Annotated in this window: 53 protein-coding genes (1 of these 53 running past the window's edge); 24 read left to right on the top strand and 29 right to left on the bottom strand. The window is 72.9% G+C overall.

The annotated features are described in order from the left end of the window. The 3 genes from grpE to ACZYRU_RS03285 all read left to right on the top strand — a co-directional run. Positions 1 to 158 (top strand): nucleotide exchange factor GrpE (gene grpE / locus ACZYRU_RS03275; protein WP_488956240.1); only part of this gene is annotated, 158 nt, incomplete at its 5' end. A gap of 36 nt (positions 159 to 194) precedes the next feature. Next, positions 195 to 1391: a molecular chaperone DnaJ gene (dnaJ, locus tag ACZYRU_RS03280; protein WP_488955646.1), complete on the top strand. Its 1197-nt coding sequence runs from the start codon at positions 195 to 197 to the stop codon at positions 1389 to 1391. Then, on the top strand, positions 1391 to 1822 hold the full coding sequence (locus ACZYRU_RS03285) for a heat shock protein transcriptional repressor HspR (protein WP_488955647.1): 432 nt from the start codon (positions 1391 to 1393) through the stop codon (positions 1820 to 1822). The genes dnaJ and ACZYRU_RS03285 overlap by 1 nt, the downstream gene beginning before the upstream one ends. A gap of 212 nt (positions 1823 to 2034) precedes the next feature. On the opposite strand, the gene ACZYRU_RS03290 is transcribed toward ACZYRU_RS03285, so the two are convergent. The 6 genes from ACZYRU_RS03290 to ACZYRU_RS03315 all read right to left on the bottom strand — a co-directional run bounded on the left by ACZYRU_RS03290 (position 2035) and on the right by ACZYRU_RS03315 (position 6294). Further along, complete coding sequence (locus ACZYRU_RS03290) at positions 2035 to 2853, bottom strand: DUF6230 family protein (RefSeq protein WP_488955648.1); 819 nt, start codon at positions 2851 to 2853, stop codon at positions 2035 to 2037. Next, on the bottom strand, positions 2853 to 3788 hold the full coding sequence (locus tag ACZYRU_RS03295) for a hypothetical protein (protein WP_488955649.1): 936 nt from the start codon (positions 3786 to 3788) through the stop codon (positions 2853 to 2855). Before ACZYRU_RS03295 ends, ACZYRU_RS03290 begins: the two co-directional genes overlap by 1 nt. Further along, on the bottom strand, positions 3785 to 4204 hold the full coding sequence (locus tag ACZYRU_RS03300; protein ID WP_488955650.1) for a DUF6114 domain-containing protein: 420 nt from the start codon (positions 4202 to 4204) through the stop codon (positions 3785 to 3787). Before ACZYRU_RS03300 ends, ACZYRU_RS03295 begins: the two co-directional genes overlap by 4 nt. Further along, on the bottom strand, positions 4204 to 4962 hold the full coding sequence (locus ACZYRU_RS03305) for a DUF6230 family protein (protein ID WP_488955651.1): 759 nt from the start codon (positions 4960 to 4962) through the stop codon (positions 4204 to 4206). Before ACZYRU_RS03305 ends, ACZYRU_RS03300 begins: the two co-directional genes overlap by 1 nt. Then, positions 4959 to 5420 carry a DUF6114 domain-containing protein gene (locus tag ACZYRU_RS03310; RefSeq protein ID WP_488955652.1) on the bottom strand — a complete coding sequence of 154 codons (462 nt, stop codon included), beginning with the start codon at positions 5418 to 5420 and terminating at the stop codon, positions 4959 to 4961. Before ACZYRU_RS03310 ends, ACZYRU_RS03305 begins: the two co-directional genes overlap by 4 nt. A 283-nt stretch (positions 5421 to 5703) precedes the next feature. Beyond that, complete coding sequence (locus tag ACZYRU_RS03315) at positions 5704 to 6294, bottom strand: DUF6230 family protein (protein WP_488955653.1); 591 nt, start codon at positions 6292 to 6294, stop codon at positions 5704 to 5706. A gap of 264 nt (positions 6295 to 6558) precedes the next feature. On the opposite strand from ACZYRU_RS03315, the gene lepB reads away from it, so the two are divergent. The 5 genes from lepB to ACZYRU_RS03340 all read left to right on the top strand — a co-directional run bounded on the left by lepB (position 6559) and on the right by ACZYRU_RS03340 (position 11497). Further along, the gene (gene lepB / locus ACZYRU_RS03320; protein ID WP_488955654.1) at positions 6559 to 7191 is read left to right on the top strand and encodes a signal peptidase I; all 633 of its coding nucleotides are present in this window, start codon (positions 6559 to 6561) and stop codon (positions 7189 to 7191) included. Between the two features lie 142 nt (positions 7192 to 7333). Next, positions 7334 to 8620 (top strand): hypothetical protein, encoded by a 1287-nt coding sequence (locus ACZYRU_RS03325; RefSeq protein WP_488955655.1) that lies wholly within the window; start codon positions 7334 to 7336, stop codon positions 8618 to 8620. Next, positions 8617 to 9129 (top strand): Abi-alpha family protein, encoded by a 513-nt coding sequence (locus tag ACZYRU_RS03330; protein ID WP_488955656.1) that lies wholly within the window; start codon positions 8617 to 8619, stop codon positions 9127 to 9129. The genes ACZYRU_RS03325 and ACZYRU_RS03330 overlap by 4 nt, the downstream gene beginning before the upstream one ends. Before the next feature lie 102 nt (positions 9130 to 9231). Then, positions 9232 to 10566, top strand: coding sequence for a hypothetical protein (locus ACZYRU_RS03335; protein WP_488955657.1), 1335 nt, complete (start codon positions 9232 to 9234; stop codon positions 10564 to 10566). A 13-nt stretch (positions 10567 to 10579) separates the two neighbouring features. Next, positions 10580 to 11497 carry an Abi-alpha family protein gene (locus tag ACZYRU_RS03340; RefSeq protein WP_488955658.1) on the top strand — a complete coding sequence of 306 codons (918 nt, stop codon included), beginning with the start codon at positions 10580 to 10582 and terminating at the stop codon, positions 11495 to 11497. Between the two features lie 249 nt (positions 11498 to 11746). Here ACZYRU_RS03340 and ACZYRU_RS03345 read toward each other — a convergent pair whose 3' ends face one another. Then, a complete protein-coding gene (locus ACZYRU_RS03345; protein ID WP_488955659.1) occupies positions 11747 to 13234 on the bottom strand; it encodes a helix-turn-helix domain-containing protein in 1488 nt (495 codons plus the stop codon). A 246-nt stretch (positions 13235 to 13480) separates the two neighbouring features. Further along, on the bottom strand, positions 13481 to 14872 hold the full coding sequence (locus ACZYRU_RS03350) for a hypothetical protein (RefSeq protein ID WP_488955660.1): 1392 nt from the start codon (positions 14870 to 14872) through the stop codon (positions 13481 to 13483). A 314-nt stretch (positions 14873 to 15186) separates the two neighbouring features. Here ACZYRU_RS03350 and clpB point away from each other — a divergent pair, with 314 nt between their 5' ends. Then, positions 15187 to 17778: an ATP-dependent chaperone ClpB gene (gene clpB / locus ACZYRU_RS03355; RefSeq protein WP_488955661.1), complete on the top strand. Its 2592-nt coding sequence runs from the start codon at positions 15187 to 15189 to the stop codon at positions 17776 to 17778. 138 nt (positions 17779 to 17916) lie between these two features. Continuing rightward, complete coding sequence (locus ACZYRU_RS03360) at positions 17917 to 18978, top strand: hypothetical protein (protein ID WP_488955662.1); 1062 nt, start codon at positions 17917 to 17919, stop codon at positions 18976 to 18978. A gap of 18 nt (positions 18979 to 18996) precedes the next feature. Here ACZYRU_RS03360 and ACZYRU_RS03365 read toward each other — a convergent pair whose 3' ends face one another. Then, on the bottom strand, positions 18997 to 20169 hold the full coding sequence (locus ACZYRU_RS03365) for a pyridoxal phosphate-dependent aminotransferase (protein WP_488955663.1): 1173 nt from the start codon (positions 20167 to 20169) through the stop codon (positions 18997 to 18999). Positions 20170 to 20196: 27 nt separating this feature from the next. Between ACZYRU_RS03365 and pyrE the strand changes: the two genes are divergently transcribed. Further along, entirely contained in the window at positions 20197 to 20739 is a 543-nt protein-coding gene (gene pyrE, locus ACZYRU_RS03370; protein ID WP_488955664.1) for an orotate phosphoribosyltransferase, read from the top strand. Between the two features lie 129 nt (positions 20740 to 20868). Here pyrE and ACZYRU_RS03375 read toward each other — a convergent pair whose 3' ends face one another. From ACZYRU_RS03375 to ACZYRU_RS03405, 7 genes are all read right to left on the bottom strand, one after another. Then, positions 20869 to 22062 (bottom strand): VWA domain-containing protein, encoded by a 1194-nt coding sequence (locus ACZYRU_RS03375; RefSeq protein ID WP_488955665.1) that lies wholly within the window; start codon positions 22060 to 22062, stop codon positions 20869 to 20871. Then, positions 22059 to 24320 carry a DUF5682 family protein gene (locus ACZYRU_RS03380; RefSeq protein ID WP_488955666.1) on the bottom strand — a complete coding sequence of 754 codons (2262 nt, stop codon included), beginning with the start codon at positions 24318 to 24320 and terminating at the stop codon, positions 22059 to 22061. The genes ACZYRU_RS03375 and ACZYRU_RS03380 overlap by 4 nt, the downstream gene beginning before the upstream one ends. Then, on the bottom strand, positions 24281 to 25393 hold the full coding sequence (locus ACZYRU_RS03385; protein ID WP_488955667.1) for an ATP-binding protein: 1113 nt from the start codon (positions 25391 to 25393) through the stop codon (positions 24281 to 24283). Before ACZYRU_RS03385 ends, ACZYRU_RS03380 begins: the two co-directional genes overlap by 40 nt. Next, complete coding sequence (locus ACZYRU_RS03390) at positions 25390 to 26739, bottom strand: DUF5691 domain-containing protein (RefSeq protein ID WP_488955668.1); 1350 nt, start codon at positions 26737 to 26739, stop codon at positions 25390 to 25392. Before ACZYRU_RS03390 ends, ACZYRU_RS03385 begins: the two co-directional genes overlap by 4 nt. Beyond that, positions 26736 to 28031, bottom strand: a complete 1296-nt coding sequence (locus ACZYRU_RS03395; protein ID WP_488955669.1) for an SWIM zinc finger family protein — start codon at positions 28029 to 28031, stop codon at positions 26736 to 26738. Before ACZYRU_RS03395 ends, ACZYRU_RS03390 begins: the two co-directional genes overlap by 4 nt. Before the next feature lie 141 nt (positions 28032 to 28172). Beyond that, the gene (locus ACZYRU_RS03400; protein WP_488955670.1) at positions 28173 to 28604 is read right to left on the bottom strand and encodes a VOC family protein; all 432 of its coding nucleotides are present in this window, start codon (positions 28602 to 28604) and stop codon (positions 28173 to 28175) included. A gap of 86 nt (positions 28605 to 28690) precedes the next feature. After that, positions 28691 to 29431 (bottom strand): DedA family protein, encoded by a 741-nt coding sequence (locus ACZYRU_RS03405; RefSeq protein ID WP_488955671.1) that lies wholly within the window; start codon positions 29429 to 29431, stop codon positions 28691 to 28693. An 85-nt stretch (positions 29432 to 29516) separates the two neighbouring features. On the opposite strand from ACZYRU_RS03405, the gene ACZYRU_RS03410 reads away from it, so the two are divergent. Beyond that, on the top strand, positions 29517 to 30164 hold the full coding sequence (locus ACZYRU_RS03410; protein ID WP_488956241.1) for a TrmH family RNA methyltransferase: 648 nt from the start codon (positions 29517 to 29519) through the stop codon (positions 30162 to 30164). A gap of 22 nt (positions 30165 to 30186) precedes the next feature. Here ACZYRU_RS03410 and ACZYRU_RS03415 read toward each other — a convergent pair whose 3' ends face one another. The 3 genes from ACZYRU_RS03415 to ACZYRU_RS03425 are packed head-to-tail and all read right to left on the bottom strand — an operon-like array spanning position 30187 to position 31860. Beyond that, complete coding sequence (locus tag ACZYRU_RS03415) at positions 30187 to 30756, bottom strand: hypothetical protein (protein ID WP_488955672.1); 570 nt, start codon at positions 30754 to 30756, stop codon at positions 30187 to 30189. A 13-nt stretch (positions 30757 to 30769) separates the two neighbouring features. After that, positions 30770 to 31267, bottom strand: coding sequence for a SigE family RNA polymerase sigma factor (locus ACZYRU_RS03420; protein ID WP_488955673.1), 498 nt, complete (start codon positions 31265 to 31267; stop codon positions 30770 to 30772). Beyond that, on the bottom strand, positions 31264 to 31860 hold the full coding sequence (locus ACZYRU_RS03425) for a hypothetical protein (protein WP_488955674.1): 597 nt from the start codon (positions 31858 to 31860) through the stop codon (positions 31264 to 31266). Before ACZYRU_RS03425 ends, ACZYRU_RS03420 begins: the two co-directional genes overlap by 4 nt. Positions 31861 to 31973: 113 nt before the next feature. Here ACZYRU_RS03425 and fbaA point away from each other — a divergent pair, with 113 nt between their 5' ends. Both fbaA and ilvA read left to right on the top strand, forming a co-directional pair. Next, positions 31974 to 33005 (top strand): class II fructose-bisphosphate aldolase, encoded by a 1032-nt coding sequence (gene fbaA / locus ACZYRU_RS03430; RefSeq protein ID WP_488955675.1) that lies wholly within the window; start codon positions 31974 to 31976, stop codon positions 33003 to 33005. A 4-nt stretch (positions 33006 to 33009) separates the two neighbouring features. Then, on the top strand, positions 33010 to 34302 hold the full coding sequence (gene ilvA, locus ACZYRU_RS03435) for a threonine ammonia-lyase IlvA (RefSeq protein ID WP_488955676.1): 1293 nt from the start codon (positions 33010 to 33012) through the stop codon (positions 34300 to 34302). A gap of 29 nt (positions 34303 to 34331) precedes the next feature. Here the strand turns inward: ilvA and ACZYRU_RS03440 are convergent, their stop codons facing one another. After that, positions 34332 to 35810: a DHA2 family efflux MFS transporter permease subunit gene (locus tag ACZYRU_RS03440; protein ID WP_488955677.1), complete on the bottom strand. Its 1479-nt coding sequence runs from the start codon at positions 35808 to 35810 to the stop codon at positions 34332 to 34334. Between the two features lie 58 nt (positions 35811 to 35868). Between ACZYRU_RS03440 and ACZYRU_RS03445 the strand changes: the two genes are divergently transcribed. After that, complete coding sequence (locus ACZYRU_RS03445) at positions 35869 to 36288, top strand: DUF3151 domain-containing protein (RefSeq protein WP_488955678.1); 420 nt, start codon at positions 35869 to 35871, stop codon at positions 36286 to 36288. 253 nt (positions 36289 to 36541) lie between these two features. On the opposite strand, the gene ACZYRU_RS03450 is transcribed toward ACZYRU_RS03445, so the two are convergent. From ACZYRU_RS03450 to ACZYRU_RS03460, 3 genes are all read right to left on the bottom strand, one after another. Then, positions 36542 to 36715 carry a hypothetical protein gene (locus ACZYRU_RS03450; protein WP_488955679.1) on the bottom strand — a complete coding sequence of 58 codons (174 nt, stop codon included), beginning with the start codon at positions 36713 to 36715 and terminating at the stop codon, positions 36542 to 36544. A gap of 97 nt (positions 36716 to 36812) precedes the next feature. Beyond that, positions 36813 to 38504, bottom strand: coding sequence for a lysine--tRNA ligase (gene lysS, locus ACZYRU_RS03455; protein ID WP_488955680.1), 1692 nt, complete (start codon positions 38502 to 38504; stop codon positions 36813 to 36815). Positions 38505 to 38523: 19 nt separating this feature from the next. Then, positions 38524 to 39414, bottom strand: coding sequence for a diacylglycerol/lipid kinase family protein (locus tag ACZYRU_RS03460; RefSeq protein WP_488955681.1), 891 nt, complete (start codon positions 39412 to 39414; stop codon positions 38524 to 38526). Positions 39415 to 39482: 68 nt separating this feature from the next. Here ACZYRU_RS03460 and ACZYRU_RS03465 point away from each other — a divergent pair, with 68 nt between their 5' ends. Further along, positions 39483 to 40931: a carboxyl transferase domain-containing protein gene (locus ACZYRU_RS03465; RefSeq protein WP_488955682.1), complete on the top strand. Its 1449-nt coding sequence runs from the start codon at positions 39483 to 39485 to the stop codon at positions 40929 to 40931. A gap of 262 nt (positions 40932 to 41193) precedes the next feature. On the opposite strand, the gene ACZYRU_RS03470 is transcribed toward ACZYRU_RS03465, so the two are convergent. After that, positions 41194 to 41568: a nuclear transport factor 2 family protein gene (locus tag ACZYRU_RS03470; RefSeq protein ID WP_488955683.1), complete on the bottom strand. Its 375-nt coding sequence runs from the start codon at positions 41566 to 41568 to the stop codon at positions 41194 to 41196. 196 nt (positions 41569 to 41764) lie between these two features. On the opposite strand from ACZYRU_RS03470, the gene ACZYRU_RS03475 reads away from it, so the two are divergent. After that, positions 41765 to 43048 (top strand): adenylosuccinate synthase, encoded by a 1284-nt coding sequence (locus ACZYRU_RS03475; protein WP_488955684.1) that lies wholly within the window; start codon positions 41765 to 41767, stop codon positions 43046 to 43048. Between the two features lie 35 nt (positions 43049 to 43083). On the opposite strand, the gene ACZYRU_RS03480 is transcribed toward ACZYRU_RS03475, so the two are convergent. Next, positions 43084 to 45144, bottom strand: coding sequence for a protein kinase domain-containing protein (locus ACZYRU_RS03480; protein WP_488955685.1), 2061 nt, complete (start codon positions 45142 to 45144; stop codon positions 43084 to 43086). Between the two features lie 86 nt (positions 45145 to 45230). Here ACZYRU_RS03480 and purD point away from each other — a divergent pair, with 86 nt between their 5' ends. From purD to ACZYRU_RS03505, 5 genes are all read left to right on the top strand, one after another. Next, entirely contained in the window at positions 45231 to 46553 is a 1323-nt protein-coding gene (gene purD, locus ACZYRU_RS03485) for a phosphoribosylamine--glycine ligase (protein ID WP_488955686.1), read from the top strand. Positions 46554 to 46671: 118 nt separating this feature from the next. Beyond that, a complete protein-coding gene (locus ACZYRU_RS03490; RefSeq protein ID WP_488955687.1) occupies positions 46672 to 47166 on the top strand; it encodes a GNAT family N-acetyltransferase in 495 nt (164 codons plus the stop codon). Between the two features lie 55 nt (positions 47167 to 47221). After that, complete coding sequence (locus ACZYRU_RS03495; RefSeq protein WP_488955688.1) at positions 47222 to 47716, top strand: GNAT family N-acetyltransferase; 495 nt, start codon at positions 47222 to 47224, stop codon at positions 47714 to 47716. Between the two features lie 146 nt (positions 47717 to 47862). After that, complete coding sequence (gene purB, locus ACZYRU_RS03500; protein ID WP_488955689.1) at positions 47863 to 49293, top strand: adenylosuccinate lyase; 1431 nt, start codon at positions 47863 to 47865, stop codon at positions 49291 to 49293. 11 nt (positions 49294 to 49304) lie between these two features. Beyond that, positions 49305 to 49688, top strand: coding sequence for an SRPBCC family protein (locus ACZYRU_RS03505; protein ID WP_488955690.1), 384 nt, complete (start codon positions 49305 to 49307; stop codon positions 49686 to 49688). On the opposite strand, the gene ACZYRU_RS03510 is transcribed toward ACZYRU_RS03505, so the two are convergent. Next, a complete protein-coding gene (locus ACZYRU_RS03510) occupies positions 49678 to 50313 on the bottom strand; it encodes a TetR/AcrR family transcriptional regulator (RefSeq protein WP_488955691.1) in 636 nt (211 codons plus the stop codon). The two genes, ACZYRU_RS03505 and ACZYRU_RS03510, sit on opposite strands and share 11 nt — an antisense overlap. Before the next feature lie 43 nt (positions 50314 to 50356). Here ACZYRU_RS03510 and ACZYRU_RS03515 point away from each other — a divergent pair, with 43 nt between their 5' ends. Next, positions 50357 to 51535 (top strand): DUF2306 domain-containing protein, encoded by a 1179-nt coding sequence (locus ACZYRU_RS03515; protein ID WP_488955692.1) that lies wholly within the window; start codon positions 50357 to 50359, stop codon positions 51533 to 51535. Here ACZYRU_RS03515 and ACZYRU_RS03520 read toward each other — a convergent pair. Beyond that, entirely contained in the window at positions 51463 to 51780 is a 318-nt protein-coding gene (locus tag ACZYRU_RS03520) for an antibiotic biosynthesis monooxygenase family protein (RefSeq protein ID WP_488955693.1), read from the bottom strand. The genes ACZYRU_RS03515 and ACZYRU_RS03520 overlap by 73 nt on opposite strands. Positions 51781 to 51811: 31 nt before the next feature. Further along, positions 51812 to 54397, bottom strand: a complete 2586-nt coding sequence (locus ACZYRU_RS03525; protein WP_488955694.1) for a helix-turn-helix transcriptional regulator — start codon at positions 54395 to 54397, stop codon at positions 51812 to 51814. A 317-nt stretch (positions 54398 to 54714) separates the two neighbouring features. Between ACZYRU_RS03525 and ACZYRU_RS03530 the strand changes: the two genes are divergently transcribed. Further along, the gene (locus tag ACZYRU_RS03530) at positions 54715 to 56175 is read left to right on the top strand and encodes an MFS transporter (protein WP_488956242.1); all 1461 of its coding nucleotides are present in this window, start codon (positions 54715 to 54717) and stop codon (positions 56173 to 56175) included. Here ACZYRU_RS03530 and ACZYRU_RS03535 read toward each other — a convergent pair. Further along, positions 56132 to 56289 carry the 3' end of a response regulator transcription factor gene (locus ACZYRU_RS03535; RefSeq protein ID WP_488955695.1) on the bottom strand. It continues 2401 nt past the right edge of the window, so only the last 158 of its 2559 coding nucleotides appear in the window; its start codon lies beyond the right edge, outside the window; its stop codon occupies positions 56132 to 56134. The genes ACZYRU_RS03530 and ACZYRU_RS03535 overlap by 44 nt on opposite strands.

Here is a 56289-nt window from a genome sequence, read left to right on the forward strand (position 1 = left end):
GCGACGCGTTCGACCCGACCGTCCACGAGGCGCTCTCGCACATCGGCACCGACGCCGAGGTCGAGGTGACGACGTGCAAGGTGGTCGCGAAGGCCGGCTACAAGATCGGTGACCGGGTGGTCCGCGCAGCACAGGTGCTGGTGGTCGACCCCGCTTGATGACAGAGACAGACACGACGAGGAGGGAGGTGCGCGATGAGTGACGACGGGATCCGGTCCGACTGGGCGACCAAGGACTTCTACAAGGAGCTCGGGGTCGCGAAGACCGCGTCGCAGGACGAGATCAAGAAGGCCTACCGCAAGCTCGCGCGCGCCAACCACCCCGACTCGCACCCCGACGACACCGCCAAGCACGACAAGTTCAAGGCGGTGGCCGAGGCGTACGACGTCATCGGTGACGCCGACAAGCGCACCAAGTACGACCAGGCCCGCGAGATGTTCAGCCGTGGCGGGTTCCCCGCCGGGGCCGGCTTCGGCGGTGGTGCTGGCGGCTTCGGCGGTGGCTTCGGCGGCAGCGTCAACGTGGAGGACCTCCTCCGCGACCGTGCGGGTGGCGGCGGTGGTGGCTTCGGCGACCTGTTCGGCGACCTGTTCGGTGGGGGCGGCCGGGCCCGGGCCCGCGCTCCGCGGGCGACCCGCGGCGCCGACCTGGAGACGACCGCGACCATCGGCTTCACCGAGGCGCTCGAGGGTGCCACGGTGTCGCTGCGGGTCAGCTCCGACGGCGCCTGCGCCACCTGCCACGGCACGGGCGGCAAGCCCGGCACGCAGCCGCACGTCTGCCCGACGTGCGACGGCGCCGGTGTCGTCACGGCCTCGGTCGGCGGCGGGTTCTCCATGAACGAGACCTGCCCGACGTGCGGTGGACGCCAGCTCGTCTACGACGACCCGTGCCCCACCTGCCACGGCACCGGCCAGGGTCGGGCCACCCGGACCATCCAGGCCAAGATCCCCGCCGGGGTCAAGGACGGCCAGCGGATCCGGCTGCGCGGCAAGGGCGGCGCGGGCGAGAACGGCGGCCCCGCCGGCGACCTCTACGTCACCGTCAAGGTCACCGGTCACCGCGTGTTCGGTCGCAAGGGGGAGCACCTCACGGTCGACGTACCCGTGTCGTTCGCGGAGCTCGCCCTCGGTGCGGAGATCAAGATCCCCACGCTCGGCGGCGCCCCGGTGACCCTCAAGGTCCCCGCCGGCACCCCCAACGGGCGGACCTTCCGGGTCCGCGGCAAGGGAGCCGCCAAGGCCGACGGCTCGCGGGGCGACCTGCTGGCCACGGTCGAGGTCCAGGTGCCGAGCAACCTCGGTGCCGAGGCCAAGGAGGCCCTGGAGGCGTACGCCGCCGCCACGGCCGACGCCCGGCTCCGGTCGGGACTGTTCGAGGACGCGAGCTGATGGCCGCCCGACCGCCGCAGGGCCCTCCCGGTGAGGAGGAGGCCGTCTACGTCATCAGCGTGGCGGCCCAGCTCAGCGGCCTGCACCCGCAGACGCTGCGGACCTACGAGCGCGTCGGGCTGATCACGCCCGGCCGCACGGGGGGCGGCGGTCGGCGGTACTCCTACCGCGACATCGAGCTGCTGCGCGAGATCGCGCACCTCACCGCGTCCGGCATCGGCATCGAGGGAGTCAAGCGGATCCTCGACCTCGAGAACGCCGTCACGGCCCTGCGGGCGCGCAACGCCGAGCTGACCGCCGAGCTCGAGGCGACCCGCGAGGCGTTGCGCCAGGCGGCGGCCGTGCGGCCCGTCGTACCCCGGAGCAACCTGCCCGCGCTCCCGGCCTCCGCCGTCGGGCAGTCCGTCGTCGTGTGGCGCCGCAACCCCTGACCCGGCGCGAACTGGCTCCTGCATTCCGCCGACCCGGCACAAACTGGCTCGAGTTTTCCGCCGACCCGGCAGAAAGTGGCACGGGTTACGCGCCGATCCGGCAGAAAGTGGCTCCGGACCTGTGGATCCCGGAGCACTTTCTGCCGGGTCGGCGTCTTTTTCGAGCCAGTTTCTGCCGGGTCGGCGGGATTGAGGAGCCAGTTTCTGCCGGGTCAGCGCGGGAAGGTGCCCTGGCGGGCCTCGGCCCAGCAGGAGCGGTCATCGATGCCGTCGGGGGTGGTGTTCGGGGTGCCGTTGGCGTTGAAGCCGGTGTCGTCCTTGAACGCCAGCACCTGGATCTTCAGGTTGGGCAGCGTGATGTTGCCGCTCACCTGGGCCTGCCACAGCTGCCCGTAGACGCCGGTCAGGGCGCCGCGGGTGGCGTCGATGCCGGTGTAGCCCTGGCCGTTGACGTGGCCGCCGTTGCCGGTGGCGCCGTAGGCCTGCGGCCCGGTGGTGCCGGGACCGAAGAAGCCGCCGTCGTACGTCGACGGGACGCCGAACGGGTTGGCGACGTACGGCGCTGCGCCGGGTGCCGTGGTCAGGTCGGTGGTGGCCTGCCCGATCTGGGTGCTGCCCTGCAGGTTGATGCCGGTGCCGCGCAGGGTGGTGACGTCGAAGCCGGCGTCGGCGGCGCCGATCTCCAGCGCGGAGGTGCCGTCGCCCGAGGTCAGCTTGAGCGTGTACTTCACCGGTCCGACCGACTCGGTCTTCGAGACGCACAGCCCGTCCATGCCGGCCTTGGCGAAGCCCGCGCGCAGCAGGTTCTTCCAGGTGCCGTTGCCCAGCCGCACCGGCGCCATGCCGAAGGCCGCGTCGTCGGCGGTGATCCGCGACGACGAGAAGGTCGCGTTGCCGCCCTGGATCACGACCGTGGCGTCGAAGCCGAGCGCCTGCTGCCAGGTCAGCGTCGCCAAGGTGCCGAGCGTCGCCAGCGATGCGCCCGCCACCGCCGCCGCCCGGCCCCACCGGGTTCCGGTCCGCTGCTCCATCAGCCCACCGAGATCGTCGTGTTCGGCAGCTGGATCGAGTTGAGCGGGTTGCCGGACCCGTCGACCGGGACCTGCGTGTACGGGTCGCTCGGGTTCTGCCGGTGCGTGACCAGGTAGTAGAAGTCCAGGTTCACACCGAGCAACGTGTAGTCCGACCCGCCCCCGAGCCACTGGGCCAGACCGCCGGAGAAGTCCTCGGCACTCAGCTCGCAGGTGCCGCCGAATCCGAGGAAGCCGCCGCGCGCCGTGCCGCCGACCAGGCCGCACGCCAGCTGGGTGGCCGTCGGCAGCTGCGCGACCGGCACCGTGAACGAGCTGCTCGCGGTCGCCAGCACCTCGGTCCACACGCCCGTGCCGCCGATGGTGATCGCCTGGTCGGGGTCGATCGTCAGCCGGTACGGCGCAGCCGGCTTCGGCGCGGGCGCGTCGCCGCTGTCGGCGTACAGCTGGATGTCGGTGGTGCCGCCCGCCGGGCACGCGCCGACGGGCGTGTTGTCGTCAACGCAGAACTGCAGTCCGCTGAACGCGACCTGGTAAAGGTCCGTGCGCGAGCCCGCCGCCGCGTAGTAGACGGTGTTGGGGAACTTCCGGCCGTACGCCGTGCGGATCTGCCCGATCCCCGCGTCGGGGTTGGACGTGGCGACGTTGCCCGACTGGAGGTGCCAGCGCACGCCGGCCAGGCACGGGTACATCCGTCCGGCCGCGTTGAAGTCGCCGGAGCCGTTGTCGAGCTGGACGTCCTGGCGGCGCTGCTGCGGGTTGCTGCTGCCCGGCTGGTCGCACGCGAACGGCTGGTAGGCGCTGCTCTGCGCCTGCCCCAGCGCGCGGTCGCCGGTGTGGGGGAGCAGCACGCAGGCCCCCGCGAGCACGAGCACCGCCGCGAGCACGAGCCAGCGCTGCCGCCCGACCGAGGGCGTTCCGGAAGTCGGCCTCACGAGGCAGGGACGGCCCGGCGACGGCCGCCACGCGCCCGCCGCGGAGCCTTCTCGCCCCAGGCCCACACCATCGAGCCGCCGAGGATCCCGAGCACCGAGCCGACGAGGTAGCCGCCGAGGTTCGCCGCCACGAACGCCGCCAGCGCCAGGCCCACCGCCAGCAGCCCCACGAGTCCCCGGTAGTGCGGCGCGAACCACGCCACCAGCCCGAACAGGACCAGCCCGCCGCCGAGGATGTAGCCGGCCGAATAGCTCCACCCGCCGCTGACGGCGAGCAGGAACGAGAAGAACATCGCGCGGATGATCCAGGCCCCGGCGAGGATGCACCACAGCCCGCCCCAGAAGGGACGGGTACGCCGGAAGCCGCGGAACGTCGTCCGCAGGGCGCCGAGCCGGCGTCGTACCTGCGCGGCCATCAGCCGGCCGCCTGGGTCGGGCAGTCGGCCTGCGTCTTGTGGCCGGGCACGACCTTGATCTTGAGGTTCGGCAAGGTGATCGCTCCCTGCAGGTTGATGCCGTACGTGTCGCCGCCGAGGCCGCCGACGTTGAGCCGGTCGACGGTGAGGCCGAAGTCGCCGGCGTCGGGCGGGGTCTGCCCGGCGGGCCAGGCGATGCCGGCGGTGTCGTCGACGGTGTCGGCGCTCTGGCCGAGGTTCATGCCGCTGATCAGGTTGCCGAAGCCGTTGAGCGAGCGGGAGTTCACGAACAGGTTGCTGGCGGTGATGTGGTTGCCGCCGGTCAGCAGGCCGTTCGCGTCGAACGTCAGCGCGTTGCCGGCACCGTCGGTGGTGGTGTTGGTGCCGTTGGCGAACGAGCTCTTCACCGGTACGCCGGCGAGGATCATCAGCGAGACCTCGCCCACCACCGGCACCGTCTCGTACGCGATCGCGCACAGCCCGGCCAGCTTCGCCGAGCGGATGCCGAGCTCGGCGACACCGTTGTCCTGGCCGGACGAGGTGTCGTTGGTCGCGAGGAAGCCGGCGGCCTGCGCGCCCTGGAGGTAGTTCGAGTAGAGCTTGAACTCCTGGTTGGCGGTCGTGAAGTTCACCGCGAGCACGTTGCTGCTCACCAGCTGGAACATGGCCACGAGCGCGACCAGCCCGCCGGCGAGCGGCACCAGCGCTCGCCGGCGGGTGCCGAGACGGGTGCCGGGACGGGCGTCCGCGTCGGTCATCGGGCCGCCTGCTTCGCCGCGCGCTTCTCCGCGCGGGCGGCGTCCTTCTCGGCGAAACGGGTCAGCTGCTTCTCCGAGAACGGCGTCCAGGCGAAGACCAGCCCGGCGCCGGTGATGCCGAGGACCATGCCGATCAGCCAGCCGCCGAGGTTGGCCAGCGGCAGTGAGGCGACGGCGAGCATCATCGCGACCAGCGCGGGGAAGTGGCGCTGCGCGGGCAGCACCAGGGCGATGCCGGCCGCGGCGACCATGCCGCCCGCCAGCAGCAGTGGCGTGATGCTGCGGATGCCGACGGTCGTGTAGAAGGCGAAGGCACCGCCCAGCAGGGGCCGGGCGATGAAGTACGCGCCGAGCGCGAGGGTGAGCGCGCCCCAGAACGGGCGGGTACGGCGGAAGCGGGCGAAGCGCTGGCGCAGTGCGGTGGAGCGGGTCGGGCTGTGCAGGGCGATGTCAGTCATGCGAGGTGGTCCTCTCTGATGGATCGTCGGGGGTGGCCCGCGCTCCGGGTGCGTGCATGGCAAGGCGGCGGAGCGAAGTCGTACCTGGGCGTCCAACGAGCGACGCCAACGCCGCCACGTGCGTGCGCGGGCGCGGGACACACGGCGAGCCGTCGGAGAGGACCACCGCGTTCCCAACGAGACGAGGGGGTGCCCCGCGGGGCGCGCGGCCGCGCGCCCCACGAGGCGATGTGCTGAGTCGACGGCGACCGGGCCCAGCCGGCCGTCGGAGGTCAGGCGCGGATCAGTTGCCGAGCGCGACCGAGAGCGACAGGTTGTCGAGCGCGAGGCTCTGCAGCGTGATCGCGTAGGCCTTGGCGTTGACGTTCGGCAGGTCCGCCGAGGAACTCGTCAGCGCGAAGCCGTCGGCGACGTACCCGCTGTCTGCCGCGGTGTTGGCGAAGCCCGCCTCGGACTGCGCGACACCGATGGTGGTGGTGCCGAGCGTGGCGCCGTTCGGCGTGGTCAGGGTCTTGGCGTTCAGCCCGACCGATCCCAGCGCGATCGTCGTGTCCGTCGAGGCCACCTCGAGGTGGGCCTTGGTGCCGAGCAGCGGGATCGTCACGTCGGGAGTGACGACCTGGATGCCGCTCGCGTTGGTGTTCGCACCGGTCTCCGCGTAGATCGTGGCCTGGTTGCCACCGGCGACGTTGGCCGCGCCGGTGCGCGCTTTGAGTCCGTCGCTGGTGATCCGGTCACTGTTGAGCGTGAAACCGTCGGCCGACGACAGCACGGCGCCGACCATTCCCTGCAGCATCGCGACGCCGAGCCCTGCGGTGAGCAGGGTCGCCGGAACCGTGACGGCTGCGAACCGACCCAGACGGGTACGGCCCATTCCTTCGACCTTCTTCAACTTTCCTCCCAAAGGCACCCGCCGATCCCTCCCGAACCGACGGTGGAACGCTGGCCGCATCCCCATGCCTTCAACTGAGAGGGTCCCGAGCCCACCTCAGTTCGGCCAAGCGTGACGGAGTGTGACACACATCTCCGGTTGTGCGCGACACCCAGTAACAGATTTCTTTTCCAGCCTTTGCCGACCTTCTGCTCGGATCTCCTCGCCCGGTGCCGATGAGCCGGGGATGACGTACGGTTGCGCGCCGTGACCCACCGTGCCGACTCGCGACCCTGGCTGCGCACCGTCCTCGGCATCGCCGCACTGGTCGTCTTCTTCGCCGTGATGCTGGTCGTCATCGCGGCCCTCGCGTTCTCGGTGAAGGTGTCCGGCAGCAGCATGGAGCCGACCCTCTCGACCGGCGACCGGCTGCTGGTCGACCCGTTCGGGAAGGGTGAGATCCACCGCTTCGACATCATTGAGAGCACGCTCGGGGATCGCGAGATCCCTGTCGTGAAGCGGGTGATCGGCATGCCGGGCGACCGGATCAAGGTCCGCGCCGAACAGGATCCGCCGGTCGTCCTCGTGCGACCCCGGGGCGGCGACGCGACGTACGCCGTCGACAACCCGACCTGGGCCGGACGCGTCGGCGCGAAGGTCGCGGCCTGCTGCACCGACGCCGGTACGTCGCTGCCCGCCGGCCGGGGGCCGGCCTGGGTGACCGTGCCCGACGGGTCGTACTGGGTGGTCGGCGACAACTGGGGCGGCTCCGACGACTCGCGCACCTTCGGCTTCGTGCGGGAGGGCCAGGTGAAGGCGCGGATCGTGTTCCGGCTGCAGCCGTTCGGCGAGCTCGGCCGGCTGCCCGACCGGGCCCGGCTGGTCCCCGCGGAGGAGTAGCTCCCCGAAATTTCTGTGACTGAATGTCGCAGGAACCCTCGCCAAGGCCGGTGGTCGTGGTCTAGTGTCCCGGCCCGGGAGAGAGGGACCCGTACGGCGGCACATGGGACGCCGGCACGGGTGGGACGAAGGCAGGACACCCATGTTCTTGGACGATCTCGGCAGCATCGATTTCTGGTCGATCCCCGTGTTCACGGCGGTCATCGGCTGGCTGATCAACTGGTCGGGCCTGTGGATGCTGTTCGCGCCGATCCACTTCCACGGCGTCCGGGTGCCGGGGCTGGCGCGCGTAGCGGGCGCCCTGCCGCGGCGGCTCCAGGAGGTGCCGGGCATCCTGCGCGGCGGCCTCGGCTGGCAGGGCATCGTGCCCGCCCGGGCCGCGAAGATGGGCAGCATCGCCGTCGACAAGGCGATCTCCCGGATCGGCACGCCCCGCGACTTCTACGAGCAGCTGGAGCCGGACGCGATCGCCGTGCACATCGTCGAGACCTTCCGCGAGGAGGTCCCGCTCCTCGTCGACGAGATCATGTGGCGCGAGCACCCGCAGCTGTGGGCCAACCTGCCGCGCGCGATCCGCGCCGGCGTGATCGACCGGGTGCAGGCCCAGCTGCCGGAGGTGGTCGGCCGGGTCACCGGCGAGATCGGCGAGCACATCGACCAGCTGCTCGACCCGAAGGTGATGGTGATCGAGCACTTCGAGCGGCACCCGGAGGTCGTGGTCCGGATCTTCCGTGACTTCGGGGCCCGCGAGCTGCGGATGATGGTGGTCTTCGGCTTCGTGTTCGGCTTCCTGCTGGGCATCCCGGTCGCCGTCCTCGACCACTTGGTGCACCAGGCGTGGCTGCTGCCGGTCCTCGGCGTCGCGGTCGGCTGGGCAACCAACCTGCTCGGGATGTGGCTGATCTTCGAGCCGCCGGAGGCCCGCAGGTTCGGGCCGTTCCGCGTCCAGGGCCTGTTCGCGCGTCGCCAGTGGGAGGCCGCTGACGTGTACGCGCGGCACATCGCCGCCGACGTCATCACCCTCGAGCGGATCGGTGCCCACCTGCTCGACGGCCCTGCCGGTGACCGGACCCGCCAGGTCATCGCCGACGCGCTGCACCCGGCCATCGACCTGGCCCTCGGGCCGTTCGCGCCCGCCGTGCGCGCCGCGGTCGGGCCGCGCCGCTTCGACACGCTCCGCCGCACCGTGGCGCTGGAGGCCGCCGACCTCACCCTGGTCCCGCTGCGCGACGCCGACTTCAGTGCCCGGCAGTCGGTGCGGATCCGCACGCTCGTCGCCGACCGCTGTCGCGAGCTGCCGCCGCGGGACTTCGTGGAGATGATGCGCGCCGCCATCAAGGAGGACGAGTGGCTGCTCTACGCCCACGGCGCGATCATGGGCGCCGCCGGCGGCTTCCTGCACCTGTGGCTGTTCGGGGCCGGCGGGTGAGCCACGACCGCCTGGCCGCCCGCGGCCGTCCCCTGCTCGCCCGCTCCCGCGACGTCGCCGCCCTCCCGGACGAGCACCCCGCCTTCGCGCGGGTCCTCGACCAGCTCGCGCCCGACGAGGCCCGGCTGCTGTGGTTCCTGCACGCCTCCGGGCCCGAGCCCACCGTCGACGTCCACGTCGGCGGCCTCGCCGGCCGGCTCGCGCCGGCGGTGCTGGCCCGTGGTCTGACCATGGTCGGTGCCCGCGCCGGCGTACGACGCCCGGAGCGCCTCCCGCTGCACCTGACCAACCTGCGCCGGCTCGGGCTGGTCGCCGACACGGACGAGCCGGTCGCCGACCTGGCCCGCTACCAGGTGGTCGAGGCCCAGCCCGCCGTGCTCGCCGCCGTCCGCGCCGCGCGCCGGGCGCACGTCGTACGACGGCGCCTGGAGCTGACCCCGTTCGGCCGCGCCTTCGTGCTCGCCTGCCTCGCGGCGGACGCGGGCAGTTCCTGTGACACCGTGACCTGAGATCCCTGTGCCGGTTACCACAACAGGCGTTAACCTCCACCCGTCGGGTCCATCGCCGGTGCATGGGGGCACGGCCGGGAACGACAAGGACGAGAGGTACGCGTGGACGCAGTGCTGGACTGGCTCAGGGACTGGGCCGACCACGTCGACTGGTTCGCCTTCGTGTCGATCCCGTTCTTCACGGGCATCATCGGCTGGCTGATCAACTGGTCCGGCCTGTGGATGCTGTTCAAGCCGATCAACTTCTACGGCTTCCGGGTCCCCGGGCTCAAGGAGGTGGCCGGGATCCTGCCGCGCAAGCTGCAGGAGGTCCCCGGCTGGATGGACGGCGGCTTCGGCTGGCAGGGCATCGTCCCCGCCCGCGCCGCCAAGATGGGCAGCATCGCCGTCGACAAGGTGATCGCCAAGCTCGGCACCCCCGCCGAGTTCTACGCCCAGCTCGAGCCCGACCAGATCGCCGAGCACATCGTCGCGGTCTTCCGTCCCGACCTCCCTGACCTCGTCGACGAGGTCATGATGCGCGAGCACCCGCGGCTGTGGCGCGACCTGCCGCGCCCGGTGCGCCAGGCCGTCATCGACCGCGTCCAGGCCCAGCTGCCCGGGGTCGTCAAGACGATCACCGACGAGATCGGCGTCCACATCAACCAGCTGCTCGACCCGAAGATCATGGTCATCGACCACTTCCGGAAGAACCCCGAGCTGGTGGTCAAGGTCTTCAAGGACGTCGGTCAGCGCGAGCTCAACCTGATGGTCGCCTTCGGCTTCATCTTCGGCTTCCTGCTCGGCGTACCGGTCGCGATCATCGACCAGACCTGGCACATCTGGTGGCTGCTGCCGCTGCTCGGGATCTTCGTCGGCTGGACGACGAACCTGCTCGGCATGTGGCTGATCTTCGACCCGCCGGAGGAGAAGCGGATCCTCGGCATCAAGGTCCAGGGCCTCTTCCTGCGCCGCCAGGACGAGTGCGCCGAGGTGTACGCCCGGATCATCGCCGACGACGTGATCACGCTTGAGCGGATCGGCGACTTCCTCATGGACGGCCCGCGCGGCGACCGCACCCGCCAGATGATCGCCACCGCCATGCGTCCCGCGATCGACAAGGCCGCCGGCCCGCTGCGCGGCGCGGTCAACGTCGCGATGGGCGGCCGGCGCTACGACAGCATCAAGGACTCCTTCGCCCAGGAGGCGGTCGGCCGCACCATCACGCCGTTCCGGGACCCCGGCTTCAGCAAGCAGCAGTCGGAGAAGATCCAGGTGCTCATCGCCCGGCGTACCAAGGAGCTGCCGCCCAAGGACTTCGTCGAGATGATGCGCTCGGCGATCAAGGAGGACGAGTGGATGCTCTACGCCCACGGCGCGATCATGGGTGCCGCCGGCGGGTTCATCCACCTCGGGATCTTCAATTGGGGCTGGATCCCCGGCTTCCCCCCTGCATGACCGGAAGGCTGAGATGACTGACGAACTCGACCAGGACGGCCTGCCGCGCCTGCCCGCGCTGACCGGGCCCGCGGTGGCGGAGTCGCTGCCGGGCCTGGCCCGCGTCGCCGGGTCGGCCGCGCTGCACACCGCCGGTTGGGGCCTGCGCACCACCACCCGCAACTGGATGCGGGTCGGCCGCGCGGTCACCAGCAAGGACGAGGCGGCGTCGCTGATCCGCGACGTCGGTTCGTACGTCGGCGCGCTCGGCGAGGTCGCCAAGCAGGTGTCCGGCGGAGTGCCCGTCGCCACCGCCCTGATGCGCGCGGGCGAGTCGCTGGGCGGCAGCTCCGACCGCCCTCGTGAGGTGGTCGCGACGCCGTTCGTCGACGGCCAGGTGATCGCGTCGCGCCCGCAGTCCCTGCGCGACCGCGGCAAGGACCTGCTCGAGCGCTCCCGCGACGTGTGGAGCACCGACGACCGGCACCCGGCGTTCGACCGCATCCTCGACGAGCTCGCGCCCGACGAGGCCCGGATCCTGGTCATGCTGCTGAGCAAGGGGCCGCAGCCCTCGGTCGACGTCCGCACCGGCGGGCCGATCGGCATGGTCAGCAGCCAGCTGGTCGCCCCGGGCCTCAACATGGTCGGACCGCGCGCCGGCCTGCGCTACCTCGAGCAGGTGCCGTCGTACCTCAACAACCTGTTCCGCCTGGGCCTGGTCTGGTTCTCGCGGGAGCCCGTCCACGACCACATGGAGTACCAGGTGCTCGAGGCGCAGCCCGACGTGCTCGCCGCGCTGCACTCGGTGAAGTTCGCCAAGGTCGTGCGGCGCAGCATCCACCTCACCCCGTTCGGTGAGGAGTTCTGCAAGCTGGCGCTGGTCGACGCGGACGTCGCCTCCAGCGCGGACCTGCCCGAGCACGAGGCGCCGCCGGAGATCGACGGGGCCTGAGTCCACCGGCTCGGGAGTGGGGTCGGCCGTGCGGGCGCCTCCGGCGCCTCCCGTCCCACCCCTCCGCGGCTCGGAGCGAGGGCCCCGCCGTCGGCGCCACCGCCGTCCGCAAAGGGCACGCCGCCCCCGCGCCGACGGCACCCCGACTTCGCCGCGGAGGGGTGGGCCGTCCGGCACCTGCGGCGCCCGCACGGCTAACCGCTTGGCCGAACCGGTGGAATCAGGCTCGGCTGCCGACCCCGGTCCCGGTCAGCGGATGATCCGGCCGCCCGCCTTCTGCCACCACGACGCGGCCGCGCGGACCGGGGCCGGGAGCGTCGGGTCGTTGGCGAGCTCGGCCAGCTCGGGCTGCTGGGACATCCCGGCCGCGAACATCGCCTCGTAGCCCACCTGGTCCGGGCGCCGGACCAGCCCGTGCAGCAGCTCGCGCTCCAGCGGGACGCCGGCGAAGCCGCAGATGCTGAGGCCGGCGCCGCGCAGGACCGGGTCGTCGGAGGCCAGCCACGGCGCCGGATCGGCAGAGTCGAACGGGATCATCAGGTTGGCGAAGGCGAAGGCCGCGCCGTGGCGGGTGGTCTCGTCGGGTCCCTCCAGTGCGGAGCGGCAGATCGCCTCGCGGACGCGGTCGGCGTAGGGCGAGGCGACGAGGAGGAAGGACGACGTCGTCACGTGCGTCGCCCGGAAGTCGTAGAGCACCTCGAACAGCAGCCGGGCCAGCATCGCCTCGCCCGCATGGCCGTCGGCGACCTCGGCGGCCAGCGCGGCGGCGTACGTGTAGTGGTGGTTGCGGCGGGTCCGGGTCCAGGCGGCGGCGCGGCGCGGCTCGACGAGCGGTTCGGTGAGCGTGCTGCGGACAGCCGCGCGGAACTCCGGAGGGCAGCCGGCCAGGGTCGCGCTGAGGATGGGCTGGCGCAGCGGGTCGCCGACGGCGGCGTCGCACGCGGCCGCGTACACCGGGACCAGGGGGAGCCAGTCCGAGCGGCGCAGACCGCCGACGCTGCGCATGTTCTGGATGCCGAGGCACCCGGCCCGCGCGATCAGCCACGACTCGTCGGAGAGCAGCTCGCCGCACCAGGTGACCAGGTCGGGGGTGGGGAGCTCGGTGATCGCGCTGAGCAGGTCGGCGGGGCGCTGCATGCCCGGCAGGTCGACCGCCTCGCGGATCGCCTGGCCGACGACGTTGGCGTACGGGCTGCAGCGCAGCTTGCTCAACGCCTCGTAGCGCAGCTGGTAGGCCAGGCCCGCGGCGCGACCCACCTCGTCGGTGAGGCGTACGACGAGCGGCCGGATCGTGTGCGCCGGCATCCCGAACGACGTGAGCACGTGGTACTCGGCGAAGCGCAGCCAGTCCTGCGCGTTCGGGTCGGGGGACTGCACGGTGTCGACCGCCTTCGTGAACCCCGCCAGCGTGGGCTCGGGGATCCAGGGGTCGGTGTCCACGGGGGCGTAGGCGAAGGTCCGGCACAGCACGTCGATCGGCGCGCGCAGGTGCCCGTGGGGCAGCCCGAGGGCCCGCTCGTAGGCCGCCGCCACCGAGCCGCTGCGCCGCCCCGTGGTCTCGACCCGGGACAACGTGGCGGGGGAGAGGCCGCCGCCGCTGCGCGCCGCGAACTCCCGCAGTGGCACCCCGGCGGAGACCCGGCTGGCCCGCAGCAACCAGCCGATCCGCGCGGCGACGTCGATCCGCGCCCCGGCCAGCGGGGAGGGGTCGTCGATCTCATCGGTGTGCCGAGCCACCTCGACATCGTGCCTGCGCCGCCGTCCTTCTGCTGCGTTTCACGACGAGTCGGGACCGAAACAATCGCTTTCGAGGACACCAGCCGTGCCACGTTGTACGTGGCGCGGTCGGCCCAGTGGCCAGCGCGATGTGGGGTCGCGTTCCTGCTCCGGGGACCAGGAGGACGGCCCGGGCCGACCGCGACGACCCGCCGTGACTCGTGGCGGGTGGATGAGCCCGAGACCAGTCCACCCGCCACGTTGCGCTCACTCGATGTAGCGGCCCCCGCGGTGGGGCGGCGGCGGGTGGTGCACCTCGTCGCCGGGCTGGTGGTGGTGGCCGTCCGTCGTGTCCCAGGGCGTGTACTCGTCCTGGTCCTTGATCGTCTTCTGCAGGCCGTCGAGCGCCGACTGGGAGGCGGCGTCCTGGTTGTTCAGGTCCCGTACGCCGAGCTCCAGGTTGTCGGCAGCGTTGGTGACGTCCTGCTTGAGGAGTCCGACCAGCTCGATGAGGAGCTGGAGGGAGCTGTCGTAGGCGGCGAGTGCGCCGAAGTCGCCGCTCGTGGGGAGTCCGAGGCACACGAAGCCGTCGTGGGGGTACTCGGCCTTCGCGAGCTGGGCGTTGGCCTTGCCGAGGCTGGATGCGACGTTCGGCAGGACGCTGGTCCAGATGCGGCTGACCTTGGTGAGGTCGAACGAGATGCCCGCGCTGAGCTGGGAACCGTCGGTGATGGACAGCTCGCCCTCGTGCTCCTTCGTCGCCGGGTCGTCGATCTGGTACTTGGCCTTCGTGTTCGGGCCCGTCGAGCCGATGTCCGCGACGGCTGTGCAGTCGTCGCGAATCGCAGCGAGCTCGGTGTCGATGGCGCTCACCAGGTCCGCCTTGCCCTTCTCGACGGTGCTCATGATCGACTCGTACTCGGTCTTGGGCTCGGGGACCGGAGTCTTCGTGACCTCCGCACCGATGCTGACGGCGACGGACGCGAGCCCGAGGGCGGCACTCGCCCCGCCACTGATGAACGCCGATCCTCCGGCGACCGCCCAGCCGGCGATCTTGAAGAAGGTCTCCCAGCTCGCGCTGCTGGCCGTCCGGGCGGCGTTCAGCTTGGCGAGGCTGTTCTCGAAGAGCAGCACGGCGGTGCACTTCTGCTCGGCCCACACGGCGACCTCCGCGCAGGCCGACCCGCCCACCTTGATCAGCAGTGCGTCGATGTTGCCGGTGACGTCGTCGAGCTTGAACAGGAAGTCCTTGCGGAACGCGTCGAAGAGTCCGCCCGACACGTGGTGCTCGCTGACGATGGCCTCGAGGTCCTCGAACTCGACGTTGATCGTGCCGGTGCCCTCCGAGTTCCCGTCGACGACCGTTCCCTTGGCCGCGATGATCGCGTGCGCCTCGGCCAGCGCGTTGACGGCCTGCGTCGCGTTCGCCTGGTCGGTGTTGGACGACAGCCAGCGGTCCCAGATCTCGTCGCAGCGGGCCCGCACGGCGTCGAACGACGCGGTGTAGTCGTCCTCGCCGGTCTGGGGGAGGTCGTTGGACCACCCGCCCTTGCCGCCGCCCTCGCCGTCGGGGCCCGGCCGGTCGGCCCAGTAGTAGGACGTCGTGGAGTTCTGGGTGTACTGCGTCTCCTCGACCGTCCAGCCGCCCGCCTTCATCATGGCGTCGATGGCTGCGCGTTTGTATTCGCCCAGACGGGCATGGAGGCCGGGAAATCTGGCGAGCACTGCTGAATCGACCACGACGGGACCTTGCTTTCCGAGATGGCGCACGGCCTGGCCGGGCGCCAGAGATGTCAGGGGGACACCTCCCGCCTACCACGTCGGGCGCTGGGCAAACGGACCTCGTGTGACGGGGGACACCCGATCGATTGCAAAGTTGAGTGGAACAGACTCAACTTTCGGGACGTTTGACCTGATGACCGGCCGGAGCATTCCGGCCAAGATGAACCCAGACCACTCTCGAGGAGCACTGCATGAGCCAATTCGGGGCCGACAAGTTCACCACGCGCAGCCGCGAGGCGATCGAGGCCGCCCAGCTCGCCGCGACCACGGCGGGCAACACCAGCGTCGAGCCGATCCACCTGCTCGTCGCCCTGCTGCTGCAGGAGGACGGGACCGCTGCCCACCTCGTCGCCAAGGCGGGCGTCGACGTGTCGGCGCTGGTCCACGCCGCCTCCGCGGCTCGCGACGGGCTGCCGCGGGCCAGCGGGGCCACCGTCCAGCAGCCGGCCGGATCGGCCGCGCTGACCCGGGTCCTGGCATCCGCGCTGGACCTGGCCCGGTCGATGAAGGACGAGTACGTCGCGACCGAGCACCTGCTCATCGCGCTCGCCACCGTCGAGTCCTCGGCCCAGCAGGTGCTGGGCGACGCGGGCCTGACCGCCGACGCGCTGCGCGAGTCGCTGACCGCCGTCCGCGGCAACCGCCGCGTGACGTCGCAGGACGCCGAGGCGACCTACGAGGCGCTGGAGAAGTACTCCGTGGACCTCACCGCCGCCGCCGAGGAGGGCAAGCTGGACCCGGTCATCGGCCGGGACCAGGAGATCCGGCGCGTGGTGCAGGTGCTGAGCCGACGTACCAAGAACAACCCCGTGCTCATCGGTGAGCCCGGCGTCGGCAAGACCGCCGTCGTCGAGGGCCTCGCCCAGCGCGTGGTCGCGGGCGACGTCCCCGACTCCCTCAAGGGCAAGCGGGTGCTCTCGCTGGACCTGATGGGCATGGTCGCGGGCGCGAAGTACCGCGGCGAGTTCGAGGAGCGGCTCAAGGCGGTCCTCGACGAGATCAGGCAGTCCGAGGGCCAGGTCATCACCTTCATCGACGAGCTGCACACCGTCGTCGGCGCGGGCGCCGGCGGCGACAGCCAGATGGACGCCGGCAACATGCTCAAGCCGATGCTGGCCCGTGGCGAGCTGCACATGATCGGCGCCACCACGCTCGACGAGTACCGCGAGTCGATCGAGAAGGACCCGGCGCTGGAGCGCCGGTTCCAGCAGGTCTTCGTCGGTGAGCCCTCCGTCGAGGACACCATCCAGATCCTGCGCGGCATCCAGGAGAAGTACGAGGCCCACCACGGCGTCCGGATCACCGACGCCGCGCTGGTCGCCGCCGCGACCCTGTCCGACCGCTACATCTCCGGCCGCCAGCTCCCCGACAAGGCGATCGACCTCGTCGACGAGGCCGCGTCCCGGCTGCGGATGGAGATCGAGTCCTCCCCGGAGGAGATCGACCAGCTCCGCCGCCAGGTCGACCGGCTCAAGATGGAGGAGTTCGCGCTCGCCAAGGAGTCCGACGACGCCTCGCGCGAGCGGCTCGAGGTGCTTCGCGCCGACCTCGCCGACAAGGAGGAGGAGCTGCGCGGGCTCGAGGCCCGCTGGGAGCGGGAGAAGTCCGAGCTCGAGGGCGAGGGCGCGCTGCGCCGGCAGCTCGACCAGCTGCGCAGCGAGGCCGAGCGGCTGCAGCGCGAGGGCGACCTGGGTGGTGCCAGCGCGATCCTCTACGGCCAGATCCCCGCGCTGGAGCAGCAGATCAAGGCGGTCGAGGCGGCCGAGGACACGCTCGACGCCAGCGAGAAGCTCGTGGGCGAGGAGGTCGGCGCGACCCAGGTCGCCGAGGTCGTGGAGGCCTGGACCGGCATCCCCACCGGACGCCTGCTGCAGGGCGAGACCGCCAAGCTGCTCGACATGGAGCAGGTGATCGGCGCCCGCCTGATCGGCCAGGCCGACGCAGTGCGTGCCGTCAGCGACGCCGTACGCCGGGCGCGGGCCGGGATCTCGGATCCCAACCGGCCCACTGGCTCGTTCCTGTTCCTCGGACCCACTGGTGTCGGCAAGACCGAGCTCGCCAAGTCGCTCGCGGACTTCCTGTTCGACGACGACCGGGCGATCGTGCGCATCGACATGAGCGAGTACGCGGAGAAGCACTCCGTCGCGCGCCTGGTCGGTGCCCCTCCGGGCTACGTCGGCTACGACGAGGGCGGCCAGCTCACCGAGGCGGTGCGCCGGCGTCCGTACTCCGTCGTCCTCCTCGACGAGGTCGAGAAGGCCCACCCCGAGGTCTTCGACATCCTGCTGCAGGTGCTCGACGACGGTCGCCTGACCGACGGTCAGGGCCGCACGGTCGACTTCCGCAACACGATCCTGATCCTCACCTCCAACCTGGGCTCGCAGTTCCTGGTCGACACCTCGCTGTCGCCGGAGGCCCAGCGGGACGCGGTGATGGGCGTGGTGCGGGCCTCGTTCAAGCCGGAGTTCCTCAACCGGCTCGACGAGATCGTCACCTTCGACGCGCTGTCCCGCGAGGATCTCGCCGAGATCGTGGAGCTGCTGCTGCGCTCGCTGGAGGGGCGGCTCTCCGCCCGCCGGATCACGCTGTCGGTCACGCCCGAGGCGCGTGCCTGGCTGGCCGAGACCGGCTACGACCCGGCGTACGGCGCCCGTCCGCTGCGCCGCCTGATCCAGACCGCCATCGGCGACCCGCTCGCCCGGCTGCTCATCGGTGGCGAGGTCACCGACGGTGGCTCGGTCACGGTCGACCGGGGTGAGGACGGGTTGGTGCTTGCTGGCTGAGCTCGGTCAGTCGTGAAGGGTGTGTCGGGATACCCGCTTCAGCGGGTATCCCGACGCCTCCTGACTGTTGCAACGGGCAGGATGCGCAAGAACACGTCAGGAAGTACGCCGTGTGGCCCGGTCTGGTGGAATGGAGCCATGAGCGAGGAGCAACCCCGGCCGGGCCAGGCGACGCTGGCGGGCGCGCTGATCATCGGCGGGTCGGTGTTCGTCGTCCTCGCCGCGTGGCAACGGATCTCCACCCTCCACACCCTGGCGGTGCAGGAGGAGCTGCAGAAGGTCCTCACCGAGCCGATGACCGCCGACCTCGGCCTCGACGCCGACGGGCTGGCCACGATGATCCGGGTGCTCTGCATGATCGGCGCGGGCGCGGCGACGGCGTCGGCGATCCTGGGCGTCCAGGTCTTCAAGCGCTCGGCGAGCGCCCGGATCGCGCTGACCGCGCTCTCGCCGCTGCTGTTCGTCGGCGGCCTGGCCACCGCGGGCTTCCTGGCGCCGATGGTGCTCGCGGGGATCGTGCTGCTGTGGCTGCAGCCCACCCGGGACTGGTACGCCGGCCGGCCCTGGGTCCAGCGCCTCGAGGAGCGCCAGGCCGCGCGGCTCGGCGCGAACCGGTCCGCGACGCGCCCCGTCCCGCCGTCCCGGTTCGACCAGCCGGGCCAGCCCGGCCAGCCCGGCCAGTCCGGGCACCAGCCCGGCCACCTGCCCGGACCCGTGGCCGGCCCCGTCACGGGGGTCGCCCCGCCGGCTCGCGGTCCCGTGGTCGGCGCCCGGCCGCCGGCCCTGGTCGCGGCGTGCGCGATCACCTGTGTCGTCGCGGTCACGATCGTGCTGCTCGTTGCCGGGATGGTCGCCTACGTGTCGGCCAACAGTGAGAAGCTGTTCGCCGAGGTGATGAAGGACCAGCCGTCCTGGATCGACCGCTCGCAGGTCACCGAGCAGGACCTGGTGGCCGGCATCTACGTCCTCCTGGCCGGCGTCACCGCATGCGCGCTGGGGGCGATCGTGCTCGCCGCGCTCGCGTTCATCGGCCAGAACTGGGCCCGGATCGTGCTGGCCGTCGGCGCCGCGAGCGGCGCCGCGGTGTCGCTCTTCCTCGCGCTCGGCGCCTGGCCGCTGGTCATCCTCGTCGCCGCGCTCGCCGGGACCACCAGCCTGCTGCTGCGGCCCGAGGTCGCACGCTGGTACGCCGGGCGCTGAGCCCGCCCAGCGCGGAGATCAGGCCCGCAGGTCGGCCGCGCCGAGCCGGCGTACCGCCTCGGCGATGACCTCGGGCTTCTTGCAGAACGCCCACCGGACCAGGTGCCGGCCGCTGCCGGGCGCGTCCGGGTCGTCGTAGAAGACCTCCGACGGGATCGCGACGACGCCGGCCCGCTCGGGCAGCGCACGGCAGAAGTCGCCGCCGCTGGTCCAGCCGAGCGCGCTCACGTCGGTGGTCGCGAAGTAGGTCCCCTCGGGCACGTACGTCGTCAGCCCGGCCGCCCGCAGCCCGGCGACCAGCTGGTCGCGCTGGGCCTGCAGGTCGCGGGCGAGGCCGGTCGGGAAGTCGTCCCCGGCGTCGAGGGCCGCGGCCACGGCCGGTTGCAGCGGCGCGCCCGATGTGAAGGTGAGCCACTGCTTCGCGGCGGTCACCGCCCCGACCAGCTCGGCCGGTCCGGTCGCCCAGCCGACCTTCCACCCGGTCACCGACCAGGACTTCCCGGCGCTGGAGAGAGTGAGGGTGCGCACGGCCAGGCCCGGCAGCGTCGAGATCGGCACGTGCGGGCGGCCGTCGAAGGTCAGGTGCTCGTAGACCTCGTCGGTCACGACCAGCACGTCGTGGGCGATCGCGACCCGGGCGACGGCGGCCAGCTCGTCGGCGTCGAGAACCCGGCCGGTGGGGTTGTGCGGGGTGTTGAGCAGGATCAGCTTGGTCCGCTCGCTCACCGCGGCCTCGAGCTCGGCCGGGTCGAGCCGGAAGTCCGGAGCGCGCAGGGTGACCGGTCGTCGTACGCCGCCGGCGAAGTCGATCATCGCCGTGTAGGAGTCGTAGTAGGGCTCGAGCACGACCACCTCGTCGCCCGGGTCGACCAGCCCGAGCAGGGCGCCCGCGATTGCCTCGGTGCAGCCGGTGGTCACCACGACCTGGCGGTCCGGGTCGAGCTCGATGCCGTAGCGGCGCTGCTGGTGGCGGGCGATCGCCTGGCGCAGCGCGGGGACGCCGGGGCCGGGTGCGTACTGGTTCGCGCCACCGCGCAGGGCCGCGACCGCCGCGTCGAGGATGACCGGGGGACCGTCGGTGTCGGGGAATCCCTGGCCGAGGTTGACCGAGCCGGTCCGGACGGCGAGGGCGGACATCTCGGCGAAGATGGTCGTACCCATCCCGGCGACGCGTCGGGCAGCAGCAGGCATGGGGACGACGATAGATAACCTACGGGCGTGACGACCACGGACACCGCCCTCGCCGCCGACATCGACGCCACCTGCCGCCTCACCGGCGAGTTCGTGCTGCGGTCGGGCCAGGTCAGCAACGAGTACTTCGACAAGTACCTCTTCGAGGCGGACCCGCTCCTCCTCGCCCGCGTCGCGCGCGAGGTCGCCCAGCTGCTGCCGGCCGACGCCGAGCTGCTCGGCGGCCTGGAGATGGGCGGCATCCCGATCGCGACCGCGGTCAGCCAGCTGGTCGGCCTGCCGGTCGTGTTCGTCCGCAAGAAGGCCAAGGAGTACGGCACTGCGAAGCTCGCCGAGGGTCCGTCGTACGACGGCCGCAAGGTCGTGCTGATCGAGGACGTCATCACCACCGGTGGTGCGGTCCGCGACGCGACGAACGCCCTGCGCGCGGGCGGCGCGGTCGTCGAGACGGTCGTGTGCGCGATCGACCGCAGCCCGGCCGGCGAGAACCCGCTCGCCGACGTCGAGCTCGAGGTCCGCGCCGTGCTGACCAAGGCCGAGCTGGACGAGGCGCGCGCAGCCGCTCTTTGATCTTGGCCGTCGCTCCGCTCCGGCATGTCGGGCGCCCTTCGGGCGCGTGATCTTCCCTCCCTCCGCTCGCTCGTTCCTCGCTCGCTCCACTCGGTCCAGATCACGCGGGGCGCCCGACGGGCTTCGACGTCAGTCGTCCTCCTCGACCGCGCTCGCGATCACGATGTCGTTGGCCGCCGCCCACTGGGCGAGGTCGCGCTTCTCGATCGCCGCGGCCATCAGGTCGGGGAACTGGTCGGGCGTGCACGCGAAGGCGGGGACGCCGATCGCGGCGAGGGCGGCGGCGTGCGTGGCGTCGTACGACGGCGCCCCGGAGTCGCTCAGCGCCAGCAGCGCGACCATGACCGCGCCCGAGGACGTGATCGCGTTGGCCCGGCGCAGCATCTCCTCGGCGATGCCGCCCTCGTAGAGGTCGCTGATCAGCACGAGGACCGTCTCCTCGGGCCGCTCGATCAGCGACTGGCAGTAGGCGAGGGCGCGGTTGATGTCGGTGCCGCCGCCGAGCTGGACGCCGAACAGCACGTCGACCGGGTCCTCGATCTCGTCGGTGAGGTCGACGACCTCGGTGTCGAAGGCGACCAGTCGCGTCGACACGGCGCGCAGTGAGGCGAGGACCGCGCCGAAGACGCTGGAGTGGACGACCGACTCCGCCATCGAGCCGGACTGGTCGATGCACAAGATGATGTGCCGCTGGGTCTGCCGGTTGCGGCGGGCGTGGCCGTGGAGCCGTTCGGGCACGACGGTGCCGTACTCGGGCAGGTAGTGCTTGAGGTTGGCGGCGATGGTGCGCCGCCAGTCGATCTCGTGGTGCCGGGGCCGGCGCGTGCGCGAGGCGCGGTCCACGGCGCCCGAGACCGCCTGGACGGTCTTGCTGCGCAGCCGCTCCTCGAGCTGGTCGGTGACCGCCCGGACGACCGCGCGGGCGGTCGTGCGGCTGTGCTCGGGGATCACCCGGTTGAGGCCGACCAGGGTGGTCACCAGGTTGAGGTCGGGCTGCACCGCCGCCATCGTCTCGGGCTCGAGCAGCAGCTCGTGGAGGCCGAGCCGGTCCATCGCGTCGGCCTGCATCACCTGCACCACCGAGGACGGGAAGTAGGTGCGGATGTCGCCGAGCCACCGGTTCACGCCGGGTGCGGAGCGGCCGAGCCCGCCGCGACGCGGGCCCCCCGGGCGGCCGGAGCCGTCGCCGGAGCCGTCGTACAGCTGGGACAGGGCGCGGTCGCGGACCAGGTCCTCCGCGGACAGGTGGACGTCGTCGGGATCGGCCTCGTCGCCGCCGAGGACCAGCCGCCAGCGGGTCGGCCGGTCGCGGGGATCGGTCATGCGCTCACCTCCAGGCCGAGGAGCGAGGCCACCCGGCGGGCGGCGTCGCGACCGGCGACCAGGTCGAGGTCGGGTACGACGTCGGTGTGGTCGTGGTCGAGGTTGCGGACCCGGCTCGCGACCTGGCGGCGCTCGGCGGGCAGGAACCGGGCGAAGGTACGACGCAGCAGCGGCAGCAGGTCCTCGAAGACGGACTCGTCGACCCGGCCGACCCACTCGTCCACCGTTGCCAGCAGCGTCGGATCGTGCAGCAGGAGAACCGACTCGCCCTCGAGGAAGCCGTCGAGCCATGCGGCCGCGTGGACCGGGGAGGCACCGACGGACAGCTGGCGGCTGAGTCTCTCGGCGGCCCGCTCGGCCGCGAGGTGCCCGCCGTCGAGCAGGATCCGGTTGACCCGGCCGGCGACCGAGCCGTGCACCCGGTCGTCGGCGGCCACGCCGGCCAGCGCCTCGCGCCACCGGTCGGCGCCGACGCCGACCAGCGCGATCCCACGTTGGGCGCTGTCGATCGAGCCGCGCAGCGCGGCGGCCGCGTCGTCGTCGAGCCCGCTGCAGGCCGCCCGCAGCTCGACCGCCGACCGGACCACGACGGTGGCGAGCACCTCGCGGACCCGGCCCAGGTCGGCGCGTCGCACGTCGCCGTACCGCTGCGTGCGGGCCAGCGGCTCGACGGCGTCGAGCAGGGCGCGGGTGTCGTGTTGGTGGGCCGTGGCGGCGGCGAGGGCGTCGACCACGGTGGCGAGGGCACGGGGCAGGTCGGCGACGAGCGCGGACTCGACCAGCCGGCCGAGCGTCGCCAGGTCGGTCGCGGCAGCGGCCGCCTCCTGCACCCGGGTCTCCGCGGCGCCGAGGACGGTCGTGCCGAGCAGCCCCGCTTCGACCAGCGAGACCGCGAACTCCGGCTGCCACTCGAGGTCCCAGGCCTCCTTGAAGGTGCCGGTCGTGCGGCCGGCGTCGCCGGCCGTGCCCCACGGGATGCCGAGGAGGGCGAGCCGGTGCAGCAGCCGCGAGCGCTCGAGCTGGCCCTCCTTGCGCAGGTCGAGGGTGATCGTCGTGGGCGTCGGGGACGGCTTGAGCCGGAGCCGGCGCTGGGTGCGGGCGAGGTCCTCGGCGAGCGGCACGAGAGGTACGGCGTCGGGCACCTGCCCGAGCTCCTCGCCGATCACCAGCTGCCGCTGCACGAGCCCGAGCGGGACCGCCGAGCCGCCGCAGAGCACGGTCTGGCTGGCGTCCATCAGCTCGTCGAGGCCGGCCGTCGGGCGGCCCCGCACGGCGGCCAGGGCTTGCGCCATCCGCACCGCCTCGACGACCGTCGCGGGTGCGGCGTCGAGGCCGTCGTCGCGCAGCGCCCGGGCGACCCGGGTCAGCCAGCCGGGGACGACGTCGTCGGGCCGGTCCTCGGCCCAGCAGGCGAACAGGTGCTGGTACCACCCGGGCGAGGTGACGCCGGCGCCGTACCCGCTCGCGTAGGCCAGCCGGCCCGCGGTCCACGGCGCCCAGGTCGCGGTCACCTTCACCTTCGGCAGCCCGGCCAGCAGCTTGTTGTCGGCGGCCTGCGACGGGAAGCTCGCCGGCTCGAGCGCGGGCGCGTGGTAGGCGCCGCACACGAACGCGATCCGCTCGTGGTCCTCCTTGATCGTCGCCCGCAGCACCTTGCGCATCGCCGCCTCGCGGCGCAGGTTGTCGTCGCCGACCGGGCCGGTCGCGCGGGCCTCGGCCATCGCCTCGCGCAGCAGCGCGAACCGGGCCAGCGACGACTCCGCGCGGTGCTCGACGGCGTCCTCCCACCAGCGCTCGGGATCGTCGTACCCGGCCGCGGTGGCGAGCAGGCTGATCGGATCGGTGCGCTCCTGGTTGTCCTTGGCCTCGTCGGGATCCTCGGTGGGAGCGAGGGCGTGGGCGGCGGGCAGGTCGGCGAACCGGACGGGTACGCCGTGCTCGACCGCCCAGGTGAGCGCGACCCACTCGGGGGAGAAGGCCGCCATCGGGTAGAACGCGGCCCGCCAGGGCTCGGCAGTCGCGTAGGCCAGGCCCGCCACGGGCGGCACGAGCCCCTCGCCGACGTACCGGACCAGGGCGTCGAGCTCCGGAGGTCCCTCGATCACGACGGCGTCCGCGGCGAGCTCCTCGAGCGCGCCGGCGACCGAGCGCGCCGAGCCCGGGCCGTGGTGGCGGACGCCGAGGACCTCGACCCTGGCCCCGGTCCGCGGCGTGGTGGTCAGGTCAGCTCCCGGCAGGCGCGGTAGAGGTCGGCCCACTCGGGGCGGTCCTTGACGACCGTCTCGAGGTACTCCTGCCACACGATCGAGTCCTGCACCGGGTCCTTGACGACCGCGCCGGTGATGCTGGCGGCGAGGTCGTCGGCGCGGACCACGCCGTCCCCGAAGTGGGCGGCGAGGGCGACCCCGTTGGTCATCACCGAGATCGCCTCGGCGGTGGACAGGGTGCTCGACGGGGACTTCACGGTGGTGCGCTGGTTGAGCGTCATCCCGCCGCGCAGCTCGCGGAAGATGGTCACCACCCGCTCGATCTCGGGGGTGGCGGCGAGCTCGTCGGGCAGCTCCAGGCCGCGGCCGATCGAGGCGACCCGGGTGCGGACGATCTCGACCTCCTCGCCGAGGCTGTCGGGCAGCGGCAGCACGAGGGTGTTGAACCGGCGCTTGAGCGCCGACGACAGCTCGTTGACGCCCTTGTCGCGGTTGTTGGCGGTCGCGATCACGTTGAACCCGCGCCGCGCCTGCACCTCGTCGTCGAGCTCGGGGATCGGCAGCGTCTTCTCCGAGAGGATCGAGATCAGCGCGTCCTGCACGTCGGCCGGGATCCGGGTGAGCTCCTCGACCCGGACCAGCGCGCCGGTCTCCATCGCGCGCATCACCGGGCTCGGCACCAGCGCGTCACGCGAGGGTCCCTCGGCGAGCAGGCGCGCGTAGTTCCAGCCGAACCGCAGCGACTCCTCCGGGGTGCCGGCGGTGCCCTGCACCACCAGCGTCGAGCTGCCGCTGATCGCCGCCGCGAGGTGCTCGCTGACCCAGGACTTCGCCGTGCCGGGTACGCCGAGCAGCAGCAGCGCGCGGTCGGTCGCCAGCGAGGCGACGGCGATCTCCATCAGGCGGCGTGCGCCGACGTACTTGGGACTGATCTCGGTGCCGTCGTCGAGCCGTCCACCGAGGAGGTACGTCGTCACCGCCCACGGCGACAGCCGCCACTGCGGCGGCCGCGGCCGGTCGTCGACCGCGGCCAGTGCGGCGAGCTCGTCCGCGTACTCGTCCTCGGCGTGCTGGCGCAGCACCCCGTCGGTCGGCTCGGTGCCGGTCGGCTCGGTGAGGGTCATCGGAAGGCCTCCGTGATCGCGGGTAGGAAGGACAGGTACTGGTCGAGATCGGCGGGCAGCGAGCCCCACCGGTTCTCGGTGCGGGCCCAGGCGGAGACCGCGGGCCGGACCGAGGGGTGCAGGCCGGCCGCGAGGGTCGGCAGCGCCACGGAGGCCGAGCCGGCGGCCGGGGCGGTGTGGCGCAGGACGTCGACGACGGCGGCGCTGAGCGCGGGACTCCACGGCGCCGCGACGTGGCGGACCACCGCCGCGACCCCGGCGGCGGCCTTCGTCGCCCGCAGCAGCTGGAGCGCGGTCGCGTCCTGGTCGGCGGCGGGGAGGTACGCCAGCAGGTCGGGGCTGTCGGCCACGGCCGCCGTGGCCCAGGCGACGTCGGCACGGGCCCGGACCGCCCGCAGCACGCCGGACCGCGCCGCCGGCTGGGTGATCAGCGGCCAGGTGTGGGCGGCGTCCTTGCCGGTCGCGTCGGTCCACACCGAGAGCGGTGCCCCGGCGCTGATCAGCTCCAGCCACCGCTCCCGCTGCGAGCCCCCACGGGTCGTGGTCAGCCCGTCGCGTACGCCGGCGGCGTCGGGCTCGGTCGGCAGGGCGACCTCGAGACCACGCCGGAGCCGACCGGTCGGCGCCAGCAGCGGACGCAGCCGGGCGGCCATCCGGGCGGCCCGCGCCGAGCCGGGAGCCGCGTCGAGGAGCGCGAGCGCCTGGCGTCGTACCTTGTCGGAGCGGTCGTCGAGCGCCGACTCGAGCAGGTCGAGGTCGTCGGCCGGGAGCGCGTCGGCGCGGACGGCGGCCGGGAGGGCGCGCCAGTCGTCGGGGGAGAGCCGCGTGGGTACGGCGGGTGCCGGCTCCCCGTCCAGCACCCATCGCCAGTCGGGGCGCAGGCCGGCCAGCCAGCGGCCGCGCTCGCCGAGGACCGGTCGGGTGGCGGCACGCAGGTCGGGCTGCTGGGTGACCAGCGCGAGCAGCCGCGGCAGGGCGCGGGCCGGGACCCGGACGCCGCGGTCGGCGGCGACGAGCAGCCAGTGCTCGAGCGCCAGCGGACGCAGCCGCGCGGCGACCGGCGGCTGGCTGACGAGCAGGCCCAGCAGCTGGACGGCGGCGGGTGGCGCGAGCGGGGTGGTGTCGGGTGCTGCTGGTTGCGGGAGGTCGCCGGCCGGTCGGGCGGGCAGGTCGGCGCGGAGCAGCGCACCGCCGACGGCGGCGGCATCGAGCAGCGCCGTCTCGGGCGTGCTGTCGGGTCGCGCCGCGACGCCGAGGTCGTGGGGCAGCGCCGGCGGCTCGCGTCGCTCGGTGCCGAGCAGCGCGGCCGCGGTGGTCTGCTGCCACCAGGTCGGGACGGCGCTCACGCGTCCACCCCCGCGAGGCTGAGCGGCCGCAGGCCCCGCTCCTCGAGCTCCCCGAACACGTCGGTCACCGCACCGCCGGTCGCGGCCAGCGCATCCCACGGGTCCGGGCCGAGCACGTCGACCGCGTCGCCGGACTCGTCGACGAAGGTGGCCGGCGCACCGTCGTACGGCGGGACGAGGCGGCCCCGTACCACCGCCGGCACCCGCACCGCCCACGGGTTGCGACGCCACAGGTCGGTCAGCGCCGCGCGGGCCTCGGCGAGCGAGCCGCCGGTCGGCAGCGCGGTGTCGAGGGACAGGGGCGCGGGGGAGGCGGCGAAACGGGCACGGGTGGGCGCCGAGCCGGGGTAGCGGACGAGCGGTACGTCGACGACGCTGCCGTCGAGCTGAGGCACCGGCAGCGGCTGCGGGCCGCCGGCGAAGTCGAGCACCAGCACCAGCTCACCGGTCGCGACCGAGCGCAGCCAGGTGCGCTGCTCCTTGAGCCGACCGGTCTCGTCGCGGTGCGCGCCGAGCACCTGCCAGCCCGCTGCCGGCTCGGGGTCGGCGAGGTCGTCGGCGCCCCACGACCAGCCGAGGTAGGTGCGCAGGTCGCCCTGCGTCTCCGGCGCCAGCTCGTCCCAGCGGCGCCACGCCTGCACCGCCAGCCACCACCGGCCGGCCTCGGTCAGCAGGTGCTCGGCCCAGTCCTCCCGGCTGCCCACCGCCGCTGCCATGTCCCGCAGCCGCTCGGCCAGCCCCGGCACCTGGCCGTCCACCAGCCGCGCCGCCGCGGTGTCCCACCAGGTCCACGGCTGGCGGCGGGTGGTCGCCGTACCGCTGCGCGCCAGGTCGGCCAGCCACTGCGCGAAGTCCTCGAGGGCCGCCGACATCGTCGAGCGTCGCTCCTCGATCCGCTTCGCCCGGGCCTCGGGGTCGACCGGCCGCCTTGCCTCCGCCGCCGCGGCTCCGGCCGCCCGCTCCGCCCGGGTCGCCGCCCAGTCGCCCGCGAACCCCGCCGGCTCCGCCGCCTCGGCCACCGCCCCGTCCGAGCGCACCCACAGGAGCAGCAGTGCCAGCGCGTGCTTGCACGGGAACTTCCGACTCGGGCAGCTGCACCGGTACGCCGGCCCGGCCAGGTCGATCGACACCTGGTACGGCGACTTCCCACTGCCCTGGCACTTGCCCCACACGAGCGTGTCCGTGCTGCCCGTCTCCGACCAGGGGCCCGGCACCGCGAGCTTGCGGGCGGCGGTCAGAGAGGAGGCGTCCGGGGCGGCCTTCTCGACGGCCTGGAGGTTCCAGCGGGGCATGGTGCGCCCATCATGCTGGATGGATCCGACGGTGTCGGTTGGGCGCTCGCTGCGCCCGACGGAAAACCCCGGCGGCGAGTGATTCAACGTGAATCACTCGCCGCCGGATGGGGGAGCCGGGCTCGGAACCCGGCCCAGCCGTCACTCCTGGGGCGCGCCGGCGATGTTGACCAGCCAGTCGACGCCGTACTTGTCCTTCAGCATCCCGAAGCTGTCGCCCCAGGGCGCCTGCTCGAGCGGCTGCATCACGGTGGCGCCGTCGGTGAGGCCCTCCCACCAGGCACGCAGCGTGTCGCCGTCCTCGGCCGGGCCGCTGATGCTGACCTGCTGCGTCTGCGGCTCGCCGGGGACATGGGAGGGGTGGTCGGCGCCCATCAGCAGGACCGACGGGGAGACCGACAGGGCGGAGTGCATCACCCAGCCGACCTCGGACTCGGCGACGCCCATCTGGGTGCCGCCCATGTCGGCGAAGGTCATCACGTTGAGCTCGCCGCCGAGGACGGACTGGTAGAACTCCATCGCCTCGCGGGCCTGGCCGCGCCAGTTGATGTAGGGGTTGAGGTTGATCGCCATGGTTGCTCCCGGGGTGGTTGGGGTGGATGCCGGAGTGGACCGGCGGCCGCGTCAGAAATCATCGCGCCGACCACCGACACCCGTCATCACTCGACGGGCGAGTCGACCTTGGGCTCCGGGTCCTCGGCCTTGCGGCCCTTGGCGCCGGGGCGCTTGTGACGCCACCACTCCCAGGCGATCGGGACGGCGGAGAAGGCGAGGATGGCGAGGGTGACGTAGTCGATGTTCTCGCCGAGCGCCGGGATCGCGGCGCCGAGGAAGTAGCCGAGCAGCGTGATCGAGATGACCCACAGCACGGCGCCGATCGCGCTCCAGGTGAAGAAGCGGCGCCGCTCCATCAGGGTGACACCGGCGACGACGGTGATGTAGGTGCGCACGAAGGGCACGAAGCGACCGATGACCAGGGCCTTGTTGCCGTGCTTGTCGAAGAAGGCGCTCGTGTTGTCGAAGTACTTCTTCTTCAGGATCCGGCCGTCGCGCTCGTAGAGCGGCGGGCCGAGCTTGCGGCCGATCTCGTAGCCCGCGACGTTGCCGGCGAACGCGGCGACCACGAGCAGCACGCAGGCGATGACGAGCTCGACCGGCTCGTTGGAGATCCCGACGACGGAGTACCCCGTCTTGTTGCTGCCCGCGATGAACAGACCGAGCGCGAACAGCAGGGTGTCACCGGGCAGGAACGGGAAGAACAGTCCGCACTCGACGAACACGATGGCGATGGCGATCCAGATGAAGGTGGTGCCGTACTCGTGCTGCAGCCACTCGGGGTCGAGCCACTTGATGCCGAGCAGCATGGGTACGACGAACGGGGTCGCCACCAGCGAGTTCACGACGCCACGCTACCGGCCGCTGCCCAACGGGGTGGTCGTTAGGGTGCGATCCGTGGATGAGGAGGAGCGGGCGCCGTACGACCCGATGCCCCACGGGCAGCCCGAGGTCGGTGTCGGGCCCTGGCCGGGGGCGTGGCCGGAGGGCCCCGGGAGCGAGGTGTACGACGAGGCGCTGCTCCGCGACGGCGACCGGCGCAATGTCGTCGACCGCTACCGGTACTGGTCCGTCGAGGCGATCGTCGCCGACCTCGACCGGCGCCGCCACGGCTTCCACGTCGCCATCGAGAACTGGCAGCACGACTTCAACATCGGCACCATCGTCCGCTCCGCCAACGCCTTCCTCGCCGCCGAGGTGCACATCGTCGGCAACCGCCGCTGGAACCGCCGCGGCGCCATGGTCACCGACCGCTACCAGCACGTCCGCCACCACCCGAGCGTCGCCGACCTGCACGCCTACCTCGCCGCGTCCGGCGTACCGCTGCTCGGGATCGACAACCTCCCCGGCTCCGCCCACCTGGAGACGATGCAGATCCCCGAGCGGGTCTGCTTCCTCTTCGGGCAGGAGGGGCCGGGGCTCTCGGACGGCGCCCGCGAGGCCTGCGACGGCACCTTCTCGATCGCGCAGTTCGGCTCGACCCGGTCGATCAACGCGTCGGCCGCGGCGGCGATCGCGATGCACTCCTGGGTGCGCCAGCACGCCGACCTCGGCAGCGACGAGGCCTGGCGAGGCTGAGCTCGGCGGGGGATCGGCTGGCTCAGGCGAAGGCCGCCATCGAGGCGGCAGCGAGCAGGCTGTGCAGGAAGGCCCCGGTGAGGACGCACAGCACTCCGACTCCGGCGACGATGCGCCGGGCGGTGCCGGCGCGGGCGAGCTCGGCGACGAGGAGCGGGCAGGCCCAGAGCAGCGCCAGCACGGTGAACGGCAGCGTGGCGCTGCGCCAGACCAGGGCGTCGTCGAGGGGGACGTAGAGCGCCCCGCCCGGCCCGTGGTCGCGGAACGGATCCATGAGGACGGGGAGCTCCGAGCGGGGAACGGTCATCGCCCGCACGGCGGGTAGTGCGCCGGCGGCGGTGAGCGCGACGAGAGTCGCCCAGATGACCCAGCGACGTGGCTCCCGGGCCCGGAGCAGCCCCACCGCGGTGACCGACACGAGCACTCCGGCCACCACCACGGCCACCGAGGTTCCGAGCCACAGCACCTCCTCCCAGGTGGAGGCGTAGCTGCGCAGGTACTCGACGTGGTTCCAGGCACGGGCCCACCCCACGACGTACAGGACCGCGAACAGGACGAGGCCGCCACCGACGACCGCCCGAGCCACGCGCACGCCGGCCAGCATCTCAGCCCGGCTCGGCGCCCGTCAGCAAACCCCGCAACGCGTGCAGCCCGCGCGAGGTGTGGCTCTTGACGGTCCCCTCGGAGATGCCGAGCTCGGCCGCGACCTCGGAGACCGGCAGCCCGAGCCAGTGCCGCAGCAGCACGGCCGCGCGCTGCTGGGCCGGCAGCCGCTGCAGTGCGGCGACGAGCGAGTCGCGCTCCTCGACGCCGAGGCCCGGGGCGGCCGGCAGGTCGGGCAGGGTCTCGGTCGGTACCTCCCGGCGTACGGCGCGCCGCGACTCGTCGATCGCCGCGTTGAGCAGGATCTTGCGGACGTACGCGTCCTCGGTGCCGTTGCGGGACACGCGGGGCCACGCGACGTACAGCCGGACCAGCGCGGTCTGCACCAGGTCGTCGGCGCGGTGCCAGTCGCCGCACATGCCGTAGGCGATCCGGCGCAGCTGGTCGCGGCGGGCGGTGGCGAACTCGACGTACGCCGCCTCGCGCTCGGCCCGCCTCACTGGGCGTCCTTCGTGAACGTCAGGGTCCGCTGGTGGGCGATCCACTTCGTGAGCGTGTCGAAGCCCGCCTGCGTGGTGTCATCGGAGACGCCGCCACCGCCCTGCGAGTTGGGGAGGTCGCCGCTCTTCGCGAAGTGCCACAGCACGACCCACACGGTGGTGTCGCCCTCGCGCAGGCTCAGCGCGACCGAGTCGGTGACCTTCCCGCTGTCGTTCTTGGAGACCAGCCCGGTCACCGGGTCCTCGACCCGCTCGACGACCTCCCAGCCGTCGCGGACCAGGACCACGTGGTCGTCCTGCGGGTCGTAGCCAGCGGGGAAGTCGTCGACGAGGCCCTTCGTCGGCGCCAGCCCCTCGGCGGAGACGCCGGCCGCGACCTGGACCGACCCGTCGACCTGCGTGCCCCCGAACTGCGAGGTCACCGCGAGACCGGCGCCGCCGAGAACGAGCGCGAGCGCAAGGGCGGCGCCGCCCCGGGCGAGCCGCTGCCGTCGTACGGCGCGCCGCCCGGCGCCCACCGTCGCGGCGACGTCGAAGGTCGGTGGCGGCGGCGTGCGGAGCTCGGCGTCGAGCCGGTCCGTGATGTCCTGCATCTGTCCTCCAGGGTGTGGGGGTTCACTCAAGCAGGGATACGCACGCCGACGGCGATCGGTTGTCACGGTAGGTTGAGGCGGACGTCACCGCACCCTGCGCAGGAGCCAATCGCATGCCCATCGCCACCCCTGAGAAGTACGCCGAGATGCTCGACGCCGCGAAGGCCGGCTCGTTCGCCTTCCCGGCCATCAACGTCACGTCCTCGCAGACGCTCAACGCGGCGCTCAAGGGCTTCGCCGACGCCGGCTCCGACGGCATCCTGCAGGTCTCGACCGGTGGCGCGGAGTACCTCTCCGGCCCGTCCGTCAAGGACATGGTCACCGGCTCGGTCGCCTTCGCCGCGTACGCCGCCGAGGTCGCCAAGAACTACCCGGTCAACATCGCGCTGCACACCGACCACTGCCCCAAGGACAAGCTCGACGGCTTCGTCCGGCCGCTGCTCGCGATCTCGGCCGAGCGCGTCGCCCGGGGCGAGGCGCCGCTGTTCCAGTCGCACATGTGGGACGGGTCCGCCGTACCGCTGGCCGAGAACCTGCAGATCGCCGAGGAGCTGCTCGCGAAGGCCGCCGCGGCCAACGTGATCCTCGAGATCGAGGTCGGCGTCGTCGGTGGCGAGGAGGACGGCGTCGTCGGCGCGATCGACGAGAAGCTCTACACCACCCCCGAGGACGCGCTCGCGACCGTGCGCGCGCTCGGCGTCGGCGAGAAGGGCCGCTACCTGACGGCCCTGACCTTCGGCAACGTGCACGGCGTCTACAAGCCCGGCAACGTCAAGCTCCGCCCGGAGATCCTGCGCGACGCGCAGGCCGCGGTCGTCGCCGAGCTCGGCCTGGCCGCCGGCGCGAAGCCGTTCGACCTCGTCTTCCACGGCGGCTCCGGCTCGACGGCCGAGGAGATCGCCGCTGCGGTCGACTACGGCGTCGTGAAGATGAACATCGACACCGACACGCAGTACGCCTTCACCCGCCCCGCCGCGGACCACATGTTCCGCAACTACGACGGCGTGCTGAAGATCGACGGCGAGGTCGGCGACAAGAAGGCCTACGACCCGCGTGCGTGGGGCAAGGCCGCCGAGGCCGGGATGGCTGCCCGCATCGTCGAGGCCACCGAGAACCTGCGCTCGGCCGGCAAGTCCGTCGGCTGAGTCGTTGGCTCCGGAGCTTCCCACCGCGGCGGACGTCGATCGGGCGGCCGGCCTGCTCGGCACGGTCATCCCGCCGACCCCGCTGCAGCGGGCCGACCGGCTCTCGGCGCTGACCGGGTACGACGTCTGGCTCAAGCGCGAGGACCTCACCCCGGTCCGCTCCTACAAGGCCCGCGGCGCCTACACGGTGCTCGCCGGCCTCTCCGACGAGGAGCGGTCCCGGGGCGTGACCTGCGCGAGCGCCGGCAACCACGCCCAGGGCGTCGCGTTCGCCTGCGCCCGGGCGGGCGTGCACGCCACGATCTTCCTGCCCCGCACCACTCCGCGGCAGAAGCGCGACCGGGTGGCCGCCCTCGGTGGTGACCAGGTGGAGGTCGTGATCGCCGGTGACCAGTACGACGACGCGGCCGTCGCTGCTGCCGACTTCGCCGCCGCCTCCGGCGCGACCTCCGTGCCCGCGTTCGACCACCCCGGGATCATCGCGGGGCAGGGCACCGTCGCCGCCGAGATCCTCACCCAGGCCGCCTCGTTCGGCTGGCAGCCCGACGCCCTCGTGCTCCCTGTCGGCGGCGCCGGCCTGATCGCCGGGTCCCTCACCGTCCTCGGCGAGCGGCTGCCCGGCGTACGCGTCCTGGCGGCCGAGCCCGCCGGCGCTCCCTCCCTCGCCGCCGCCCTGGCCGCCGGTGGCCCCGTGGAGCTCGACTCCGTCGACCCGTTCGTCGACGGCGCCGCCGTACGCCGCGTCGGCGACCTCACCTACCGCGCCGTCGCCTCAGCCCGCGACTCCGTCGACCTGTCCGTCGTCGCGGTGCCCGAGGGCCTGATCTGTGTCGAGATGCTCGACCTGTACCAGGTCGACGGCATCATCGCCGAGCCCGCCGGTGCCCTGGCCCCGGCCGCCCTGCGCCTGCCGTCAGGGGAGGGGCTCGAGGGGCTCGCGCCCGGCAGCCGGGTCGTCGCGATCGTGTCCGGCGGCAACAACGACGTCTCCCGCTACGCCGACATCGTCGAGCGGGCCCTGGTCCACGAGGGGCTCAAGCACTACTTCCTCATCGAGTTCCCCCAGGAGCCGGGCGCCCTGCGCCGGTTCCTCGACGACGTGCTCGGGCCCGACGACGACATCACGCTCTTCGAGTACACCAAGCGCAACAACCGCGAGACCGGCCCCGCCCTCGTCGGCATCGAGATGCAGTCGCCCCACGACCTCACCGGCCTGCTGGCCCGGATGGAGGAGTCGCGGCTGCGGGTGCAGAAGGTCCCGCCGGACAGCCCGTTGTTCGGGTTCGTGCTGTCCTGAGTCCTCCCTGACGGCGATTCCGACCGCCGTCAGTGCCCGAAGCCCTCGTGCCGCGGCCGCTCGTAGAACATCACCGCGACCAGGCCGACGACGTACATCAGGGTCGGCAGCCACAGCGACTGCTGCATCGCCCTGCTGAACAGCTCGGCGACGTGGGGGTCGAGGATCTGGGCGGCGCCGGCGTCGCCGTGGGCGGCGGCGCCGGGGAGGTAGTGGGCGAGGCGGCTGTCCATGAGGACGGCGATCGCGGCTGCACCGAGCACCGATCCGACCTGGCGGGTGGCGTTGTAGACGCCCGCCCCCGCACCGGCCTGGTGCATCGGCAGGTTGCGGTTGGCGGTGGTGGCGGTCGGGGCCCAGATGAAGGCGTTGCCGATGCCGATCAGTGCCATGGGTACGGCGAGCTCCCAGACCGCGACGTCGGGCCCGAGGCGCCACATCAGCACCAGGAAGCCGACCAGGCTGGTGGCGAAGCCGAAGCCGAGGACCCGGCGGGGGTGCTGTTCGTCGGACAGGCGGCCGACCAGGCGGGCGAGCAGGATCGACATCACGGCCATCGGCAGCAGGAGCAGCGCGGCGCCGGTGGGGGAGTAGCCGCGGACGGCCTGGGCGTAGAGCATCAGCGGGAAGCCGAAGGACGCGGCGATCGCGCCCATGCAGGTGATCGCGATCGTGGAGACGGAGAAGTTGCGGTCGCGGAACAGCTCGAGCGGCACCAGCGGCTCGGCCCGGTTGAACCGCTGCCACGCGACGAAGGCGACCAGCAGCGCCGTGCCGCCCGCGATCATCGCGATGATCCAGCCGGCCCAGTCCTTCTGGTGTCCCTCCTGGATGCCGAAGCAGAGCAGGAACATGGCCGCACCGGACAGCACGACGCCGAGCCAGTCGAACTGGTGGGCGTGGGTGGGCAGTGCCGGCACCAGCCGCCAGGCCATCGCGAACGCGACCAGGCCGACCGGAATGTTGACGAAGAAGATCCACTCCCAGCCGAGGCCGTCGGTGAGCACGCCGCCGAGCACCGGGCCGACCACCATCGCCACGCCGGCCGTGGCGCCCCAGACCGCCATCGCGCTGCCGCGCTGGGCGGGCGGGAAGATCCGGGTGATGATCGCCATCGTCTGCGGCGTCATCATCGACGCGCCGAAGCCCTGCACCACGCGCGCCAGGATCAGCCCGTCGACGGTCGTGGTCAGGCCGCACCACAGCGAGGCGAGGGTGAAGACCGTGAGGCCGGCGAGGTAGAGGTACTTCGACCCGAACCGGTCACCGAGGCGTCCGGTGATCAGCACGGGCACGGCGTACGCCAGCATGTAGGCGCTCGAGACCCAGACGACGTCGTTCACCGACGCGTCGAGCTCGTCGATGATCGTCGGCGTCGCGACGGTGACGATGGTCAGGTCGACCAGGATCATGAAGAAGCCGAGGACCAGGGCCCACAGGGCCGGCCAGGGGTTCGGCTCCTGCCCGGGGACCTCGGTGGATGTCGGTGAGGGTGCGTTCCGGGTCACGAGGACAAGTCAACACCCGCACACCGACACCGCTTCCCGCTCCGGCAAGAATGGGTCCATGAGCATCACGCCCGGCACCGACCTGATGGCCGGCCCCCCGCCCACCCACCTGCCCGTCGACCCCGCCGAGGCGCTCCTCGCCGAGGGCCAGGCCCCCGCGGCCGTCGTACGCCGACTGCCGGCCTCGCCCCTCGCCTGGGCCGCCTTCGCCGAGCAGGCCCGCGACCAGGGCGCCGACGACGTGACGGTCTACGCGTACTCCCGCGTCGGCTACCACCGCTCGCTCGACCTGCTGCGCCGCAACGGCTGGAAGGGCAACGGCCCGGTCCCGTGGGAGCACGAGCCCAACCGCGGCTTCCTGCGGGCCCTCGCGCTGCTGGCCCTCGCGGCGCGGGCGATCGGCGAGACGGACGAGTGGGAGCGCTGCTCCGCCTTCCTGCGCGACTCCAGCCCGACGGCGTACGACGAGCTGCTGTGACCGCCCGCGACCCTGCGAGGAACGAGCAGGGTCGCGGATCAGGCGGTCAGGTCGAGTAGGCGCGGGTGCGCGAGCTTGCGAGCGCAGGTGGCCGCCGTATCGAGACTCCGGTGAGGCGTCTCGATACGGCCTCGCCCAGGGGCTCGGCCTACTCGACGAGCTCAGGGCTCGTCAGTGACGCACGAGCCGCCGGACCGGGTCGATCACGAGCGCGTTCAGTGCCGCGCCGAGCGACGACAGCCAGAGCGTCATCTCAGCCCCGCACGGCCAGCCAGGCGGCGACGACCAGCAGGATGAGGCCGAGCGCGGCCGCGATCGGCAGGTCCGTGGCGCGTGAGCCGCGGTGCGCGCGGGTCGAGGCGGGGCGTTCGGCCGCCGGCACCGGCTCGGTCGCGCGGTGCTTCTGGGTCAGTGGGGTGGTCCGCATGAGATCTCCTTGTCCGAGACGTGGAGGTTCCGTGGAACCTCTTCACCTCACCGGACGTGATCCAGCGGCGTTCATCACGCGGATTCGGAGAAAAACCTCAGGGAGCCAGCAGCGAGCGCACCGTCTCCGGCCCGAGGGCGGCGAACAGCGTGGGCAGCCGCGGACCGCGCTCGGCGTCGACGAGCAGGTTGTAGAGCAGCTTGAAGAACGCCTTCTGGTCGCCCTTGACCTGCTCGGTCGGTGCGTCCTCGATGGCCAGCCCACGGGCGAGCTTGGGGACGCCGTAGATCAGCGTCGTGAGCTCGTCGGTCGAGTCGAAGGCGTCCGGCAGCCGGTCGAGGAGCTGGCCGAGCCAGAGCTCCTCGTCCTCGGACAGGTTCGCGAGCCGCTCGACGTCGGCGGTCTCGCGGACCGTGGTGCGCTCCTCCGGGTCGACGTACTCGGTGATCCAGGTGGCGGCCTTCGCCAGCCGCGGCTCGAGGTCGGCCTCGCTGGCGCCGACGGTGCGGGCGGTGATCTCCCGCGAGCCGGCGGTGACGTCGGCGACCGACGACAGCATCCGGAACGGTACGACGACCGCCGGGGTCGGCAGCGTGCCGGCCGTCGACGTGGCGGAGGCCCGCTCCCAGGCGAGGACCGCGGCGTCCCGCTTCTCGGGGATGGCGGCCTTCTTCGTGAGGGCGTCCCACTCGTCGTACAGGCGCAGCACCTCCTGCCCGAAGTCGACGTTGAACGCCTGCTTGGGCTGCCGGCGCGCGTAGAGCCAGCGCAGGATCGGGGCCTCGAGGATCCGCAGCGCCTCGGCCGCGGTGGGCACGCCGCCCTTGGACGACGACATCTTCGGCATCCCGGCGACGCCGACGAACGAGTAGCCGACGAACGACGGCGCGGTGCCGCCGAAGATCGGGCCGACGATCTCCTTGCCGACGGTGTACGACGAGCCGGGGGACGCGTGGTCGACGCCGCCGGGCTCGAAGTGCACGCCCTCGAAGGTCCAGCGCATCGGCCAGTCGACCTTCCAGACCAGCTTGCCCTCGTCCTGGGTGGCGACGTTGGTGACGTACGAGTCGCCGCACACGTCGCAGGTGTAGGCGAGGTCGGTCGTCTCGTCGTCGTACGACGTCAGGGTGACCGTGTCGCGACCGCAACCGCGGCAGTAGGGCTTGTAGGGGAACCGGGCGAGGTCCTCGCTGGCACCGTGGCCCGCGTCGTCGTCCTCGGCCGTCGACTCGCCGGCCTCCTCGGCACCCTCCGCCTTCTTGGTGCGGAACCGGGACATGACCGTCTCGATCTCGCCGCGCTTGCGGATCGCGGTGAGCACCTGCTCGCGGTAGGCGCCCGACCGGTACATCACGGTCTGGTCGACCTCGACCATGTCGCAGCCCATCTCGACGAGCGCGGCACGCAGCGGGGCCTTGTAGCGCTCACCCCAGTTGGCGAACTCACCGGTCGGGTCGGGGACGGCGGACAGCGGGCGGCCGATGTGCTCGTTCCAGGCGGTGTCGATGCCGGCCGGAACCTTGCGGAACCGGTCGTAGTCGTCCCAGCTGTGGAGGTGGCGCACGTCGATGCCGCGGCGGCGGATCTCCTCGGCCACGAAGTGCACGGTGAGGAACTCGCGCAGGTTGCCGAGGTGGATCGGCCCGGACGGGCTGATGCCGGACGCGCAGGTGACCAGGTCGGGCAGGCTGCCGCCGTTGACCTGCTCGGCGTGCCGGAGCGCCAGGTCGGCGGTCCGGGTCACCCAGTCGGCGGGGTCCTGCTGCTGGTTGCTCTGTCCTCGTGCCACGGCTCGCAAGCCTATTGCGCTAGCGGTGGGGGACCACCATCGCGTACGCCGCCGGCTGGACCTGCCACGTCCGGGACCGCACCGGCCCGTCGATCTCCCCGTCGCTGTTGCACTCGAACGGGGTGCCGCTCACCCGGACCCACCGGCCGCGCACGATGCGGACGTCGCGGTGCTCCTCGTGCCGCCCGAACGGCAGCCGGACGAGGTAGCCGAGCCGGGCGACCGGGCCGCGCGGCGTCGCGACCAGCACGTCCACCTGGCCGTCGTGCGGCTCTGCGTCGGGCGTGAGCTCGGTGCCGCCGCCCACCGAGGCGCCGTTGCCGACGGCGACCATGAGCACCGGCTGGTCGACGTCGACGACCACCTCGCCGTCGACCTCGACCCGGACCCGCAGGCTCGGCGGGTTGAGCGCGGTCTGCAGGGCTCCGATCGGGTAGCCCACCTTGCCCAGCCGCTCCTTCCAGCGCGCGCCACGCTTGCCCGCCTCCGCGCCGGCGCCGAGGTGGACGCTGTTGACGGTGACCTGCCCGTCCTCGTCGACGACGACGTCGGTCGGGCGCGGGGTGCCGGTCAGCACGATCCGCGCAGCCTCTGCCGGGTCGAGCGGCAGGCCGAGGGTGCGGGCGAAGTCGTTGCCCGTGCCGAGCGGGATCAGGGCGACGGTCCGGTCGGTGAGCTCTCCGCGCGTGTGCAGCGCCTGGACCACCGCGTGGATGCTGCCGTCGCCGCCCGCGACGACGACCGTGCGGTCGCGGGCACTCGCCAGCACGTCGTCGAGCTCCTCGGGCGAGGACGTGGCGTGGACCTCGACCTCGGCACCCTCCCGCAGCACCGCCAACGCGGCGTCGACGGCCTCCCGGTCCGCCGTACCCGCGTCGCTGTTGGTGATCAGCAGCAGTCTCGTGGCCACGCGTCCACCCTAGGGATTGGCAGAACTTGCCGACGTACGCCGTGCGCGGCCGTGGTTGGATCCGGCTCATGAGCACGCCCCGCCGCTGGTCCGCCCGCGAGATGATCGACCTCGTCCTCGACGAGGGTTCCTACGAGTCGTGGGACACGCCCGTCGACATCAGCGGGCACCGCGAGGCGTACCAGGCCGAGCTGCGCGCGGCTGCCGAGAAGGCCGGGACCGACGAGTCGGTGCTGACCGGGCGCGGCACGGTGCGCGGGCGGCCGGTCGCCTTCGTCGTCAACGAGTTCCGGTTCCTGGCCGGCTCGATCGGCGTCGCCGCGGCGACCCGGATCGCGGCCGCCGTACGCCGGGCCACGGCTGAGGGGCTGCCCGTCCTGGCGAGCACGTCGTCCGGAGGTACCCGGATGCAGGAGGGCACCCGTGCCTTCGTGCAGATGGTCGAGATCTCGCGGGCGCTGATGGAGCACCGCGGCGCGGGCCTGCCGTACCTCGTGCACCTGCGCCACCCCACCACCGGCGGCGTCTACGCGTCCTGGGGCTCGCTCGGGCACGTCACCGTCGCCGAGCCGCGCGCGCTGGTCGGCTTCCTCGGCCCGAAGGTCTACGAGGCGCTCAACGGCAAGCCGTTCCCCGAGGGAGTCCAGGTCGCCGAGAACCTCGCCGCGCACGGCGTCATCGACGCGGTCATCCCCGTCGAGAACCTGCCGCAGCTGGTCGACCACGCGCTCGGCGTCCTCGTCGACCCGCCGTCGTCGCCCGCGATCGAGCGCCGCGATCCGGTTGCCCCCGGCACGATGCTGGACCACCCGGTCTGGGACGACATCGAGGCCACGCGTGGCGACGGGCGGGTCGGCGTACGCGACCTGATCAGGTACGGCGCCGCCAGCACCCTGCGGCTCAAGGGCACCGACGAGGGCGAGCGTGACGACTCGGTCCTCATCGCGCTGACCCGCCTCGACGGCCAGCCCTGCGTCCTGGTCGGCCAGGACCGCTCTCGCCAGTCGCCGGCGACCCCGATGGGGCCGGGCGCGCTGCGTGAGGCCCGGCGCGCGATGGAGCTCGCCGAGGAGCTGCGGCTCCCGCTCGTCACCGTCATCGACACCCCCGGCGCCGAGCTCTCGCAGGCGGCCGAGGAGGGTGCGATGGCCGGCGAGATCGCCCGCTGTATCGCTGGCCTGGTCACGATGACCGTGCCAACCGTCTCGGTGATCCTCGGCCAGGGCTGCGGCGGCGGTGCGCTCGCCCTGCTCCCCGCGCGCACGATTCTCGCGACCGAGCGCGGCTGGCTGTCCCCGCTCCCGCCCGAGGGCGCGAGCGTCATCGTCCACGGCGAGCCGTCGCGCGCCGCCGAGATGGCGTCGCAGCAGAAGGTCGGCGCGCTCGACCTGCTGGCCGACGGCGACGTCCACGGAGTCGTCCCCGAGACGGCCGACGACACCCCCGAGACCCTTGCCCGGGCGGTCGTCGCCGAGATCGCCGCCCGCCTGGCCCACCCGGCCCGAACTGGCTCCTGAATTCCGCCGACCCGGCCCGAACTGGCTCCCGAGTTGCGTCGACCCGGCAGAAACTGGCTCCTGAGTTGCGTCGACCCGGCAGAAACTGGCTCCTGAGTTGCGTCGACCCGGCAGAAAGTGGCTCGTTTGCGGGCCACTTTCTGCCGGGTCGGCGTCATTTCCGGGCTACTTTCTGCCGGGTCAGCGGGATCCGGAGGCTACTTTCTGCCGGGTCGGCGGGCTTTGCGGGCCAGTTTCTGCCGGGTCGGCGCGGCCGGAACAGTCAGCTGACGACCATGTCCTCGCCGGACCAGAACGCCCGCATGCTGGTGATCCTGCCGTCGTCGTCGAAGGTCATCACGTCGATCGGGGCGAGCGTGAAGGTCTGGTCGCCGGCCTTGGTGGCCAGCTCGAAGGAGAACGCGGCCTCGTTGCCGGCGACGCGGGCGAACAGCAGGTGGCCCTCCTGCTCGAGGCCGTCGAGGGTGCCGTAGAACGCGGCGATCTGCTCGCGGGTGGTGAGCACCTCGGACCCGACCGGGTCCTCGAGGGTGGCGCCCTCGGCGTACAGCGCGACGACGTCGGCCGACGAGCCGGTGGCGACGAGGTCGACGTACTTCTGGATGGTCTCGAGGATGGTCTCGCGGCTGGCGCCCATGGTTGCTCCTGACTAGAACGTGTTCTCGTTTGTGCCGAATCTAGCCGCAAGGTCGCGTTTTGGTAACGTGACGCCGCAAGAGCCCCGGTCTTGCCGGGGCTTCTTGCTTGTCCGACACCAGCAAGAGAGCAAGTGGTGCGTTGAGCAGCCGTCCTCAGGGACGGAGGGACTCCGTCCGTGCGAAGGAGCAACCAAGATGCCTGCAATCGTGATCGTCGGAGCCCAGTGGGGCGACGAGGGCAAGGGCAAGGCGACCGACCACCTCGGCAGCCAGGTCGACTACGTCGTCAAGTTCAACGGCGGCAACAACGCCGGCCACACCGTCGTCATCGGCGACGAGAAGTACGCCCTCCACCTGCTGCCCAGCGGCATCCTCACGCCCGGCTGCACGCCGGTCATCGGCAACGGCGTCGTCGTCGACATCGACGTGCTGTTCCAGGAGATCGACGGCCTCGAGGGCCGCGGCGTCGACACCAGCAAGCTCAAGCTCAGCGCCAACGCGCACGTCATCGCCGACTACAACCGGACCATCGACAAGGTCACCGAGCGCTTCCTCGGCTCCCGTCGGATCGGTACGACGGGCCGCGGCATCGGTCCGACGTACGCCGACAAGATGAACCGGATCGGCATCCGGGTCCAGGACCTGTTCGACGAGAAGATCCTGACCCAGAAGGTCGAGGGCGCCCTCGAGCTCAAGGGCCAGATCCTCACCAAGGTCTACAACCGCCGCGCCCCCTCGGTCGAGCAGACCGTCGAGGGCCTGCTGGCGCACGCGGAGCGGCTGGCGCCGTACGTCTGCGACACGGGGCTGCTGCTCAGCCAGGCGCTCGACCGCGACGAGGTCGTGCTGATGGAGGCCGGCCAGGCCACCCTGCTCGACGTCGACCACGGCACCTACCCGTTCGTGACGTCCAGCAGCGCGATCTCCGCCGGCGCCTGCACCGGCACCGGCATCCCGCCGACGCGCATCGACCAGGTCATCGCGATCGCGAAGGCCTACACGACCCGCGTCGGCGAAGGCCCGTTCCCGACCGAGCTGCACGACGATAACGGCGAGTTCCTGCGCAAGGCGGGCTGGGAGTACGGCACCACCACCGGCCGCCCGCGCCGCTGCGGCTGGATGGACACCGTGATCACGCGGTACGCCGCGCGGGTCAACGGCGTCACCGACTTCGTGCTGACCAAGCTCGACACCCTCACCGGGCTGGCCGAGCTGCCGGTCTGCGTCGCGTACGACGTCGACGGGGTCCGCCACGACGAGATGCCGGTCAACCAGACCGACTTCCACCACGCCGTGCCGATCTACGAGAACCTCCCCGGCTGGACCGAGGACATCTCCGGCTGCCGGTCGTTCGAGGAGCTCCCGAAGGCCGCGCGGGAGTACGTCGAGTTCGTCGAGGAGCGCTCCGGCGCGAAGATCTCGGTCGTCGGGGTGGGCCCCGAGCGCGAGCAGGCCGTCGTCCGGCACGCCCTGCGCTGAGACCGGCTCCGGCTGGGCCCGGGGCCCGCCCGGGCTCAGTCGACCAGGTCGAAGCCGTCCTCGCACTCGGGGGAGCAGTCCAGCCCGCCCCACTCCTGTGCGTCGCCGAACGACGAGCCGTCGGAGACCATCACCCACAGGACGAGCGGGTCGTCGGGTCCGTTGTCGTTGGCGGTGTAGCGCAGCTCGACGAGGTCGGCGTCACCGTCGCCGTCGACATCGCTGAGCGCACTGCCGGCGACACCGCTGTCCCAGGCGTTCTTGCGGGCCTGGTCGAGGGGCACGGACGTCGTGTGCCAACGGGTGCGGGGCGCGAAGGCGTCGTCGGCGATCTCGTAGACGAAGATGACGCGGCCGGTTGCGTTGGGAGCGACGAGCTCGTCGGCACCGTCACCGTCGACGTCGCCGACGAACCACTCGGCCAGCAGCGGCGCGACCCCGGCGCCGCTGAGGACCCTCTCGGCCACCAGGACGAAGCTGCCGTCCTCGGGCCGCAGCAGGCGCACCGTGTCGTCGCCGGCCGGGTTCTCGCCGAAGCAGACGAGCTCCACCTTCCCGTCCCCGTCGAAGTCGCCGACGCGCGGCAGGCTGTCGGACAGGTCGGAGGAGTACCACTGCTCAGGGGCCGCGAAGCCGCGGTCCCGGGTGAGGGCGACGTACAGCCCGTCCCGCTCGTCGGTCTCGTCGCCGTAGAGGACCAGGTCGTCGCGTCCGTCGCCGTCGAGGTCGCCGGCCGTCGCGTTGTAGGGCTTGATGTCGAAGGCCGGATCGAGGTCGAGCTCGGTCGACCAGGTCTCGCCGTCGCCGGGGACGACGGTGATCGACATCCGGTCGTCGTCCTCGTCGAGCCACACCACGTCGCGGGCCCGGTCCCCGTCGACGTCCGCGAAGAACGGGTGGCCGGCCTCGGCGCCGGCGCGCCGGGGTGAGCCGAACTGCATCCCGGTCGACGGCACGGTCCAGGTCGAGAGCGGGCTGAGCGCCTCGAACCGGGTCTGGTGGATCAGTACGTCGCCGTACCCGTCGCCAGTGAGGTCGCCGGCGACCTTCGGCGTGCGGGCGTCCTTCTCCGCGGCCGCGGGGCTGTCGTCGTCACGGACGACCAGCCAGGTGGCGACCCCGGCGACGAGTGCCAGGGCAACGGTGCCGGCGACGGCGAGCGGCCACCGGGCCCGACGGTGGGCGACCGGTGCCACGCCGCGCACGGAGGTGCCGGTGTCCGTCGGCGGCGCGGGCGCCTCCTGGGTGTCGGGCGGTGCGATCGCCGCGAGCCGCTCGAGGTCCTCGCGGAACGAGGTGGCGTCCGGGTAGCGCTGTGCCGGGTCCTTCGCCAGCGCCCTGCCGATGACGGAGTTGAGGTCGGCGGTGAACGCGGAGTCCCCGGCCAGGCGGGGGATCGGCGCCTGCTGGTGCGCGAGCGCGACCTGCACGTCGGTGCCCTGGTAGGGCTCGTGCCCGGTCAGGCAGGCCCAGAGCACGCAGCCCAGGGCGTAGACGTCGCTGGACGGCGTCGCGGCCAGGCCCTCGGCGCGCTCGGGGGACAGGTAGGTCCAGGTGCCGGCGACCGAGCCCGCCGCGGTCGGGGCCGGTCCCTCGATCCCGTCGGCGCGGGCGATGCCGAAGTCGCACAGGTAGGCGTGCTGGTCGGGGGTGCCGGGGTTGCGGATCAGCACGTTGGAGGGCTTCACGTCGCGGTGCACCACCCCGACCCGGTGGGCGTCGGCGAGGCCGCGGGCGAGCTGCGCGCACAGCTGGAGCGCCTGCCGCGCGGGCATCGGCCCGTGCTCGCGCAGCCAGCTCCACAGGTCGTGCCCGTCGACGTACTGCGTGACGATGTACGGCGTCCCGTCGACCTCGTCGTGGTCGTGGATCGCGATGACGTGCGGCGAGTCGAGCCGGGCCAGGGCGGCCGCCTCGGCCTGGAACCGCTGCCGGAACTCGTAGGAGGAGGCGAGGGTGCCGGTGATCACCTTGATCGCGACGGTGCGCTGCAGCCGCGGGTCGGTCGCCGCGAACACCACGCCCATGCCACCGCGCCCGAGCACGCGGTCGAGCTGGTAGCGGCCGAGCTGCTCGCCGACGGTGGGCACGCGCATGTGATCTCTCCCGAGTCGAGTGGTCAGACGACGGCCAGTGTGCCTCAGGTCGGCCAGCCGCCCGGCCCGCCCTAGGATCGTCCCCCGTGAAGACCCTCGTCATCGGTACCGGCGGCCGCGAGCACGCCCTGGCCCTCGCTCTGTCCCGCGATCCCGCGGTGAGCGAGGTGCACGCGGCTCCGGGCAACCCGGGCATCGGCGCGTTCGCGACGCTCCACGACGTCGACCCGATGGACGGTACGGCGGTCGCCGCCCTGGCGGCCTCGCTTGGTGCCGACCTCGTCGTCGTCGGGCCGGAGGCGCCGTTGGTCGCCGGTGTCGCGGACGCCGTGCGGGAGGCGGGGATCGCGGTCTTCGGGCCGTCGCGGGCCGCCGCGCAGCTCGAGGGCTCCAAGGCGTTCTCCAAGGAGGTCATGGCCGCGGCCGGCGTACCGACCGCCGGGTCGCGCACCTGCACCACACCCGAGGAGGTCGCGGCAGCGCTCGACGAGTTCGGGGCGCCGTACGTCGTCAAGGACGACGCCCTGGCTGCCGGCAAGGGCGTCGTGGTGACCCTCGACCGTGCCGAGGCGCTCGCCCACGCGGCCGGCTGCGGCCGGGTCGTGGTCGAGGAGTTCCTCGACGGTCCCGAGGTGTCGCTGTTCGCGGTCTGCGACGGCACGACCACCCGGCCGCTGCAGCCGGCGCAGGACTTCAAGCGGATCTTCGACGGCGGCCGCGGCCCCAACACCGGCGGCATGGGCTCGTACTCGCCGCTGACCTGGGCGCCCGACGACCTCGCGACCACCGTCGTCGACACCGTCGTCCAGCCCACCCTCGACGAGATGGCCCGCCGCGGTGCGCCCTTCGTGGGCTGCCTGTACGTCGGCCTCGCGCTCACCGCCGCCGGCCCGCGCGTCATCGAGTTCAACTGCCGCTTCGGCGACCCCGACGTCCAGCCGGTGCTGGCGCTGCTCGACTCCCCGCTCGGCGAGCTGCTGCACGCCGCGGCCCGGGGCCGGTTGGCGGAGGTGGAGGCTCCGCGCTTCCGCGACGGCGCCTCGGTCACCGTCGTGCTCGCCTCGGCCGGCTACCCGGAGTCCTCGTCGAAGGGCGACGTCATCACCGGCGTCGGCCGCGCCAACGGGGTCGCCGACGTCGACGTCATCCACGCCGGCACCGCCCTGGTCGACAGCGGCGACGGCGCGAGCCTGGTCACCGCGGGCGGCCGGGTGCTCGCCGTCCGCGCGGTCGGGTACGACGTGGCCGACGCCCGCTCCCGCGCGTACGCCGCTGCCGACCTGATCTCCTTCCCGGGCATGCAGCGTCGCAGCGACATCGCCGCCGAGCCCCTCGGCGTCGTCGAGGGCGCCTCGCTGAGCCTGGATCCACCGGTGGGCGGCGTAGCGAGCGCCGCCCCAGAGGTGTGATCGCAAGGCGTGGGCGCGACGACGTGCTTGTCCGCCCTTCGAGCGTCCGCAACGCAGCGAGCGCGCCGCTGGGGTGGCGCGTAGTAGCCAGTCACCGGTGGATCCAGGCGCGGGACTCATGACCACCGTCCGGCCCGCGACCGACGCCGACCTCGACGCCGTCGCCGCGATCTACGCCCACGAGGTCCGCACCGGCTACGCCACGTTCGACACCGAGCCGCCGCCGCGCTCGGTGTGGGAGAAGAAGCTCGCCTCCTCCCACCCCGGCGACCACTTCCTGGTCGCCGACGTGGACGGGGCGGTCGTCGGCTTCGCCTACTCCGGCCCGTTCCGCGACCGCGGCGCCTACGACCGCACCCGCGAGGTCACGGTGTACGTCGACCACGCCGCCACCGGCCGCGGCCTCGGGCGTGTGCTGTACGACGACCTGCTCGCCCGGATGCGCGCGGGCGGCGTACGAACTGCTCTGGCGTGCATCGCGCTGCCCAACGACGCCAGTGAGGGCCTGCACCGGGCCTGCGGGTTCGAGCGGCAGGGGGTGCTGCGGGAGGTCGGTCGCAAGCTCGACCGGTGGATCGACGTCGTGTGGTGGCAGCGGATGCTGGGGGACTGACGCACGCCTGTGGGGCACCGACGCACGACCCGGCGCACGCTGGCAGAGTGGCGCCATGACTGACCAGCAGCCCGTCGGCGTCCAGACCGACCGCCTGCAGCTGGTGCTGTGGGACGCGACCACCGTCCAGGCCATCCGGTCGGGCGAGCGCCTGGACGGCTGGCACCCGGACTTCCCGCGCGAGGACGACCGCGGCGCGGCGACCCTGTGGCACGACGGCGACCCGTGGGGGCCGCGGTCGATCGTGTCGCTCAAGCAGCAGCTGGTGATCGGTTCGATCGGGTTCTTCGGGCCGCCCGAGCCGGCCGACGACGAGGTGCCCGAGGTCGAGGTCGGCTACGGGCTGGTGGCCGAGGCGCGGGGCTACGGCCTGGTGACCGAGGCGCTCGGTGCGCTGCTCGCCCGGGCCGACGCGGCGGGCGTCCGGGTGCGCGCCTCGATCGCGCCCGACAACACCGCGAGCCTGCGGGTCGCGGCCAAGGCCGGGTTCACGGGGGTGCGCGGCAGCAACGAGGACGGCGAGCTGGTCCTGGTCCGCCCGCTGCGCTGACTCACGGCGGCCGCCGGAACCGTGGGGATTTCGAGACGCGCGTCGCGGGTTCGCAAGCTCACCCGGCGGCGCTCCTCAATCTCCCATGCTGGTCCGCAGCGACGCTCGTTCCTCGCGTCGCCGCGGGCATGGGAGAATGGCGCACCGTGACCGTCCCGAACGTCCTCGCCACCCGTTACGCCGCCGCCGACCTGACCGCCATCTGGTCGCCCGAGCACAAGATCGTCCTCGAGCGGCAGCTGTGGATCGCCGTCCTCAAGGCGCAGAAGGACCTCGGGATCGACGTGCCGGACGGTGTCGTCGAGGCGTACGAGAAGGTCGCCGACCAGGGCGCGGAGGCCGTCGACCTGGCCAGCATCGCGGCCCGCGAGCGGGTCACCCGCCACGACGTGAAGGCGCGGATCGAGGAGTTCGCGGCTCTCGCCGGCCACGAGCACATCCACAAGGGCATGACCAGCCGCGACCTGACCGAGAACGTCGAGCAGCTGCAGGTCAAGCAGTCCCTCGAGCTGCTGCGTGACCGCGCCGTGGCCACCCTGGCAAGGCTCGGGCGCCTGGCCGCCGAGCACGAGGCCACCGTCATGGCCGGCCGCAGCCACAACGTCGCCGCGCAGGCGACGACCCTCGGCAAGCGGTTCGCGACCGTCGCCGACGAGCTGATGATCGCCGTGGAGCGGATCGAGGACCTGCTCGGCCGCTACCCGCTGCGCGGCATCAAGGGCCCGATGGGCACCGCGCAGGACATGCTCGACCTGCTCGGCGGCGACGCCGACAAGCTCGCCGACCTGGAGAAGCGGGTCGCCCGCCACCTCGGCTTCGACCGGGTCCTCACGAGCGTCGGGCAGGTCTACCCGCGCTCGCTCGACTTCGACGTGCTCTCCGCTCTGGTCCAGCTGACCGCGGCGCCGTCCAACCTCGCCACCACGATCCGCCTGATGGCCGGCAACGAGATCGTGACCGAGGGCTTCAAGGAGGGCCAGGTCGGCTCCTCCGCGATGCCGCACAAGATGAACACGCGCTCCTGCGAGCGGGTCAACGGCCTCGCCGTCGTCACCCGCGGCTACCTGTCCATGGTCGGCGAGCTCGCCGGCGACCAGTGGAACGAGGGCGACGTCTCCTGCTCCGTCGTACGACGCGTCGCGCTGCCCGACGCCTTCTTCGCCGTCGACGGCCTGTTCCAGACCTTCCTCACCGTGCTCGACGAGTTCGGCGCCTTCCCGGCGGTCATCCAGCGCGAGCTGGACCGCTACCTGCCCTACCTCGCCACCACCAAGGTGCTGATGGCCGCGGTCCGCAACGGCGTCGGCCGCGAGAGCGCGCACGAGGCGATCAAGGAGGCCGCCGTCGGCACCGCCCTCGCGATGCGCCAGGGCCAGGCCGAGAACGACGTCTTCGCCAAGCTCGCCGCCGACGAGCGCCTCGGCCTCACCCAGGAGCAGCTGCAGTCGCTGGTCGCCGAGCCGATCACGTTCACCGGCGCCGCGGTCGCGCAGACCCAGGAGGTCTGCCGCCAGGTCGCGGCCGTCGTCGCCGCGCACCCCGGCGCCGCCGACTACCACCCGGGCGCGATCCTCTGACGCCGGTCGAGGTGGCGTTCCCGGTCCCCGCGGACCGGGCCTTCGCCTACCTCGTCGACCCGCGCAACCGGCCGCAGTGGCAGTCGTCCCTGCGCTCGGTGGCCGACGTACGACGCGACGGCGCCGCCTGGACCGACGTGACCGTGGTCCCGGGCGTGCGCCCGCGGATGCGTACGACGATCGCCGAGCCGCCGTACCGCTGGGTCGAGGAGGGCGAGCTCGGCCCGTTCCGGGCCCGGCTCGAGCTCCGTTTCACCCCCACCGGTGAGCAGACCTGCACGGTCGTCGCCGACTTCGCCGTCCGCGGCCTCGGTGTCGGTGGCCTGCTCACCGCTGGTGCCGGGCCGGCCGTCGCGGCCGACCTGCGCCGCGCAGCAGGGCTGCTCAGCGGCTGAAGACGGCGCCGGTCGAGGCGACCGAGGCGCGGACGCGATCCCGCTCGTCGCCGAGGCCGACCAGCAGGGTCTCGAACGCGCGCGCCGGGTCGAGGGTGATCACGGTCCCGACCGCGCCGAGCAGGCCGGACTGGTCGAGCATCGCCCAGCCGTGCACCGTGGTCCACAGGTCGAGGGCGACCTCGAGCGGCTCCGCGGGGTGCAGCCGGCCGGCGTCGATCGCGCGGGCGCAATAGTCGGCGTAGGCCCGGAACGCGTCGAAGCCGATCAGCAGGTCCTCACCGGTCCGCCGGTGCCCGCCGGGGGCGGAGGCGCCGTACATGGCGGCGTACAGGTGCGGGCGCCGGGCCGCGAAACCGGTGTAGGCCAGGGCCAGCAACCACAGGTCGGCGACCGGGTCGTCGGACGGCTCGATGTCGAGCAGCTCCGCACGCAGGGCGGCGAACCCGCGGAGCACGACGGCGTCGACCAGGGCGCCGAGCGAGCCGAACTCGCTGTAGACGGCCATCGTCGAGGCGCCGTAGGCCTGGGCGACCCGGCGCACGGTCACCGCCTCGGGGCCGGCGGTCTCGAGCAGGTCGAGCGCGGTGGCGACGAGCGCGTCGTGCCGGGAGGGCGTGGTCATCGCCACACAGACTACCGGGGCCCGGCAGTGCTATAACACTGTTATGAGTTCACCGCGAACCCTGCCCCGCATCGCCCTGGGGGTCGTCGTCCTCGTCGCCGTCGGCTACTTCCCGCTGGCGTTCACCTACTTCTGGCACTTCTTCGACGCGGGCGCGCCGCGGCTGCAGGACACGCTCCAGGGCGCCGCGGTCAGCCACGACTTCGCCTACGGGCACGGGTCGGTGGTGGCGCTGCGGGCCGAGGACTACCGCGCGCACCGGGTCGTGATGCTGGTCCACACCTCGGCGGGCGCGCTGGCCCTGGCCCTGGCGATGCTGCAGTACTCGGCTCGGCTGCGTCGGCGGCCGGGCGTGCACCGCTGGACCGGCCGCACGTACCTGCTGCTCATGGGCGTGAGCATGGCGGCGGCGTACGCCTTCCTCGTCTCGGCGCCGCAGATCGACTACTTCGGCGGCTCCGCCTTCGACCTGCAGCTGTGGGTACTGGCCAGCTCGACGGTCGCCAGCGCGACGCTCGCGCTGGTGGCCATCCGCCGGCGCGACCTGGTGAGCCACCGTGCGTGGATCGGGATGAACATCGCGTTCATGCTCACCGCGCCGCTGCTACGGGTGCTCTGGGTCGGCCTCGGCCGGCTCGACCACGGGATCGAGCTGATGGTCGGCCTGGACGTCGGCGCGTCCACGCTGGGCGTGGTGGCACCCGGCGCCGGGGCCCTCGCCTTCCTGCTCAGCCAGCCGGTCCGGCGTACCTCACCGGTCGCGGCCGGCGTCCGGTGGCAGTACGCCGCTGCGCTGGTCGTCTCCGTCGCCGGATCGGTGTGGTTGGCCGGCCGGTTCGCGCCCCTCCCGGACGAGGTGCCGGGAGCCAGCCTGTGGATCGGGCACCTCGTCCCGGCGACCGGCCTGGTGCTGATCTGCCTTGCCGGTGCACTGCGGTCGGCCGCCGCCGGCCGCGGCGTCGCCGAGGCGCGCTGGCGGACCCTGCTGTGGGGCGCCGCGATCGCGACCCCGTCGGCGGCGCTCACCACGGTGCTCGCCACGCCGGTCTACGGCACCATCGACGGCTTCCTCGCCGGCACCATGGTCGGTGCGAGCGGCCCGATCGTGGTGGCGTTCGCGCTCGTCGTACGCTCGGCGGCCGCTCGGGCTCAGGAGGGCTTGACGTCCAGGACGACCTCGAACTCCAGCAGGCTGGCGCCGGTCGAGACGGGCTTGCGCTGAGGCTCGCCCTCCGGCGTCGCATGGGCGGCGCGGGCGTCGCCGTCGCGCCAGGCGGCGAAGGACTCCTCGTCGGCCCAGTGGGTGACGACGAAGTAGCGGTCCTCGCCGGCGGTCGGCCGGAGCAGCTGGAAGCCGAGGAAGCCGGGGGAACCCTCGACGGCACCGGCGCGGGCGGCGAACCGCTTCTCCAGCTCGGGGCCGGCGTTCGGCGGGACCTGGATGGCGTTGATCTTCACGACGGACATGCGTCGAGCCTACGCACGGCGCCGGCGCCCGCTACAGCAGGTCGAGCTCGATCGCCCGCTCGATGACCGCCTTGCGCGAGCGCACGCCGAGCTTGCGGTAGATCCGCTGCAGGTGGGTCTTCACGGTGTTCTCGGACACGTGCAGCGCCGCAGCCAGGTCGCTGCGGTTGGTGTGCTGGGCGAGGGCGACCAGCACGGTCCGCTCCTGCCGGGTGAGGGCGACGACGGTCGGCGCGGCGACGACGCAGGCGGGCACGGAGCCGGCGAGGTGGGCACGCACGTCGGCGGTACCCCGATCGTCGGCGGTACGCCGCAGCGCGGCGAGGTCTTCCGCGGGCAGGTGAGCCAGGTGCAGCCGCGCCCCGTCGGCCCCGACCTGCGCGAGCACCCGCTGCAGCAGCGCCGCCGCAGCCTCCTCCTGCCCGGTCCGCGCGGACGCAGCGGCGCCGACGGTGAGCAGCGCGGCCCGTGAGCGGGTCGTGTGCCCGGGACTCGCCTCGAGCGCGGGCAACGCCGCCAGCACGGCCTCGGCGTCGCCCACGCAGAGGCTGGCGAGGGCGGTGGCGGGCGACAGCTGGCCGGCGTACCGCGTCGGTGCCTGCAGTACGGCGGTCGCCCGGGTGTGGTGGCCGGCCGCGAGCCAGGCCGTCGCCAGGGCAGCGCGGACGGCGGCCGCGGCGACGCTGTCACGCATCACCGGCGGCACCGGCGCCCGGCGCAGCTGCTCCTCCACGCGCCGGGCCTCGGCGGCGGCGGACCCGAGGCCGACATGGGCGTGCAGCAGGGTCCAGGTCATCAGCGGCCAGAACTCGGTGGTGTCGCGGAAGGTGCACTCGTCGTAGGCGTGCGCGGCACCTGCGAAGTCGAACGCGTCCAGCCGCAGCACCGCGTCGCCGATGCGGCCCAGCGCGTTGGCCCAGGACAGGTCCTCGCCGGGCCGCCACGCGTCGGCGTCGACGAGGGAGCGGGCCGCGGCCGCCTGGGCGACCCGGCCCTCGAAGGCGGGAAGGCCGACGGCGTAGACCGCCGTGTGGTTGCGGACGGTCGGCGCGGTCGCCATCGCGACCGCCCGGGACGTGGTGTCCCGCGCGCCCTCCGGGTCGCCGGCGAGGAACTGGGAGTAGGCGAGGTGCCGCAGCGCCATCGGCCCCAGGGCGGCGAGCCGTTCGGGGTCCTCGTCGGTGACCCGGCGGAAGAACGCGAGCGCCTCGGCGGCCGCCCGCCCGGACTCCTCGATCCGGCCGAGGAGGCGGAGGCTGACCACCTTCGCGACGTACCCCAGCAGGTACTCGCCCGCCGTCGGGTCGGGGAAGCGTGGGCCGTCCCAGCGTGCCGAGATCGCGAAGTAGTCGGCGGCCGCGCCCCGCAGGGACGGGTCGCGGAAGCAGGCCAGTCCGCGGCCGAAGGCGAGGGCGGGGAACTGGGTGAGCGCGCGGCTCGGTACGGCGGCCAGGTGCCGGTCCACGAGGCTGGCGGAGTGGGCGTCCTGGGTGGTCGCGACGACCGCGGCGTAGACCCGCGCGGCGATGCTGAACAGGCCTGCGCCGACCGCCATCTCGAGGGCAGCCTCGTGGCTGCCGTTGCGGTAGAGCCAGGTCGCACTGCGCTCGGCGGCACGGGACTGCTCCGCCGGCGGCCGTTGCCGCGCCTCGGCGAGCATCACGTCGCGCAGCGACTCGACGTACTGGAACACCTGGTGCCCGGGCGCGAACGGGATCCAGCGGCCGAAGCCGTTCCATTCGAGGTCGTCGAGCATCTCCTTGACCTCGGCCGGTCCGGACACCTCGTCGGAGAGCTCCAGGGCGAGCTCGGCGTCGAGGTACGGCGGCACGCTGGTCGCGAGCACGAAGGCGTACGCCGCGCCGCCCTCGAGCTGACTGCGCAGGTCCTCGGCGACCAGCGCCTGCCAGCCGGGCTCGGAGCGACCGGGAACCGGCCGGGCCGGCCGGGTCGGCTCGCGGGTGAGCATCGCGGCCCGCAGTGCGAGGGGGTACCCGTGGGTGGCGTCGTGGAGCCGCGCGGCGCCGTCGTCGGCCCCGGGGCCACCGAAGGCGGCGAGCAGGTCGCGGGTCTCGGCGAGGGTGAAGGCGAGGTCGTCCTCGGTGAGCAGCCGGACCTCGCCGCGCAGCGTGCGGCCGGGGCTGGCCAGGCCGCCGGAGGTCCGGGTGGTGACGACCACCCGCAGCTGGGGGACCAGCCGGATCAGCTGCAGCAGGTCGGCCTCCACCTGGGCGGCAGCGGACCGGACCTTCTCGTAGGCGTCGACGACGAGGAGGGGGTGGGCGCTGGTCCGCAGCCCGCGGGCGATCACGGCCGCCGGCTCGGCACTCGACTCGATCTCGGCCTGCAGGGCCGGGCCGGGCGTCGTACCGCCCATCACCCCGGCCCGTCCGGCAGCGGCCAGCGCCGTCTGCCAGAACGCCGAGCGCGACGCGAGCTCGTTCTCGACGCTCACCCACACGACGTCGGTGTCGGTGAGGGTCTCGACCCAGGCCCGCGCCAGGCTGGTCTTGCCGAAGCCGCTCGGTGCCGCGAGGACGCTGAGCCGCGGGGCCGGCTCGTCGAGCAGGGTGTGCAGGCGGGCGCGCGCGAGGAGCACGGGACCACCACCGGTCATGGCTCCTCCTCGACCCGAGTCGACGGCTGACGACGCCGACCCATCATCCCGCAGCCGGGAGGAGGGCGCAGGAGGAGGTGGGACCCGGACGGACCTGGGGGGATTCGGTCCGTCCGGGTCACACCGGTCTCGGCGTCGTCGCCCCACCCGCGACGCCACGATCAGCCAACCGGGCCCGACTCCGCGGCGGCAACGCCGCGGGCCGGATGTCGCCCGGAAGGTCACCCGATCGGCACGGCCGGGGAGCAGCTCCGTTCCGAGGGCCGGACCACAGGCGCCGGCGGATCCAGCGAACCTTCACCATGGGCAGCGTGACAATGCTCCGTCGCGGAAGTCGCCCGTCGGGTCACCCGCTCCTCGCGGTCATCGCCCTGCTGGCTGCGGTCGAGGTCGCCAGCGGCGTGATCCAGGGCTACTACGGCCCGGTGATGGTCGACATCGCCCACCGCCTCGACGTCCGGTACGCCGACCTCAACTGGCTCGAGGCCGCCCAGCTGGTGTTCTCCGCGCTGGTCGTGCCGCCGCTGGCCCGGCTGGGCGACCTGGTCGGCCACCGGCGGGTGCTGCTGGTGGCGACCGCCGTGACCGCGCTCGCGACCTGGGCCATCGCGTTCGCACCGAGCTTCCCGATGATGCTGGTGGCCTGGACGCTGCAGGGCACGTACGTCGTGTGGCTGCCGATCGAGGTCGCCGTCATGCACCGGCGCACCGCAGGACTGACCGACCAGGGCCGGCTCACCCGGCGGGCCGCGGCGATCCTGGTCGCGACCCTGGAGCTCTCGGTCATCGTCGCCGCCATGTTGGCCGGACAGCTCGCCGACCGGGTGTCGCTGACCACGATGCTCGTGCTGCCGGCCGTCGTCGTGAGCGTGTGCCTGCCGCTGCTGGCGCTGCTCGAGGAGGTCCCCGGGCTCCCGGGCGGACGGTTCGACTGGGGTGGCCTGGGCCTGATGGCGCTGGCGGTGCTGTCCGTGCTCGGCGGCCTGGTCGCGATCCGGGTCGACGGTGTGACCTCGCTCCCGGCCTGGCTCCTCCTCGCGCTCGGTGGGGCGCTGCTGGTGCCCTGGTGGCGCTACGAGGCAGGCCACCCGGACCCGATGGTCGACGTGCGACTGCTCCGGCAACCGGCCCAGTGGAGCGTTCAGGCGACGGCTTTCCTCGTGGGCATGTCGCTGCTCGGAGCGCAGGTCCCGCTGTCGACGTACTTCCGCAGCGACCCGGCCGTGCACGGCTACGGCTTCGGGCTGAGCGCCGCCCAGGGCTCCGTCCGGATCGCGTTCTACGTCGCCTGCCTGGCGATCGGCGCGCTGACCCTCGGCCCGGTGAGCCGTCGGCTCGGGGCCCGGGGCGCGATGGTGGTCGGCTGCGTGGTCTACGCCGTCGGGTACGCCGCCTGGCTGCCCCTCCACGCGAGCCCGGGTGCGGCGTGGGGTGTGATGGCCGTGATCGGTCTCGGGACCGGCGGCCTGGTCGCCGCGATCCCCGCGGCCGCGGCGGCGGTCGCCCCACCCGGACGTGTCGGCTCGGCCACCGGCCTCACCAACGCGGCCAAGACGATCGGCGGCGGCATCGCCTCGTCGGTGTTCGCGATCTGCCTCGCGGGCAGCGGCGCGATCCGTGTCGACGGGGCCAGCCTCGGCGGCTACTACGCGGTGTGGTCGATCTGCGCTGCCTCGGGCCTGGTGGCCGCCGTGGTCCTGGCCGTCACCGCCCGCTCGGCGGCGGGCGCGGTCGCTACCGACGTGCCAGCAGGTCCAGCTCGATCGCCTTCTCGATGACCCCGTCGCGGGAGTGGACCCCGAGCTTGCGGTAGATCCGCTGCAGGTGCGTCTTCACCGTGTTCTCCGAGACGTGGAGGGCGGCCGCCACGGCGGCACGGGTCGGGTGGTGCG

It is taken from the genome of Nocardioides sp. F233 (assembly GCF_057813895.1).

Bases quoted from the DNA above. Each gene is read 5' to 3' on its own strand.
- dnaJ (WP_488955646.1), top strand. From the start codon at position 195: ATGAGTGACGACGGGATCCGGTCCGACTGGGCGACCAAGGACTTCTAC.
- ACZYRU_RS03285 (WP_488955647.1), top strand. From the start codon at position 1,391: ATGGCCGCCCGACCGCCGCAGGGCCCTCCCGGTGAGGAGGAGGCCGTC.
- ACZYRU_RS03290 (WP_488955648.1), bottom strand. From the start codon at position 2,853: ATGGAGCAGCGGACCGGAACCCGGTGGGGCCGGGCGGCGGCGGTGGCG.
- ACZYRU_RS03300 (WP_488955650.1), bottom strand. From the start codon at position 4,204: ATGGCCGCGCAGGTACGACGCCGGCTCGGCGCCCTGCGGACGACGTTC.
- ACZYRU_RS03305 (WP_488955651.1), bottom strand. From the start codon at position 4,962: ATGACCGACGCGGACGCCCGTCCCGGCACCCGTCTCGGCACCCGCCGG.
- ACZYRU_RS03310 (WP_488955652.1), bottom strand. From the start codon at position 5,420: ATGACTGACATCGCCCTGCACAGCCCGACCCGCTCCACCGCACTGCGC.
- ACZYRU_RS03315 (WP_488955653.1), bottom strand. From the start codon at position 6,294: ATGGGCCGTACCCGTCTGGGTCGGTTCGCAGCCGTCACGGTTCCGGCG.
- ACZYRU_RS03325 (WP_488955655.1), top strand. From the start codon at position 7,334: ATGTTCTTGGACGATCTCGGCAGCATCGATTTCTGGTCGATCCCCGTG.
- ACZYRU_RS03340 (WP_488955658.1), top strand. From the start codon at position 10,580: ATGACTGACGAACTCGACCAGGACGGCCTGCCGCGCCTGCCCGCGCTG.
- ACZYRU_RS03350 (WP_488955660.1), bottom strand. From the start codon at position 14,872: ATGATGAAGGCGGGCGGCTGGACGGTCGAGGAGACGCAGTACACCCAG.
- clpB (WP_488955661.1), top strand. From the start codon at position 15,187: ATGAGCCAATTCGGGGCCGACAAGTTCACCACGCGCAGCCGCGAGGCG.
- ACZYRU_RS03360 (WP_488955662.1), top strand. From the start codon at position 17,917: ATGAGCGAGGAGCAACCCCGGCCGGGCCAGGCGACGCTGGCGGGCGCG.
- ACZYRU_RS03365 (WP_488955663.1), bottom strand. From the start codon at position 20,169: ATGCCTGCTGCTGCCCGACGCGTCGCCGGGATGGGTACGACCATCTTC.
- ACZYRU_RS03375 (WP_488955665.1), bottom strand. From the start codon at position 22,062: ATGACCGATCCCCGCGACCGGCCGACCCGCTGGCGGCTGGTCCTCGGC.
- ACZYRU_RS03385 (WP_488955667.1), bottom strand. From the start codon at position 25,393: ATGACCCTCACCGAGCCGACCGGCACCGAGCCGACCGACGGGGTGCTG.
- ACZYRU_RS03395 (WP_488955669.1), bottom strand. From the start codon at position 28,031: ATGCCCCGCTGGAACCTCCAGGCCGTCGAGAAGGCCGCCCCGGACGCC.
- ACZYRU_RS03400 (WP_488955670.1), bottom strand. From the start codon at position 28,604: ATGGCGATCAACCTCAACCCCTACATCAACTGGCGCGGCCAGGCCCGC.
- ACZYRU_RS03410 (WP_488956241.1), top strand. From the start codon at position 29,517: ATGCCCCACGGGCAGCCCGAGGTCGGTGTCGGGCCCTGGCCGGGGGCG.
- ACZYRU_RS03425 (WP_488955674.1), bottom strand. From the start codon at position 31,860: ATGCAGGACATCACGGACCGGCTCGACGCCGAGCTCCGCACGCCGCCG.
- fbaA (WP_488955675.1), top strand. From the start codon at position 31,974: ATGCCCATCGCCACCCCTGAGAAGTACGCCGAGATGCTCGACGCCGCG.
- ACZYRU_RS03445 (WP_488955678.1), top strand. From the start codon at position 35,869: ATGAGCATCACGCCCGGCACCGACCTGATGGCCGGCCCCCCGCCCACC.
- ACZYRU_RS03450 (WP_488955679.1), bottom strand. From the start codon at position 36,715: ATGCGGACCACCCCACTGACCCAGAAGCACCGCGCGACCGAGCCGGTG.
- ACZYRU_RS03465 (WP_488955682.1), top strand. From the start codon at position 39,483: ATGAGCACGCCCCGCCGCTGGTCCGCCCGCGAGATGATCGACCTCGTC.
- ACZYRU_RS03470 (WP_488955683.1), bottom strand. From the start codon at position 41,568: ATGGGCGCCAGCCGCGAGACCATCCTCGAGACCATCCAGAAGTACGTC.
- ACZYRU_RS03475 (WP_488955684.1), top strand. From the start codon at position 41,765: ATGCCTGCAATCGTGATCGTCGGAGCCCAGTGGGGCGACGAGGGCAAG.
- ACZYRU_RS03480 (WP_488955685.1), bottom strand. From the start codon at position 45,144: ATGCGCGTGCCCACCGTCGGCGAGCAGCTCGGCCGCTACCAGCTCGAC.
- ACZYRU_RS03490 (WP_488955687.1), top strand. From the start codon at position 46,672: ATGACCACCGTCCGGCCCGCGACCGACGCCGACCTCGACGCCGTCGCC.
- ACZYRU_RS03495 (WP_488955688.1), top strand. From the start codon at position 47,222: ATGACTGACCAGCAGCCCGTCGGCGTCCAGACCGACCGCCTGCAGCTG.
- ACZYRU_RS03510 (WP_488955691.1), bottom strand. From the start codon at position 50,313: ATGACCACGCCCTCCCGGCACGACGCGCTCGTCGCCACCGCGCTCGAC.
- ACZYRU_RS03515 (WP_488955692.1), top strand. From the start codon at position 50,357: ATGAGTTCACCGCGAACCCTGCCCCGCATCGCCCTGGGGGTCGTCGTC.
- ACZYRU_RS03520 (WP_488955693.1), bottom strand. From the start codon at position 51,780: ATGTCCGTCGTGAAGATCAACGCCATCCAGGTCCCGCCGAACGCCGGC.
- ACZYRU_RS03525 (WP_488955694.1), bottom strand. From the start codon at position 54,397: ATGACCGGTGGTGGTCCCGTGCTCCTCGCGCGCGCCCGCCTGCACACC.
- ACZYRU_RS03530 (WP_488956242.1), top strand. From the start codon at position 54,715: ATGCTCCGTCGCGGAAGTCGCCCGTCGGGTCACCCGCTCCTCGCGGTC.